Source organism: Micrococcus sp. CS26 (assembly GCF_055522295.1).
The window spans coordinates 1-54,480 of sequence record NZ_JBVFVY010000005.1; the positions used below are offsets into that span (position 1 = coordinate 1).

The following is a 54,480-nucleotide window of genomic DNA, read 5'->3' on the forward strand; positions in this document are numbered from 1 at the left end:
CCGGGCCCCTCGACGGGCGCCGTCGGTCAGGCGGACGGGCGGGTGATCTTGCGGGAGGCGAGGACCTCGTCCACGAGGCCGTACTCGAGGGCCTGCTCGGCCGAGAGGAACTTGTCCCGGTCGATGTCCTGCGAGACCTCCTCGGGCGTGCGGTTGGTGAGGGAGGCCAGCGTCTCCTCCATCCACACGCGCATCCGGTTGATCTCCTGGGCGTGGATCTCCAGGTCGGTGGCGGTGCCGCGGTCGCCCTGCATCGCCGGCTGGTGGATCAGCACGCGCGCGTTGGGCAGCGCCAGGCGCTTGCCGGGGGCGCCCGCGGCCAGCAGCACGGCCGCGGCGGAGGCGGCCTGGCCCAGGCACACGGTCTGCACCTCGGGGCGGATGAACTGCATGGTGTCGTAGATCGCCGTCATGGCCGTGAACGAGCCGCCCGGCGAGTTGATGTACAGGGTGATGTCACGCTCGGAGTCCATCGCCTCGAGCACGAGCAGCTGGGCCATCACGTCGTCGGCCGACGCGTCGTCCACCTGCGCGCCGAGGAAGACGATGCGGTCCTCGAAGAGCTTGGCGTAGGGGTCCTGGCGCTTGAAGCCGTAGGGCGTGCGCTCCTCGAACTGCGGGAGGATGTAGCGCGCGTCCGGCGTGGGCAGGGAGGGCATCCCGGTGGGGAGCCCGGCGGGGAACTGGGTCATTCTTGGTCTCCTGGAGAGGGTCGGGACGGTCCGGGCCGGGCTCAGCCCCGGACGCCGCCGCCGCCGGTCACGGACGCGGCACGGTCGGCGATGTGGTCGATGAAGCCGTACTCGAGGGCCTCCTGCGCGGTGAACCACTTGTCACGCGCGTTGTCCTCGAGGATGGTCTCCACGGACTGGCCGGTCTGCTCGGCGGTCAGCTCCGCCATCACCTGCTTCATGTGCAGGATCAGCTGGGCCTGGATGCGGATGTCCGACTCGGTGCCGCCGATGCCGCCGGAGGGCTGGTGCATCAGCACGCGGGCGTGGGGGGTCGCGTAGCGCTTGCCCTTGGTGCCGGAGGCGAGCAGGAACTGGCCCATGGACGCGGCGAGGCCGGTGGCCACCGTCACGACGTCGTTGGGGATGTACTGCATGGTGTCGTAGATCGCCATGCCCGCGGTGACGGAGCCGCCCGGGGAGTTGATGTACAGGTAGATGTCCTTCTCCGTGTCCTCGGCCGAGAGCAGGAGCAGCTGGGAGCAGATCGCGTTGGCGTTGTCGTCACGGACGTCCTCGCCCAGCCAGACGATGCGCGACTTCAGCAGCTGGGTGTAGAGGAAATCCTCGCGCTGCGCCGGGTCCACCGAACGCATGCTGGGGGTGATGTCGGTCATCACTTCCGCCTTCCTGTCGAGATGTCCACGGGCCTCCCGAACGGCGGCCGCTCGCGCGGACGGACGGGTCCCTGATCGAGTCCGACACTAGCCGGGCGTCCGGGCCAGCGCGCGGGACGCCGTCGGCGTTTCGCTGTTGGCGCAGGTTGTCGCGGCCCCCGCCCGGGGCCGCCCACCGGGACCCGGGTACGACGACGGCGCCCCCACCGGCGTGGGCGGGGGCGCCGTCGTCGTGGCTCGGCGGGGGTGCGTCCCCACCGGCCGGGATCAGGCCTGCTCGGCCGCCTCGTCGGCGCCCTCGGCCTCGGCGCCCTCGGCCTCAGCGTCGAGGGCCTCCTGGCCGCCCGGGGTCACGAACGCCGTCAGGTCCACGGCCTTGCCGTCGGTGTCGGTGACCTCGGCGTACTCGAGGACCTTGGCCAGGGCCTTGCGGCGGCGGACCTCGCCCATGATCATCGGGATCTGCCCGCCCTGGTCGAGCATCATGGCGAACTGGTTCGGGTCCATGCCGTACTCGGAGGAGGTGGCGATGATGTACTCGATCAGCTCACCCTGGTCGACCGTGACCTCCTCGGCCTCGGCGACCTCGTCCAGGATGACCTCGTTGGCGAACGCCTCGCGGGTGTTCTGCTCGAGCTCGGCACGGTGCTCGGCGGTGTCGTGGTCGTCGCCCGCGGTGTGGCCGCCGGCGGAGAAGTGCTGCTCGACCTGCTCGGCGATGACGCCGTCCGGCACCGGGACCTCGACGAGCTTGGCCAGCTCCTCGAGGACCTTGTCGCGGGCCTCGACGCCCTGGCGGTTCACGGCCTCCTCGGCGGCCTGCTTCTTCAGGTCCTCCTTGAGCTCGGCGATGGTGTCGAACTCGGAGGCCAGCTGGGCGAACTCGTCGTCGGCCTCGGGCAGCTCGCGCTCCTTGACGGCCGTCAGCTCCAGCTTGACCACGGCGGTCTCGCCGTCGTGCTCGCCGCCGTTGAGCGTGGTCTCGAAGGTGGCGTCCTCGCCGGCGGACAGGCCGTCGAGGGCCTCGTCGATGCCCTCGAGCATGGTGCCGGCGCCCACCTGGTAGGACAGGCCCTCGGCCTGGTCGACCTGCTCGCCGTCGACCGTGGCGGTCAGGTTCATCGTGACGAAGTCGTCCTGGGCGGCCGGGCGGTCCACATCCTTGAGGGAGCCGAAGCGCGAGCGCAGGGCGTCGAGGGCCTTCTGCTCGTCCTCCTCGGTGGCCTGGGCGGGCTCCACCGTCACCTTGAGGCCCTTGTAGTCGGGCAGCTCGATGGTCGGGCGCACGTCGAACTCGGCGGTGAAGGCCACCGGGCCCTCGGCGTTCTCCGCGTCCGGGGTGGCGGTCACGTCGACCTCGGGGCGGGAGATCGGCGTGACCTCGGCCTCGGCGATGGCGGCGGAGAACCAGGTGTTCAGGCCCTCGTTGACGGCCTGGTCCACGACGATCTCGCGGCCGAAGCGCTGCTCGATCAGGCGCGCCGGGATCTTGCCCTTGCGGAAGCCCGGGATCTGGACCTGGTTGGCGATGTCCTTGAACGCCTTGTCCAGGGCGGGCTTCACCTCCTCGAACGGCACCTCGACGGTCAGCTTGACGCGGGTCGGGCTGAGGTTCTCTGCGGTGGACTTGACCACGGATGACTCCTGTTGGTGGTGGTGGATGGTCTTGACGTCGAGTCGGGGTGACAGGATTTGAACCTGCGGCCTCACGCTCCCAAAGCGCGCGCTCTACCAAGCTGAGCTACACCCCGCCGTCGTCCCCGACGCCGGCGGGCTCACGCGGTGGAGGCTCGCCGGGCACCCGAGGGACTGCCCGAGGGCAGACTGTGGAATCCTAGCGCGCCGTCTCGCGACCCGCGAAAAGCCGCGACCGCCGGCCCGTGAAGCCGTCCATCGTGGCGTTGACCCCGAGGACGTCCATCGCGCGGTCGAAGACGGGCGCCGGCAGGGCGCGCAGGGGCGCGATCAGGCCGACGGCGTGCGGCAGCAGCAGGCGGGTGCGGCCGGCCTCGACGGCGTCCAGCACCTCCTGCGCCACGTGGTGCGGATCCAGCACGGGCAGCAGCCAGGGCACCCGGCTGCGCACGCCCGCGAACATCCCGGTGTCGATGTAGAAGGGGCAGACGGCCAAGGAGGTGACGCGGCTGCCGTCCTTGCGCAGCTCCGCGGCGAGGGACTCGGCGAACCCGACCGCGGCGTGCTTGGTGGCGGAATAGTCCGTCTGGCGTGCGACGCCGACCAATCCCGCGGCCGAGGCCACCGTGACCACGGCCCCGCGGTCCCGGGCCCGCATTCCGGGCAGGACCGCCCGGGTCAGCCAGTACGGCGCGAGCGCGTTCACCTCGAAGGTGCGGCGGATGCCCTCCTCCGTGGCGTCCTCGAGGCGCGCTCCCGTCACGACGCCCGCGTTGTTCACGGCGACGTCCACCTCTCCGGCGCGGGCGGCGGCGGCCTCGACGGCGGCCGCATCCGTCACGTCCACGCGCTCGGCCCGGGCGTCCGCGCCCTGAGACCGGATCTCGGCGGCGACGGCCTCAGCCCCCTGCAGGTCGAGGTCCCAGACGACGACGCGGTCCGCACCGCGGCGGGCGGCCCCCAGGGCGATCAGTCGACCGATGCCGGACGCGCCGCCCGTCACGAGGACGGTGGTGCCGCGCAGGGACAGGGGACGACGGCCGGCGAGGGCGGACGCGGCCCTGCGGAGGGCGGGACGAAAGCCGTGCATCATGCCTCTTCCCCCACGGCCGACGCGGGCCCGCCGTGATACAGTGTCAGCCGCTGGTCCGCGCCGAGCGCGGCCCCGCGGGGATGTAGCTCAATGGTAGAGCCCCAGTCTTCCAAACTGGCTACGCGGGTTCGATTCCCGTCATCCCCTCCGGACCTCATGAGCCGGGCCGTCGTGTGCACACGATGGCCCGGCTCATGACGTTCCCGGGTGCGTCGTCGTCCGCGCCGGTTCATTGACCGCTGTGCCCGGTCGGGCCTACTACAGGCCTCTCAGCTCTGACAGGTGAGGCAGCGGTAGAGCTTCCGGGCCGCCATCTCCTCCACCACGATCGTCTCGCGCCCGCACACGAGGCACGCCAGGCCCTGCCGCTGGTACACGTAGTTCGCGTGCTCGGGCCACGCGGCCTCGGCGGGCACCCCGGGCCGGTGCTCCGGCCGGGTGGTGACGATCCGCCCGAGCCGCACGCCCTCCCGCATCAGCGCGGCGTTGTCCGCCCAGAGGAATGCCAGGTCCGGTGCAGAGACCTCCCGGGCCGGCCGCCACGGGTCGATGCCGGCGCGGAACAGCGCCTCGGCCCGGAAGATGTTGCCGATCCCGCTGACGGCCCCCTGGTCCATCAGCACGACACCGATCGGCCGTCGTGTCCGCCGTGCGAGGTCGTAGAACGGCGCGGGATCGTCGTCGTTGAGCGGATCCGGGCCGAGACCGGCGACGACATCGGCAGCCTCGGCCCGGGTGAGTGCGCGGCACCGGCTCGCGCCGATCAGGTCGGCCCAGCCGTGCTCGGCGCGCAGTCGCAGCCGGACCGTGGAGGCCGGCGGCGGGGGCTGGACCCAGCCGTCGGCGTCGCGGTCGGGCTCGGCGGCCGGGGCGCCGTCGTCGTGGACCTCCCGCTCGCCGATCCGGCGGGGTGCGCCGATCGAGGACGCGGCCGCGAAGTCCTGATCCCCGCCGAAGGTCCACGCCCCGTACATGCCCAGGTGCACGTGGAGCACGTGGCCGCCGGAGACGTCGGCGAAGAAGTGCTTGCCGTGGGCCCGGGCGCGCTTCAGGACCTGGCCGTCGAGCAGGGCGGCCCCCTCGGCGAAGCGGCCCTGCGGACTCGTGGCGCGGATCCGGCGTCCGCCGAAGACGTCGGTGAACTGGCGCGCGAGACGGTGGACGGAGTGGCCCTCAGGCACTCACATCAGCACCTCTCCGGTGGTCTCGTAGTGCGCGATCTTCGCGATGCGGCGCACGTGGCGCTCGTCCTGGGAGAACGGTTCGGTCAGGAAGGCCTCGATGAGCTCGGTGGCCTCCTCGAGCGAGTGCTGCCGACCGCCGACGGCCACGACGTTCGCGTCGTTGTGCGCGCGGGCCAGCCGCGCCGTGTCCAGGTTCCAGGCCAGGGCGGCTCGGACGCCGGCCACCTTGTTGGCGGCGATCTGCTCGCCGTTGCCGGAGCCGCCCAGCACGATGCCGAGCGAGTCCAGTCCCTGCTCGCGGTCGGCGACGACGGCGCGGGCGGCGTTGATGCAGAAGCCCGGGTAGTCGTCCTGCGCGTCGTACTCGGTGGGTCCGTGGTCCACCATCTCGTAGCCAGCGGCGGTGAGGTGCTCCACCAGGTGGGCGGACAGCTCCATGCCGGCGTGGTCGGTGGCGATGTGGACGCGCATGCGCAGACTCCTTAGGGGCGGTGGCTCGGGGTCCCCGCCAGTCTAGTGAGGGGCGGGGCATCCAGAGGCCGACGACGACGTCCGGGCCAGGTGGCACACTGGGGAGCACCGTGCCGTGGCCCCCATCACAGGTCCCGGCCGTGCCGCATCCGCCCGACCCCAGGAGGAGTCCGACCGTGACCACCGCCGCCGCCATGAACATCACCCGCGAAGAGGCCGCCGCGCGCGCGGCCGCCCTCACCGTGGACGCGTACGAGGTGAGCCTGGACCTCACCCGCGGAGCGGAGCACTTCCGCACGGCCACCACCGTGACGTTCGCGGCCACGCAGGACGCGGTGGGCACCCACACGTGGATCGACTTCGTGGCGGAGCAGGCTCCCACGGTGACCCTCAACGGCGAGGCCCTGGACGTGGCGGACTTCGACGGCGCCCGACTGCGGATCGGCCCGCTGGCGGCGCAGAACACCCTCGTGGTCGACGGGCTCGGGGACTACAGCAACACCGGCGAGGGCCTGCACCGGTTCGTGGACCCCGTGGACCAGGAGGTCTACCTCTACACCCAGTTCGAGGTGCCGGACTCCCGCCGCATGTTCGCGGTGTTCGAGCAGCCCGACCTCAAGGCCGCGTTCCGCTTCACGGTGACCGCGCCGGCGCACTGGGCCGTGGTGTCCAACCAGCCGGAGGCCTCCCGCCGCACCCTCGGCGTCGTGGCGAACGAGGAGAACCCGCAGGGGGTGGACGCCGCGGTCTGGGAGTTCAAGCCCACCCCGCGCATCCCCTCCTACATCACCGCGCTCGTCGCCGGCCCGTACGCCTCCGTGCACTCGGAGCTGACCAGCGCCGACGGCCGCACGATCCCCCTCGGCGTCTACTGCCGCGCGTCGCTGGTGGAGCACCTGGATGCGGAGAACGTCTTCGAGCTCACCCGCCAGGGATTCGAGTTCTTCGAGGCCCAGTACGGCCACGCCTACCCGTTCGAGAAGTACGACCAGCTGTTCGTGCCCGAGTTCAACGCCGGCGCGATGGAGAACGCCGGTTGTGTGACCTTCCTCGAGTCGTACGTCTTCCGCGGGACCGTGCCGGAGGCGCTGATCGAGCGCCGCGCCATCACGATCCTCCACGAGCTCGCCCACATGTGGTTCGGCGACCTGGTCACCATGCGCTGGTGGAACGACCTGTGGCTCAACGAGTCGTTCGCCGAGTTCATGTCCACGCTCGCCGCCGCTGAGAACACGCAGTACACCGGCGCCTGGACCACCTTCTCCTCCATGGAGAAGAACTGGGCCTACCGCCAGGACCAGCTCTCCTCCACGCACCCCATCAAGGCCCGGATCCGCGACCTCGACGACGTGCTCGTCAACTTCGACGGCATCACCTACGCCAAGGGCGCCTCGGTGCTCCGCCAGCTCGTGGCCTGGGTGGGCCAGGAGAACTTCATGGTCGGCGTCCGCGCGTACATCGCCAAGCACGCGTGGCAGAACACGGAGCTGCCGGACCTCATGACCGAGCTCGAGGCCGCGTCCGGCCGCGACCTGTCCGAATGGACCCGCGTGTGGCTCGAGACCTCGGGCGTGAACACGCTGCGCACCGAGGTGGAGACGGATGAGGCCGGCACCATCACCGCGCTGCGTCTGCGCCAGAGCGCCCCGGACGGCTCACCGTCGGCGCCCGGCGACGACGTGCTCCGCCCCCACCGTCTGGCCGTGGGCTTCTACGACGTGGACGAGGCCACCGGCCGCCTGATCCGCACCGAGCGCTTCGAGCTCGACGTGGCCGGGGAGGTGACCGAGGTCGTCGAGGCCGCCGCCCGCCGTCGTCCCGCCGTGATCCTGCCCAACGACGACGACCTGGCCTACGCCAAGCTGCGCCTCGACGACGCCTCGTGGGAGGCCGCGTCCACCCGTCTGAAGGATGTGGACGGCTCCCTGGCGCGCACGCTGCTGTGGGGGGCGGCCTGGGACACCGTGCGCGACGGCGAGGCCTCCGCCGCCTGGTTCGTCGACCTCGTCCTCGCCAACGTCGGCCACGAGCGGGACTCCTCCGTGGTGCAGACGCTGCTGCGCCAGCTCGCGACGGCGATCGGCCTGTACCTGCCCGAGGACCAGGCCGAGGCCGTGCGGGTCGCGGCGGCCGACCGTCTGTGGGGCCTCGTCGCGGAGGCCGAGGACGGCTCGGACAACCAGCTGCAGTTCGTCAAGGCGTTCGCCCTGCACGCGCGCACCACGGCGCAGCTGGACCGCCTGTCCGCCCTCGTCGACGGCACCCGCACCGTGCCCGGGCTGGACCTCACCACGGACCTGCGCTGGGAGCTGCTCACCGCGCTGGTGGCGGCCGGCCGCGCCGGGGAGGCCGAGATCGCCGAGGCCGAGCGCGCCGACGCGACCGCCACGGGCGCGCTCGCCGCGATCCAGGCCCGGGCCGCCGTGCCGACGGCCGAGGCGAAGCGCGCGGTCTGGGACCGGGTGATGGCCGGCGAACTGTCCAACACGGAGCAGCGCCAGGCCCTGATCGGGTTCGCCCGGGTCCATGACGCCGCGCTGATCGCGCCCTTCGCGGACGCCTACTTCGAGGGCGTCGAGGCGATGTGGGACTCCCGTTCTCACGAGATGGCCGAGACCGCCGCGACGCTGGGCTACCCGACCGCCCAGGTCACCCCGGAGATCGCCGACCGCGCCACCGCCCTGTCCGAGCGGCTGGCCGACACCCGCGCGGGGCTGTCCCGCGTCCTCGCCGAGGGCCGGGACGAGACGATCCGCGCCCTGGCCGCGCGCGAGCACGCGACGGCGCACGTGCATCAGGTCCACGCCGGGGCCTGAACCGGGCGGGGGCTGGTGGGCATTCCACGGAAGATGCCCTCCAGCACCGCCCCCGCCGCCGTCGAGGCGCGGGCTGGCTAGGCTGGAACCCATGAAGCACACCTTCTCCCTGCGCACCGAGTGGACGGGCGACCGCGGCTCGGGCACCTCCGGCGTCCGCGACTACGACCGCTCCGTGGTGATCCAGGACGCCGCCGTCGGCGAGATCCAGGCCTCGGCCGCCCGCCCCTTCCGCGGCGACGACTCGAAGTGGAACCCGGAGACCCTCCTGCTCGGCGCGCTCGCCGAGTGCCACGTGCTCTCGTACCTCCATGTCGCGGCGACCTCCGGGGTCGTGGTCACGGGGATGACGTGCGGGGTCGAGGGCGAGCTCGAGGTGGACGGCGACGGCGCCGGGCGGTTCACCGCGATCACGCTGCGGCCCGAGGTCACGCTGCAGGACGAGGCCGACCGGGAGCGGGCCGAGGCCCTCCACGCCGAGGCGCACCGGCTGTGCTTCATCGCGAACTCGCTCTCGGCCCCGGTCGCCGTCGAGCCGGTCCGCCCCGAGGCCCTGCCCACCGGCACGCCGACGCTGCCGGACCACTCCGCGCGCCTGGGCGCCCCCCTGGCGGTGCTGCGGCCACGTGTCGCCAAGGGCCCGTCCCGTGTGACGGGCCAGGCGGAGCGTCCCACCGAGGTCGAGCCGGTGATGCAGGAGGGCACCCCCGCCCCGGTGGACCAGGTGCGCGCCCGCGACGCCGCGGCGGGCCCCGCCGGCGCGACCCCGGGAACCCCGGCCACGCCCGGTCAGGCCACCAGCTTCTACGACGCCGTCGGCGGCCGCCCGACCTTCGACCGGCTGACCGCCGAGTTCTACGCCCGCGTGCGCGAGGACGAGATCCTCGCCCCGATGTACCCCCAGGACGACTTCGAGGGGGCCCAGCGCCGGCTGCTGATGTTCCTGGAGCAGTACTGGGGCGGACCGCGGACGTACTCCGAGGAGCGCGGCCACCCTCGCCTGCGCATGCGTCACGCCCCGTACCGGATCGACCCGGCCGCGCGCGACGCGTGGCTGCGGCACATGCGCGCCGCCGTCGACACGCTGGAGCTGTCACCGCTGCACGAGGCCGAACTCTGGGACTACCTGGAGCGGGCCGCCCACTCCCTGCAGAACTCGGCCTGACCGGCCCGCGGTCCGCGCCCCGACAGGGGGGCGCGGGCTCACACCGCCATGGCGGGGCGGCCCAGCACGAAGCCGCCGGGGGTGTCCAGGCGCGTCCACGGCCCCGCCGTGCTGAGCCGGGCGCGGCCGCCGGGCCGCAGGAAGCCCAGCGCGTGCGCGCCGAAGGCCATGCCGGCCGGGAACTGCAGCGCCTCGCCCCCGAGCAGGGGTCCCCACATCTGCGCCCGGATCTTGCGGACCAGCGCCTCCCCCGGGTTCTCGGGCAGGGCGTCCCGCACGGCGTCGGCGCCGCGCGTGGCCACCTCGGCCAGCTCCTCGTCGGCGACCTCGGCCACGGGCGTCCAGCCGCCGCGGGGCGGGGTCAGCGCGGTCCAGGTGACGTGCTCGCGGCCCGGCGGCACGGCGAACGCCAGGTCGACGGGGTCCTGGCCGCGCATCCGGGCGGTGCGCTCGGTGACGGAGCCCAGGGCGACGACGGCGTCCAGCTCCGCCACGCCGTCGGCGGTCGCCAGGGGCACGGTGCGCAGCCCCAGGACGACGGGCACCCCGTCTCCGAGCCCGGCCGGCTGCAGCACGGAGACCCACTGGGCGAGCATCGGGGTGCGGGAGCGCCCCGCCTCAGGCACGACGTGCAAACGCATGCCCGTGTCGGCGACGCGCCGGGCGCGGCTGGCCAGCTGCTCGAGGTCCCGCACAGCGCGGTCGTCGACGAAGCGGAGGACGGGGGCGGCGGCGGGGTGCTCGGTCATGCAAGCATTGTCCCAGGTCCGTCGCGTCCCGGGCCGCCCCGCCGTCGTGGGGTCCATCCATGTCGAAGGAGAGCCGTTCGTGCCGCAGCGCCATCCCCGTCCCCGCCCCGGTCACGCCCCGGTCCGCCCGGCCTCGGCCCCGAAGGACCCCACCGAAACGCTGCGCGGGATCCTGGAGCTGACGCCGGCCGCGCCGGACCCGGTGACGGGTCAGGTCCGCTTCACGGGCACGACCCCCCGGCAGACGCACGGCCGGGTGTTCGGCGGCCAGGTGCTCGCCCAGGCGCTGGCGGCCGCCTCCCGCACGGTGCCGGCCGCCCGTTCCGCCCACTCGCTCCACGGCTACTTCATCCGCCCCGGGGACGCGCTGCAGCCCATCACGTTCACCGTCGAGACGCTGCGGGACGGCCGCTCCTTCTCCGTCCGCCGGGTGCTGGCCTCACAGAACGAGAAGGCCATCCTCGCCCTGACCTGCTCCTTCCAGGAGCCCGCCGGCAGCGCGCTGGACCACCAGGTGGCCATGCCGGAGGGAGTGCCCCGGCCCGAGGACCTGCCCACGACGGCGGACGTGCTGGGCGGCATCAACCACCCCGTGGCCCAGGAGTGGGCCTGGTCCCGACCGTTCGACATCCGCCACGTCACCCCGGCCATCTATGTGGACCCGGCCGCGGAGACCGAGAACCGCAACATGGTGTGGATGAAGACCTTCACGCCCCTGGCGGACGACCCCGCGCTGCACCTGGCGGCGCTCACCTACGCCTCGGACTACACGCTCCTCGAGCCGATCCTGCGGCAGCACGGCGTGGCCTGGATCCAGCCCGGCATGTCCGCGGCCTCCCTCGACCACGCGATGTGGTTCCACCGGCCCGCCCGCGTCGACCAGTGGCTGCTCTACGTCCAAGACTCCCCCAGCGCCCAGGGCGCGCGCGGCCTCGGCACGGGCGCCGTGTTCACCGAGGACGGGACGCTCGTGGCCACGGTCGCCCAGGAGGGCATGGTCCGCCTGCCCGAGGGGGCCGCCGCCCGGCGGGCGCGGGTTCGTGGCGCGGCCCAGCGCATGGCCATGCGGACGGTGCTGCGCCGCAGCTGGCGGCGCTGACCCGGCGGTTCCACGGGGGTGAGGCTGCCGATCGGGCCCTGCCACGGGTGAGGCGGCTCGACGTCCGCGCCGCGCGCGGGCCGTTCATGGCGGCCGATGTGCACTCGTCCCGGCACGACGACGACGGCCCGTCGCGATCACGTGATCGCGGCGGGCCGTCGTCGGCGCGGCGCCCGGGGGCGCGTCGGTTCAGTCGCGCGTGAGCTTGCGGTGCGTCACGCGGTGCGGGCGGGCGGCCTCGGGGCCGAGCCGATCGACCTTGTTGGCCTCGTAGGACTCGAAGTTGCCCTCGTACCAGTACCAGTTGGCCGGGTCCTCCGCGGTGCCCTCGTAGGCCAGCATGTGGGTGGCCACGCGGTCCAGGAACCAGCGGTCGTGGGAGACGACCACCGCGCAGCCCGGGAACTCGAGCAGCGCGTTCTCGAGGGAGGTCAGGGTCTCCACGTCGAGGTCGTTGGTGGGCTCGTCGAGGAGCAGCAGGTTGCCGCCCTCCTTGAGGGTCAGGGCCAGGTTCAGGCGGTTGCGCTCACCGCCGGAGAGCACGCCGGCCTTCTTCTGCTGGTCCGGGCCCTTGAATCCGAACGCGGACACGTAGGCGCGCGAGGGCATCTCGACGTTGCCGACCTTGATGTAGTCCAGGCCGTCCGAGACGACCTCCCACAGCGACTTCTCGGGGTCGATGTTGGAGCGGGACTGATCCACGTACGAGATCTTCACGGTCTCGCCGATCTTCAGCTCGCCGCCGTCCAGGGGCTCGAGGCTGACGATGGTCTTGAACAGGGTGGTCTTGCCGACGCCGTTCGGGCCGATCACGCCGACGATGCCGTTGCGGGGCAGGGAGAAGGACAGGCCGTCGATGAGGACGCGGTCCCCGAAGCCCTTCTTCAGGTCCTTGGCCTCGATCACGACGGTGCCCAGGCGCGGGCCCGGCGGGATCTGGATCTCTTCGAAGTCCAGCTTGCGGGTCTTCTCGGCCTCGGCCGCCATCTCCTCGTAGCGGGCCAGGCGGGCCTTGGACTTCGCCTGACGGCCCTTCGTGTTGGAGCGGACCCAGTCGAGCTCCTCGGCCAGGCGCTTGGCGAGCTTGGCGTCCTTCTTGCCCTGCACCTCGAGGCGGGCGCGCTTGGTCTCCAGGTAGGTGGAATAGTTGCCCTCGTACGGGTAGAGGCGGCCGCGGTCGACCTCCGCGATCCACTCCGCGACGTGGTCGAGGAAGTACCGGTCGTGGGTGACGGCGATGACGGCGCCCGGGTAGGAGGCCAGGTGCTGCTCGAGCCACAGCACGGACTCGGCGTCCAGGTGGTTGGTGGGCTCGTCGAGCAGGAGCAGGTCGGGCTTCTCCAGCAGCAGCTTGCACAGTGCGACGCGCCGCTTCTCGCCGCCGGAGAGGTTCGTGACCGGCTCGTCGGCCGGAGGCGTGCGCAGGGCGTCCATCGCCTGCTCGAGCTGGGAGTCGATGTCCCACGCGTCCGCGGCGTCGATGGCGGACTGCAGTTCGCCCATCTCCTCCATGAGGGCGTCGAAGTCCGCGTCCGGGTTCGCCATCTCCTCGGAGATCTGGTTGTAGCGCTGGATCTTGCCGTAGATCTCGCCGACGCCCTCCTGGACGTTCTCGAGCACGGTCTTGGACTCGTCCAGCTTGGGCTCCTGCATCAGGATGCCCACCGAGTAGCCGGGAGAGAGCCGCGCCTCGCCGTTCGAGGGCTCGTCCAGCCCGGCCATGATCTTCAGGATCGTCGACTTGCCGGCGCCGTTGGGGCCGACCATGCCGATCTTCGCCCCGGGGTAGAACGACATGGTGACGTCGTCCAGGATCAGTTTGTCGCCCACCTTCTTGCGGGCCTTGACCATCGTGTAGATGAATTCCGCCATGCGGCCCAGGCTAGTCGGTGGCCGCGGGATTCCACTCATCGTGCCGATCCCGCGACCACCGAGCCCGCTCCCCCTCCGTGCCGCCCCGTGGTCAGGCGACGCCGGCCGCCGCCGGCTCGCGCTCGGGGGCGCCCGCGTCCGACTCGTCCGGGCCGGGCGAGGCCGGGGCGTCGCCACCCTGGAACCCGTCCGGCAGGCCCGCGCTGAACCCGTCGCCGACCGCGCCGGCCCGTCCGCCCGACGCGTCGTCGCGCGGGGCCGACTCGGGGCGCGGCACGGCCGCGCGCTGGCTGCGCTGGAACGCCGCCGAGCCGAAGCCCAGGTCCAGCCCGACGGCGTCCGCCACCACGTCCACGGACGTGCCGGAGCGATCGCCCGAGGACCAGTCGCGGACCCGGAGTCGACCGGTGACGATCACGGGGTTGCCCTTCTTCACGGACTGGGCGGTGTTCGAGCCGAGCTGGCCGAACGCCGAGATGCTGTACCAGTTGGTGTGGGCGTCCACCCACTCGGCGGTCTCGCGGTCGAAGCGCCGCTCGGTGGTGGCCAGGCGGAAGCCGGTCACGGCGGCCCCCGATGCGGTGTGGCGGGTGGCGGGGTCCGTGGCCACGAAGCCGCGCACGGTGATGAGGTCCTGCATGGTGTGCCTCCTGGGCTGGGCCCCGGTGGGCGCCGGGGCGGGTCGTCGGCGCATCGGCTGATCCGCCATGGCCAGACAACCCCACCGCGGGGCACCCCGGCAGGATCGGGGCCGGTCTGGGGACGCGCGGAGGTCCCCGGGCGACTGTGCAGGAGCCGACGGCGCCGCGGCCGGCGGCCGTTAGACTGACACGGCCCAGCCCCAGTAGCTCAGCTGGACAGAGCAGCGGCCTTCTAATCCGCCGGTCGGGGGTTCGAATCCCTCCTGGGGCACCCAGACCAGGGGCGGAGCCGTCCGAGCACGCCCGACGACCGCCCGAAGGAGACCGTCCTGGACCGTCTGCGCTCCTGGCTCCGCGCCCCGCGACCCGCCGTCCCCGAGGTCCGTGTGACCCGTCGCGAGGGCGTCCAGCTGGCCGCCCTGCTCGTCGCGGCCGCGGCCCTGTACGTGACGCACTCCTTCCTGCGGTACGCCACCTACGAGGCCAAGGGCTACGACCTGGGCATCTTCGACCAGGTGGTGCGGCAGTACGCGCTGTTCAACGCCCCCCTCAGCTCCGTCAAGGGCGTGGACTTCCACATCCTCGGCGATCACTTCCACCCGATCCTCGCGCTGCTGGCCCCCTTCTACTGGGTGTGGCCGGACCCCCGCATGCTCGGCGTGGTCATGGCGCTGGCCCTCGCCGCGTCCGCCGTGCCGGTGTACCTGTTCGCCCGTCGTCGCACGGGACACGGGGTGGCCCTGGCCGCCGTCGCCGCCCTGCTGCTCTCCTGGCCCTTCCAGGCGATGGTGAACTGGGACTTCCACGAGGTCACCCTCGGCGTGCCGATCCTCGCCTGGCTCGTGTGGGCCCTGGACGGGCAGCGGGCGTGGCTCGCCACCGGCCTGGCGGCGCTGCTGCTCACGGTCCGAGAGGACATGGGCGTGACCCTGCTGGCCGTGGCCCTGGTGATGGCGATCCGGCGCTTCTGGCCGCAGGCCGCGGTCACCGCCGTGCTGGGTGTGCTCGGCTACTGGTTCGCCACGTCCGTGGTGATCCCCCACTACTCCCCCACCGGGGCGTTCGGCTACTGGCAGTTCACCGCCCTGGGCCCGGACATGCGCAGTTCGGTCCTGTTCCTGCTCACCCAGCCGTGGAACGCCGTCGCGGTGCTGTTCGACCACCCGCTGAAGGTGGCCCTCTGGCTCCTGCACTTCGTCCCGCTGCTGTTCCTGCCGGTCCTGAGCCCGCTCACGCTGATGGCCCTGCCGATCCTGCTCTCGCGGCTGTTCAACGACCGGCTCAACGTGTGGGCCCCCGTCTACCAGTACGACGCGATCCTCGCCCCGCTGCTGCTCATGGCCGCGCTCGAGGCGGCCCACCGGCTGGCCGGACGCCGGGACACGCTGCGCCGGCTGCCCGCCGTCCTCGTCTCAGCGGCACTGGCCGCCGGTCTGATCGGCACCGCGTTCTTCCCGCAGGTGTACCCGCTGCACCGCACGATCGTCGGCGACATGACGACGACGCAGCACGCCCGCGACCTCGACCACGCGGTCGGGCTGATCCCGGACGGGGTGTGCGTCGAGGCCGCCGACAACGCCGTGCCGCACCTGACGGCCCGCACCTATGTGGGACTGCACGGGGACATCGGCGACGAGCTGGCCACGTGGATGATCGTGGACACCTCGGTGCCCGAGCTCGGCGGCTGGGACCCCCTCACCCCGGAGCAGGCGCTGGCCCGCGCCGAGCGGCTGGGCTTCGAGCGGGTCTGGTCCGCGCGCGACGTCGTCGTCCTGCACCAGCCGGACCGCGCGGTCTCGCCCACCTGCACGACGTACCTCGAGCACCGCTGAGCGGCGCCCCACGGCGCCGGCGGACCCGCTCCGCCGTCAGCGGCCCGCGGACTCGCCGAGCGGCTGCAGGCCGCGTCCGGCCGGGGGCAGGAGCAGTCGGTCACGCGCACCGGTGAAGACGCCGGCGTGCGGGTCCTCCGCCACCCCCGGGGCGATCTCGGGGGCCCCCTGGTCGAGGGCGGTGCGGCGCACCGGGTCGCGGACGGGGTCCAGGATGTCCTTGACCACCGTGGTCATGAGCCACACGAGGGCGACGATGTGCGCCACGATCCCCGAGGCATACCAGGCGGTGATCCACCAGGCGCCGCCGGCGAACGCCCCGTCCGAGGTGATGCGCGCCGACTCCATCCACACCCCGCCCCAGTGGTAGACCTCCACGGCCTGCCAGATCCAGAACGCGCGCCACCGCGGCGTCGCGAGGACCACGAGCGGGATCAGCCACATCACGAACTGCGGCGAGTACACCTTCCCCCACAGGATGAAGGACGCCACGATCAGGAAGCACAGCTGGGCCATGCGCGGACGGTGCCGCGCCGCGAGGGCGAGGTAGGCGATCCCCACGCAGCACACCAGGAACAGGCCGTTCTGAAGAGTCGTGAACGTCTCCCCGGACCATCCTGTCCAGGCCAGCGCCAGCCAGGTCGAGGAGAAGGAGACCGCGCGGTCCCCCGAGAACGTGTAGAAGCGCGACCACTGGTCGAACGCCGTCAGCATGAACGGGAGGTTCACCGCGAGCCAGGCCGCCGCCCCGGCCACGGCCGCCTTCACGAACCCGGCCCAGCGGCCCGTGCGCAGCGCCAGCACGAAGATCGCGCCGAAGAAGAACAGCGGGTACAGCTTCGTGGCGGTGCCGAGCCCGATGAGCAGGCCGGCGAGGGTCGGACGGCCCGCCGTCCACGCCCACAGGGACAGGGCGGCCAGCATCACGGCCCACAGGTCCCAGTTGAGCATCGAGGTCAGGATGATCCCCGGGGCCAGGGCCACGAGCAGGGCGTCCCGGGAGCGACCGCGCGCGGTGTACGCGGTCGCGACGACCAGCACGATCCAGCACAGCACCACGCCGATCGCGTTCACGTCGAAGTAGGTCACGGTGCGCTCGTGCAGGTCGCCGGAGGCGGGCACGAGCCACATGGTCACACCCGCGACCACGGCCAGCAACGCCGGGTACTCCATCCACTGCTCGGGCGGCAGCGGCGTGTAGAAGGGGAAGTGGCCGTCCGAGAGGCCCCGCGTGGGGAACAGCTGGGCGAAGTCCGAATAGCACATGTGCGCGTGGACGCCGGGGGCCGCCCAGCCGTTCACGCGGCACCACTGCTTGGTCAGCACGCCGACGGCGGCGGCCACCACGGTCAGGCCGACGAGCAGGCCGACCCAGCGGGCGCTCGGGCGGGTCGGGGCGGGACTGCGGGGGTGGGAGGTCACGGTCTCTCCTGGGGGATGCGGGTGGACGAGGGGGCGGGGTGCGCGGCGGTCGACGGCGGCCCGTCGGGCGGTGCGTCCGGCGGCACGCCCGCCTCCGGAGGCGTCGGCGACGCCGCCGCGGCCCGCGGCTCGACCACCTCCAGGGGAGGACGCCGCCGCCCGGGGAACAGGGGCGCGGTGACGGGATCGCGGTGGATGATCCATCCGATCCCCGCGAGCATCAGGACGAGGGTGAACACGCGGACGGCCAGGACCGGCAGCCACTGCGCCACGGAGAGCTGGTCCACCACGCCGACGCCGGTGAGCAGCAGCACCGCGAGCGCGGTGACCCACCCGAGCCAGCGGGGATGGTCGGCGCCCCACGGCAGCGGGCGGAGGGCGCACGCCAGCAGCGGCAGGACCCAGAGCAGGTACCACGGCTGGATGATCGGGGCGGTGGCGACGGCCACCACGAGCACGGCCGCCGCGCTGAACACCGGGTCCAGGGGGCGGCGGCGCAGGGCCAGCCACGCCGTGAAGCCGAGGGCCGCCACCGTCATCACGGTGTAGAAGGCCGCGGCCACGTCGCGCGCCCCCAGGGGCGTCACGGCCTCGACGACCGCGCCGAGCAGCAGGCCGAGCAGGCCCACGGGGGCATACGGGAACGCCGCGTCCCCGCTCGTGAGCATGGCCGGCACCCAGCCGAACCAGAGGCCGGAGCCGGCGCCGAGGATCGTGAGGACGGCCAGGGCGATCACCGCCGTCGTGAACCATGGGCCCAGCCGGTCCCGCCGGCGCAGGCACGGATCGGCCGCGCGGAACCGGGCCCAGCCGGTGGGCAGGAGCAGGGCCACGAAGGGCAGCACCAGGGCCGTCAAAGGCTTGATCGCGACGGACAGGGCGATCAGCACGATCCCCCACAGCGCATGCACGCGGCGGCGGGGCGGGCGGACCATGAGCAGGATGCCCGCGAGCATCAGCCCCGACATCAGCGCGTCGTTGTGCGCGCCGGCGATCATGTAGAGCAGGAACAACGGGTTCGCCACGGCCACCCACGTGGCCCACGGCCCGCATCGGCCCGCGACGGCGGCCAGCCGCGGCACCGCCCACAGGCACAGTGCCAGGCCCGCCAGGGCGAGGAGGCGGAACGCCGTGACGGACAGTTCGATGGTGCCGCCCGTGGCCCGCCACGTCGTCTCGGCGAACAGCAGGAACAGCGGCCCGTAGGGGGAAGGGGACTCGGCCCAGATGGAGTCCGCCCCCTGCATGAACCAGCCGGGCAGGGCGGACACGCCCTGGGAGTACGGGTCGAGACCCGACGCGAGGAGCCGGCCCTGCTGGAGGTAGGAGAACACATCGCGGGAGAAGATCGGCAGCGCGAGCATCAGCGGGGCGGACCACGTCCAGGCAGCCCGGGCCACCAGCCGGCCCTGCTCCTCCCAGCGGCCCCGCAGCGCGCGCCCCAGCTCGAGCCATGACCGGACGAGGAGCAGCGAGCCGGCGGCCAGCAGCACGGTGCTGAGCAGCACGCCGGGCAGGTAGACGCGCAGCGGGTTGAGCAGGGTGGTCCCGGAGAACACCGAGTCGGGCGTCATCGGCAGCCACCCCACGCCCCAGGAGCCCACCGTGATGAGCACGGACGCCCACGTGCCCCGGCGGACGGCCGCCTCCGGCTCCGGCTGCGCCGCCGCACGGGTCGGACGGGGCCGTCGGGCGCCGGTCGTCGCGGGGGCGGCGGGCCTCACTCCCCCGGCTCCACGGGTCGAGGGGCGCCACGGAGCCGGGCCAGGCCGGCGCGCACGGCGGGGCGCACGTGCCAGTGGTCCTTCACGAACCGGCTGGTGCGGCGGTCCACGACGAGGATCCACAGCAGACACACGGCGGAGACGATCAGGGACACGGCCTTGACCTGGTCCGCGATGTCCAAGAACTGCCAGGTGAAGAGCTGGTCCGACGCGCCGAACGCCAGGAAGTAGCCGACCGTGAACACGACCCACTTGATCTGCCAGTTGTCCCGGATGCCGATCACGGCGAAGAACGGCAGCAGCCACAACAGGTACCAGGGCTGGATGATGGGCGAGAGGATCACCAGCGCGGTGAACGCCCAGGTCATGCGCGTCATCACGCGGTTCTGGCGGCCGAGGAACATCAGGGCCAGCACGATGAGCACCGAGAGCGCGCGTCCGGCGGTCTTGTACACGCCCTCGACGGCCTGCACGTCCGCCCCCTGTCCGAGGAGCTCGCTCGCCCCCACCGTGATGAGGGACAGCATGCCGATCGGCCCCCACGGCACGGTGCCCGTGCCCGTGCCGACCATGACGGCCACCCAGCCGAAGCCGAAGCCGTTGAGCACGCCCACCAGGGCCATGAGGCCGAAGGAGATCCCGGCGGTGAGGGCCCAGAAGGCGAACCGGCGCGGCCATCGGGCCGTCGGGCCGGCCCACAGCAGGCCGATGAACGGGAGCAGCACGAGGGTGATGGGCTTGATGCCCAGGGACAGGGTGACCAGCACGACGCCGGCCACCCCCCACGCGACGGACTGCCCGGGCCGCTGGGGGCGGAGCGGATGCCCGGCGCGCAGCGCGCACCACGTGCCGGCCAGGGCGAGGCCGACCATGAGGGCGTCGTTGTGCCCGGACGCGACGAAGCTGATGGTGAAGAGCGGGTTGGCGGCGCTGATCCACTGCGCCCACGCTCCGTTGACGCCCAGCCGGCGGGCCAGCAGCGGCACGAAGACCATGATCAGCGCGACGCCGGCCACCGCCACCAGGCGGAACAGGAAGATCGCCAGGTCCGGGTTCATGTCCCCCGAGATCGCGACGACGGCCTGCTCGATCCACAGGAAGATCGGACCGTACGGGGTCTCGGAGTCCGCCCAGGTCGCGTCCGCTCCGAGCTGGAACCAGTTGGACAGCGAGGAGATCGTGTCCACGTAGGGGTCCTGCCCCGCCTCCATGAGACGGCCCTGTCCCACGTAGGCGAAGATGTCCCGGCTGAAGATCGGCAGGGCCACGACCTGGGGCAGGCACCACAGGACGGTGGCGAGGTTGACCGTGCGCAGGGCGCCGCGGCCGAAGGGGCGGATCGTCTGGCCCAGGCGCAGCCAGGCCCAGAACATCACCCAGCAGCCGAGGGTGAGGAGCGCCGTGCCGGCGAGCACGCCGGTCTCCTGGGTGCGCCACGGGATCAGCCACTGCCAGCGGTTGATCGGGGAGGCCGAGGCCAGCCAGCCGACGGAGTACGAGCCCACCACCAGGAGGAGGGAGCCGAGGGTCCCCACCAGGATGGGCCACCAGTCCGCACCGGCGACCTGGGGGTCCGCGCGGAGGCCGCCGACGCCGACGTACTCCGGCCGGTGGGCCGTGGACCCGGACGGACGCGGGGTCGACACGCTCATGCGACGGGTCCTTCCGTGCGGTCCTGCGAGGGCGCGCGAGGGCGCGGCTCGCTCGAATCTACCATCGTGACACGCGAGTAGCCTGGGGGCATGAGTGAGACGAGCACCCCCACGCCGGAGAGCGCCCCCCTGGTCTGGATCGACTGCGAGATGACCGGCCTGCACCCCCAGGTCGACGAGCTCGTCGAGGTGGCGGTGCTCATCACGGACGCCGAGCTGAACATCCTGGACGAGGGCATCGACCTGGTGATCCGTCCCTCCGAGGCGGCCCTCGAGCAGATGGACCCGTTCGTCCGGGACATGCACACCACCTCCGGCCTGCTGCCGGAGCTGGCGGAGGGCCTCGAGCTCGACGACGCCGCCGCGCGCGTCCTCGAGTACATCGCCGCCCGTGTGCCCGCCGGCAAGGGCCTGCTGGCCGGCAACACGGTGGGCCAGGACAAGCTGTTCCTCGCCCGCTACATGCCCGCCGTCGTCGACCACCTGCACTACCGGATCGTGGACGTGTCCACCGTGAAGGAGCTGGCCCGGCGCTGGTACCCGCGCGCCTACTACCAGGCCCCCGCCAAGACCGGCGGCCACCGCGCCCTCGGGGACATCAAGGACTCCATCACCGAGCTGCGCTACTACCGGGCCGCCGTCATGGCCCCCGCCCCCGGGCCCACCACGGAGGAGGCCCGCGCCATTTCACAGGTGGTGTCCGGGGCGCAGGCCTGAGCCGGCACCCCGGCCCCGCCGCCCCGATTCGGCGCTGCGCGGGATCTCGTGTACTGTGGACCCCGCTGCGTCGCGCGGATCCGTCCGTGTGAAGCATGCATGGTGGGCGTAGCTCAGTCGGCAGAGCGTCTGGTTGTGGTCCAGAAGGTCGCGGGTTCAATCCCCGTCGCTCACCCCACCCGAAGCCCCCGGAACCATGCGGATTCCGGGGGCTCTCTCGTTCCCTCATCGTGTCCGTGGTTGCGTCCATGGTTGTGTTCGGCACCCCGCGGGGCCGGAGCGGCCTCCGCGTGAGCGACGGGACCGCGGAGAACGAGTCATGGCAACCATCAGCACGCGCGCGTCGAAGAAGCGCATGACCACCTTCCGGGTGGGCTACCACGAGGGCGGACGCTTCCGGCAGATGCCGGCCATGCTCTCCGAGACGGGGCGCGCCGCATCAAGGCGATCATCGAGGACCCCGCCCAGGGCCCGGGCGTCGCCCGCCGCCTGCTCGAGGCCCACGCCGACGGCGCCGAGGATGTGCCCACGCTCGCCCAGTGCCTCGACCGCTACGTCGAGGCCCGCGCCGTCCGCTGCAGCGAGGGGACCCTGGCCGGCTACCGCCCCGAGGCCGCTCGCACCGCGCGCTCGCGGGTCTGCCGCGCCCCCCCGCGCACGCCGCGTGACCACAGGGTAGGCGGCGGTCGCCACGGGGTCCTCGGAGAGCGTGGCCACGCACATCGCCAGCGCCGTCCCCCGCAACCTGACCAGGTGCTCAGCGGCCCGGTCACGCGCGGCCCCACAGCTGCAGCACCATGTGGTCACGAACGGACAGGTGGCCGGCGCGGCCATCCTCGCTGACCTACCCGACTGGGCGGCGTTCTCCATCGCTGTCGGCCTCTCCGTCGTCGGCATGGTCCAGGCTGGCCTTCGCTGGGCGGCCCAGAACACGACCGTGCCGGTGGGCGACGTCGTCGAGATCCGCGAGGGCTCCGACGTCGGCGCCGGCTCCCGAACGACCAGGTGGCCGAAGGCTCGTTCGTGCGCGAACTCGGCCGCAGCCCTCGCCATCGCGTCACCGACTGACCGGCCCCACGACGAAGCGCCCCCGCACTCCCTTCAAGGGAGTGCGGGGGCGCTTTCGTGCGTCTGGGTCAGGCCGAGCGGCAACCGCGCCGTGTCTCGGTGGTCTCGCCAGTCTTGGAGGAGGCCAGCTTCACCAGGAGCGCGTCAGCGCGCCGGAGGGTCTCTCGCTTGGCGGCGTCGCGGACGAAGACCTTCTGCCCGCCGCGGCTATGAACGGTCACGTAGGCGCTCGAGTCGCGAGGGCGGGGCGCGTTCGACGAGAGCTGGGCAGTCATGGTGATCACCTCCGGGAGTTGAAGACGAGTGTAGAGCCGGTGTGGATGTAACGACTAGAGGCTACTGGGTGTGACCGCGGAGCCAGGGACATCCGGTGCGCACGTTGTTGAGGAAGCCACCGCTGCGCGATTGGCGGTGCAGCCGTTTCTCCTTGGCCACCCGTCTCTCCACCTGCACGCTGTCCTGGATGATGTCGTCGACGATCCTGTCGACGACCTCCGTGAACATGGCCCGGTCTTTGTCGGAGGCCGTCTCGCTGTCGATGATGTGGCTGGCCAGGGCCATGCCGGCGTTCACGGAGGTGGTCTCTTCGGCCGTCATCAGTTCCATGGCCTTCACGGCGCGGGCCCACCAGTCCGCACGGTCGTCAGAGCGCTTCTTCTGGAGGTAGGCGAGGAAGGCAACGATGACGGCGGTGGCGGTTCCCACGGGCGCGAGGGCGGAAATCCACTGCGCCCAGATGGGGAGCGAGGAAATTGCGGACGCAGTCAGCAGGGCGAGGTGCACTGCTTCAGCATAGGGAGAAGCTGGCCTTCCGTGTCGCGGATTTACCCGTAACCGTGCCGTCCCGCCCGGGCTACGCTGGGCCTCGGCGCCGCCCGCCATCCCCTTCGTGCGGCCGCCGCCTGCCGCGGCCAATCCCGTGACCGCTGCGGCTCCCGCTCCCGCCACCTCCCCTGGTGGTGGGGCGGCTTCGATTCCGGCTCCACGCGCGGGAACCCCCGTCACCTCTCCCGAATGCAACCCTGGTAGCCCCCGTCCACCGAACACGACCTGTTCAAACCGGGGCGCGTGGCCCACCGTCCCGCATGATTCAGCCAGGCCGGGGCGTGTCCAGCCGGGTTCAATCCTCGTCCCTCATCCCACTCGAAGCCCCCGGAATCATGCGGATTCCGGGGGCTTCTTCGTGTGCTCAGGGGTTCCCGGACGCCCGCCGCAGCCGCAGCGCGCCGATGAATCCGAGCACGAGGAACACGGCCGCGATGAGCAGTGCCCAGCGCGCCGCGTCGGCGAAGCCGGCCGTGAGCGCGTCGACGGCGGCCCCCGTGTGCTCCTCGAGCGGGCCGCGCTCGCCCTGCGCCCGCAGCTGCGGGATCGTGGTGCCGGCCGAGCCCCGCGTGGCTGAGGCGAGCGAGTCGGCCGCCGGACCGGTGAGGCCGGCGTCGTCCAGGGCCGCGGGGAGCGCGGCGGCGAGGGCGATGGACAGGGTGGCCCCGGCGAACGCGGTGCCCAGGGCCGAGCCAACCTGAGGTGTCCGGGCCCAGGAGCAGGGCGAGCACCACGACCCCGGCCACTTCCAGGCCCCGCCCGATCAGCATGGTGCCCGGGGCGCTGAACCGAGCCGCCAGGTGACGGGCCACGGCGCCCGAGAGGAACGCGCCCGCGGCCTGGACGGCCCGGGCCCCAATCAGCATGCCCCCGCTCGAGGCGCCCGCCGCGAGGAGGCTGCCTCGAGCAGGGCCGCCCGGGGTCCCCCGCGGCCGGTTCCACGGCTCAGCTTCACAGGGCTGACGCCGCCGGGCGTCAACCGTTCGACGGATCCCCGGTCCGCCGCCGGGCGTAGAGTCGGCCGGTGAGGGCGTCGACCCGACGCCGCACCCACACCGACGAGGAGGCCTGCCCATGTCCGTCGTGAAGATCAACGCCATCAGCGTCCCCGAGGGCGCCGGCCCGGAACTCGAGAAGCGGTTCGCCGCCCGCAAGCACGCGGTGGACCAGGAGCCGGGCTTCGAGGGCTTCCAGCTGCTCCGGCCCACCGCGGGCGAGGACCGCTACTTCGTGGTCACGACGTGGGCGTCGGAGGAGGACTTCCAGCGCTGGCGGGACGGGCGCATGCCCGCCGCTCACGCCGCCGAGCAGGGCGGCCGCCCGGCGCCGGTCGCCACGGGCGCCGACCTGCTCGAGTTCGAGGTCGTGGACCTGGGCTGACCGCCGTCGTCGTGGTGTCGCCGGCGGTAGGGTGGGGACTCCCCCGTCCCCCTACCCACGCAGGCCCGCAGCCCGGGCCGGGAAGCGCAGTGCCATGGCCTCCATCCGTCCCATCACCGTCTACGGCGAGCCCGTGCTGCACAGGCGCGCGGCCGAGGTGGAGGTGATCGACGACGAGATCCGCGAGCTGATCGAGGACATGTACGTCACGCAGGACGCCGCGCACGGCGTGGGCCTGGCCGCCCCGCAGGTCGGGGTCGGGCTGCGGATCTTCACGTGGACGTTCCCGGACTCCGGCGACGCGCCGAACGTGGGCCACGTGATCAACCCCGTGCTGACCCACCTGGACAAGGCGCCGCGGGAGGAGCCTCACCCGGACGAGCACACCGAGGGCTGCCTCTCGGTGCCCGGGCTCGGCTTCCCCCTGCAGCGCCCGACCCGCGTGCGCCTGTCCGGCCAGCGCGTGGACGGCGAGATGTTCGAGTTCGAGGCCGAGGGCTGGTTCGCGCGCATCATGCAGCACGAGTACGACCACCTCAACGGCACCCTCTACGTGAACCGGCTCGAGGGCAAGTGGCAGCGGCGCTGGAAGCGCGCGCAGCGGGCCGAGCGTCTGAACGTGCCCGGTGTGACGTGGCTGCCCGGCACGGACGAGGACCCCTTCGGCCACGACGCCGACGACCACGAGCACGGCCCGGACGGCGAGCACGGGGACGACGAGGCCTGAGCCTCGGCCCGACGTCCGGCCCGGTCGGCACACGACGACGGCCCGTCCCCTCTGCGGGGACGGGCCGTCGGTCATCGGCGGGTCAGGCCTGCGGGAAGGCGGGAATCTGCTGGCCCGCCATCTTCTCCACCACGCGGATCACCTGGTGCGAGTAGCCGTACTCGTTGTCGTACCAGACGTAGAGGATGGCGTTCTTGCCGTCGTTGTTCACGAGGGTCGCCAGGCCGTCCACGACGCCGGCGCGGTCCGAGCCGACGAAGTCGGTGGACACGACCTCCGGGGAGTCCACGTAGCCGACCTGGCCGCGCAGGGGGCCGGTGAGGGACTCCTGCTTCAGGCGGGCGTTGAGCTCCTCCACCGAGGTGGGCTTGGTCAGCTCCAGGTTCAGGATGGCCATGGACACGTCCGGGGTGGGGACGCGGATGGCGTTGCCGGAGAGCTTGCCCTTGAGCTCGGGCAGGGCCTTGGCCACGGCCTTGGCGGCGCCGGTCTCGGTGAGCACCATGTTCATGCCGGCGGCACGGCCACGACGGGCGCCCTTGTGGAAGTTGTCCACGAGGTTCTGGTCGTTGGTGTAGGCGTGTACGGTCTCCACGTGGCCGTGGTCGATGCCGTAGTCGTCCTGGATGACCTTGAGCACCGGGGTGATGCCGTTGGTGGTGCAGGAGGCCGCCGAGACGATCGTGTCCTCGGGCGTGATGTCGTCCGAGTTCACGCCGAACACGATGTTCTTCATCTCGCCCTTGCCCGGGGCGGTCAGGAGGACCTTCGCGGCGCCCTGGGCCTGCAGGTGCTGGGACAGGCCCTCGTCGTCGCGCCAGCGTCCGGTGTTGTCGATGACCAGCGCGTCCTTGATGCCGTAGGAGGCGTAGTCCACCGTGGTCGGATCGTTCGAGTAGATGACCTGGATCTCGGTGCCGTTGGCGGTGATCACGTCGCGGTCCTCGTCCACCACGATCGTCCCGTCGAACGGGCCGTGGATCGAGTCGCGGCGCAGCAGGGAGGCGCGCTTGATCAGGTCGTCCTCCGAGTTCTTGCGCACGACGACGGCACGCAGGCGCAGCTTGGAGCCACCGCCGGCATGGTCGAGGAGGATGCGGGCCAGCAGGCGGCCGATGCGACCGAAGCCGTAGAGCACGACGTCCTGGGTCTCGCCCAGGCCCTCACCGGCCTTGCCCTTGACCTCGGCGAGCTCGGCGTCCAGGAAGGCCTGGACGTCCTGGCCCGAGGCCTTCTGCTGGGCGGCCAGCTCGGCCAGGTCGACGGTGGCGGCGCCCAGGTCCATCGCAGCCATGGCCTCGACCAGGGGGTAGGTGGACTCGACGCTCAGCGGGGCCTCCTGCACGCGGCGGGCGTAGCGGTGGGCCTTGATGATGTCGATCACGCCGCGGTTCACGAGGGAGCGCCCGTAGATCGAGGTGACCACGTTGTGCTCGCGGTACAGGGTGCCCAGCAGGGGGACCATCTTTTCCGCGAGCTTCTGCTGCGTGTTCCACTCGGGGGTCTGGGTCGAGGCGGTGTCTGCCACGGGAGTCCTTCCTTGAAACCTGGCGGGGCCGTCCTGGGCAGGCCCCATCCCCCGACCTCGTTGTCGGCGGACTCCGCCATTCTAAGTGAGGACACGTCCGGAGCGCCCCCGCGGCCTCGGCGGGGCGTAGACTGATCGGCCGGGACGGATCGGCGGACGGCCGCGTGCCCCTGCGGGGGGTGCGAGGAAAGTCCGGGCACCGCAGAGCTGGATGGTGGACAACATCCACCCGGGGAGACCCGCGGGCCAGTGCCACAGAGAGAAGACCGCCTCCGCGCCGTGTGCGCGGCGGTAAGGGTGAAAGGGTGGTGTAAGAGACCACCAGCGGCCTCGGTGACGGGGCCGGCTCGGTAAACCCCATCCGGTGCAAGGCCGAACAGGACGCGTCACGAGGGCTGCTCGCCCCAGCGTCCGGGTTGGCCGCTCGAGCCCGTCAGCGATGGCGGGCCCAGATGGATGGCCGTCACCTCGCGCGGGGCAACGCGCGCGAGGCACAGAACCCGGCTTACAGCCGGTCCGTCCCGCCTCACGGCCCCGGCTGGGGTCAGAACCCCTCGTCGTCGAGGATCCGCTCGAACTCGAGCTCCACCACGTGCTCGCGCTCCCGCTTGTCCAGCAGGAGGTACCCGTACGACTCGCCGATCGAGACGACCTTCGCCAGGCTCGGGCGTCGCCGGTCCCGCGGCCATTCGAGCGTCACGCGGTCCTGCCCCGTGAAGGTGCGCTCACGCAGGCGCTGCTCCAGAGCGGAGGCGTGCGTGCGCTCCCGCCCGCTGGAGCGGATCCCGAGCCACACGGCGGCCGCGATCACGAGCAGGACGAACGGGTACACCACGCCGAACACGTTCATGGCGGTCATCGGGCGACTCCTGGGATGCGGGGCGGCTGTGCGGACCCCACCACTGTGCCAGGTCCGGACGACGACGTCGGTCCGGGGCGCCTGGCTAGGCTGGCCCGGTGCTGATCCTGCTGCCGCCCTCCGAGGGCAAGACCGCACCCCGCTCCGGGGCCCCGCTCGACCTCGACTCCCTCGCCCTGGCCGACGACGCCGCGGTGACGGGCGCCCGCGCGGACCTGCTCACGCGGCTCGCCGCGGTCTCGGCCGCCCCGGATGCCCTGACGACCCTCGGCGTCGGAGCGTCGCTCGCCGGCGAGGTCGAGGCGAACACGCGCCTGGCCGTCGCCCCCGCCGCGCCCGGTCACCGGGTGTTCACGGGCGTGCTCTTCGACGCGCTCGACCACGCCTCGCTGTCGGCGGCGGCGAAGCGCCGCGCCCGCTTGTCCGTGCTGGTCTTCTCCGCGCTGTTCGGCGCCACCGCGCTGGCGGACCGGATCCCCGCCTTCCGGCTGCCCGTCAGCGCGAAGCTGCCCGGGCTGCCCGGGCTGGCCGCGCACTGGCGCCCCGTCCTGACCCCCGCCCTCGACGCGCTCGCCGCACGGGACGGCGGGCCCGTCGTCGACTGCCGCTCCGGAGGCTACGCGGCCCAGTGGCGGGCACCGGCGGAGCGGACCCTCGCGGTCGACGTGTTCCAGCTGCGCGACGGCGAGCGGACCGTCGTCTCGCACTTCGCCAAGCACACCCGCGGCCTCGTGGCCCGCGCGCTCCTGGAGGCGGGGGCGCGGGAGACCTCGACGCTGGACCGCGTGGCGGACGTGGTCGCGCGGGCCGGGGACGGCCCCGGCTGGGAGGTCGAGCTGGCCCGGCCGTCCGGCGGCAAGCCCGGCGCGCTGCGGGTGATCCTGCCCGAGGGATGATCCCGGACGAGGCGCGGTCCGCCCGGACGCGGCCTCAGTCCTCGACGGCCACCAGCTCCACCTCGAAGCCGTCCGCGGTCTCGAGGTAGGCGGCGTAGTGGTCCGCTCCCCCGGCGTGCGGGTGGCGGTCCTCGAAGAGCAGGCGGAACCCCCGGCCGCGCGCGGCGGCGGTGAGCTCGTCCACGCGGGAGCGTGATCCGGCCCGGAAGGCCAGGTGGTTCAGTCCCGGGCGGGTGCGCTCGTGGGCGCCCGCGGCGACGTCGGGCCCGGCCTCGAGCACGAGGTACTCCCCCGCCCCCTGGTACGTCCGGCCCTCGGCCCACCCCTCGCCGGGCACGTAGCCGAGCTCGCCGAACAGCCAGCCGAGGCTCGCCTCGGCCGCCGCCAGATCCGCGACCCAGATCTCCACGTGGTGCAGCCGGCCCGTGGGCGCGGGCGCCGGGGTCGCATCCTCCGGCGAAGCGACGGCGTCGGGCCCGTCCGCCTCCACGGCCCGGACGTCCGCGTCGGCCTCGAGGCCGGACCCGGCCACCGCCGACGCGGAGGTCGTGGACGCCTCCGCGGCGGTCGACCCCGCGGCCGCGGGGGCCGCGACCGGCACCTCGGACGCGCCCGCGTCCCATTGGCCGCCCCGCGCGCCGGCGTCCATGGCCTCGTTGGAGAGGCGGTCGGCGTCCTTGTTCCGGTTGCGCGGGATCCATTCGTAGGTGACGCGCTCGGGGGGCAGCACGGACCGGGCCTCGGCCGCGAGGCGCCGCATGTCCTCGTGCTTGATCTTCCACCGCCCGGACATCTGCTCCACCACGAGCTTGGAGTCCATCAGCACGTGCACCCGCGCCTCGGGGTCGAGGTCCCGGGCCATCCGCAGCCCGGCCACGAGCCCGGAGTACTCGGCCACGTTGTTCGACGCCTTCCCCAGCGGGGCGGCGTCGGTCCGGAGGATCTCGCCCGTGGCCGGGTCGCGCACCAGGGCACCATAGCCGGCGACGCCGGGGTTGCCCCGCGACCCGCCGTCGGCCTCCACCTGCAGGACTCGTCCGCTCACCGTGCGCCTCCTCGTGTCCGTGGTCGCGCCGTCCGACGCGGCCCCCCACTCTACTGATCGCGCCGGGGGCGGGGCCCGGGGTCAGTCCCGGATGAGGATGGCGCCGGACTCGGGGCAGCGGGCGACGGCGGCCGGCGGGAGGGCCCGGATGCGCGCGACCTCCGCGGGCGACAGCTCCGTGCCCGCGGCCGCGGACCGGTTCCCGACGAGCCGGGCCGCGCCGATGCCGCCGTTGCGCTCCCGCGCCTGCTCGTACAGGGCCAGCAACGACGCGGGGAACTCCGCGGCCAACGCCGCCCGGCGCTGGATGAGGTCCCGGCCACGCTGGGTCACGGCCTGCCCCTCGCGGCGCACCTCCGCCGCGCGGGCCTCGACCTCGGCCCGTGCCTGCTCCAGAGCGGCGTGGCCCTTCGCGAGCCGGGACTTGGCGGCGTCGGCGGCCTCCATGGCCTCGAGCGCCGCGGCCTCGTGGTCATCGAGCAGTGCGGTGAGCGTGTCGTCCTCGTGCTGCATGGCCTGCAGCTCCTTGGACCCGCCCTGGCCCGCTTCGAGCCGCTCCCGGGTCCGGTCCCGACGGGCGCGGGTGGCGGCGGCCTTCTCGGTGGCCTCGGCTCCCGCCCGGTCGGCGGTGCGGGCGGCATCCTCGAGGCCGGGCAACGCCTCCTCGAGTTCCAGCGCGCGGGCGCGCAGCCGGGCGTGCTCCGGGTCCGCCTTGAGCCGACGGACGGCGGCGCGGGCCTGGTCCAGGGCCGTGTCGAGCTCCTGCAGCTCCAGCAGCCGGGCCTGGACGGCCGGCGGTGCGGTGACCTCACTCATGCGTGACTCCCCTCGTCGGCCCGCTCTCCCCCGACCAGGAAGTCCCAGGGGTCGCTGCGGTGATCTGAGAACAGGGTGGTGACGCCCAGTCCCCGCTCCGCCAGGGCGGCCTCCAGGGCGCGGGCGCCGTGCTCGAGCCATAGGGACTCGCTCGCCCAGTGCGAGACGTCCACGAGCGCGGGACGTCCATCCCCCGACACCGCCGTCTCCCGGGCCTCCGAGGCCGGGTGGTGGCGCAGATCGGCGGTCACGTAGACGTCCGCGCCGGACGCGCGGACCGCGTCGAAGAGGCTGTCTCCGGCACCGCCGCACACGGCGACGCGGCGGATGCGCTGGGCGGGATCGCCCGCCACGCGCACGCCGCCGGCCGTGGCGGGCAACGCCGCGTGCACGGCCCGGGCGAAGGCGGCCAGGTCGGTCTCCTCGGGCAGGTCGCCCACCCGGCCGATGCCTTCGGCCCCGGTGCCGGCGGCAGAGGTCGTCAGGGGCGAGAGCGCCCCGGTGACGCCGACGGCACGGGCCAGCACGTCCGAGACGCCGTCCACGACGGCGTCGGCGTTGGTGTGCGCGGCGAGCAGGGCGATGCGGTGCTCGATCAGGGTGTGCAGCAGGCGGCCCTTCGCGGCGGCGGCGTGTCCGACGGCGGCGACGGACGAGGTCCCGCGCAGCAGGAGCGGGTGGTGGGTGACCACGAGGTCGGCCCCGCGGGCGACGGCCTCGTCGGCCACGGCCTGCACGGGATCCAGCGCCCACAGGACGGTCCGCACCGGCGACTCCGGGCGCCCGGCCACCGGCCCGACGGCGTCCCACGGCTCCGCCAGCTCCCGCGGCCACAGCCCCTGGACGACCTCGAGGACCTGCCCGAGCGTCGGCGGGGCCAGGGCATGCACCGGCGAGGCGGGGACGGCGGGACGGGACACGGTCATACCGGCCATGATGGCCCACCCGGCCCGGGCACGCACGACCCGACGGCCCTGGGTGACGGCACGGGGCGGCGTCGTCGGGAATGAAAAGCGCGGCCCGCGTTGCTGTGCCTGCCATGACCGACTCCCCCCGTACCGAGCCCCTCGGCGCCTCCGGCGCGCCCGCCGACGTCCGCGAGCTGACGCTCGCCGGCGGCTGCTTCTGGTGCCTCGACGCCGTCTACCGTCGCGTGCGGGGCGTGCTCGCCGTCGAGTCCGGCTACACCGGAGGCGACGACCCCGCCCCGAGCTACGAGTCCGTGTGCACCGGGACCACCGGCCATGCCGAAGCGGTCCGTGTGCGCTTCGACGCCGCCGTCGTGCCGCCCGAGGTGATCATGGACCTGTTCTTCACCGGCCACGACCCCACATCCTTGAACCGCCAGGGGGCCGACGTCGGCACCCAGTACCGCTCGGCCGTCTTCGCCCACGACGAGGCCGAGGCCCGGTTCTTCGCGGACGAGATCGCCCGGGCGCAGGCGAACTATGACAGCCCCATCGTCACACGCGTCGAGCCGGCGTCCGCGTGGCACCCGGCCGAGGACATTCACCAGGACTTCTATGCGCGGCGCCGTTCCAATGGATACTGCCGTGTGGTCATCGATCCGAAGCTCGCGAAGGTGCGCCGGAACTACTCCGCGTGGCTCGTGGACGCCTGAGCGGCGCCGCGGCTCGATAGCCTGACGCAGGAACACCCACTAGATCGCCCGCGCCCCGAGGCGCACCACCACCGGAGGTACCACCATGGCCCGCATCCTTGACGACATCACCCAGGCGGTCGGCGGCACGCCCCTGGTCCGGCTGAACCGCCTCGCGAAGGACCTGCCCGGCGACGTCGCCGTGAAGGTCGAGTTCTACAACCCGGCCAACTCGGTGAAGGACCGCATCGGCACCGCCATCGTCGACGCCGCGGAGGCGAACGGCGAGCTGACCCCCGGCGGCACCATCGTGGAGGGCACCTCCGGCAACACCGGCATCGCCCTGGCCATGGTCGGCGCGGCACGCGGCTACCGCGTGATCCTGACCATGCCCGAGACCATGTCCACCGAGCGCCGCGTGATGCTCAAGGCGTTCGGCGCCGAGATCGTGCTGACCCCCGGGGCAGACGGCATGCGCGGCGCCCTCGAGCGCGCCCAGGAGATCGTCCGCAGCACCCCGAACTCCATCTGGGCCCAGCAGTTCGCGAACCAGGCCAACGTCCAGGCCCACTACACGGGCACCGGCCCGGAGATCTGGGACGCGTCCGAGGGCGCCGTGGACGTGTTCATCGCCGGCGTCGGCACCGGCGGCACCATCACGGGCGCGGGCCGGTACCTGCGCGAGCAGAAGCCGGACGTGAAGCTCATCGCCGTCGAGCCGGCCGACTCCCCCATCCTCTCCGGCGGCCAGGCCGGCCCCCACAAGATCCAGGGCATCGGCGCGAACTTCGTGCCGGAGATCCTCGACACCGACCTCTACGACGAGGTCTACCCGGCCACCTTCGAGGAGTCCATCGAGACCGCCCGCCGGCTCGGGACCGAGGAGGGCATCCTCGGCGGCATCTCCACCGGCGCGATCATCTCGGCCGCCCTCAAGGAGGCCGCCAAGCCCGAGTCCGAAGGCAAGCTGATCGTCGCCATCGTGTGTGACTTCGGCGAGCGCTACATCTCCACCGCCCTCTTCGAGGACATCCGCGGCTGACCGCCGCCCGCTCACCGACCGCACCGACCCGAAGGGGCCGCCCGTGGGACTGTTCTCCCGCATCAAGGAAGACATCGCGACCGTCCGCAGCCATGACCCGGCGGCGCGCGGTGACCTCGAGGTGGCCCTCGTCTACTCGGGTCTGCACGCCGTGTGGGCGCACCGCGTCGCGCACCGGATGTGGCGACATGACCGGTTGAAGATGCCCGCGCGCGTGCTCTCGCAGGTCACGCGCGCGGCCACGGGGATCGAGATCCACCCCGGCGCGTCGATCGGCCGTCGGTTCTTCATCGACCACGGCATGGGCGTCGTGATCGGCGAGACCGCGGAGATCGGTGACGACGTGATGCTGTACCACGGGGTCACCCTCGGCGGCCGCTCCCTGGCCAAGGTGAAGCGGCACCCCACGCTGCGCGACGGCGTCGTGGTGGGGGCCGGCGCCAAGATCCTCGGACCCGTCGAGATCGGGGAGGGGACGGCGGTGGGCGCCAACGCGGTCGTCGTGAAGGACACCCCCGCCGACGCGATCGCCACCGGCGTGCCGGCCACCGTCCGCCCGCGCAAGGGCCCGGCCGAGGGCAAGCCGCTCGTGGACCCCGCGGAGTACGTGGATCCGGCCCTCTGGATCTGAGGGCCGGGCCCTCGCCGGGTCAGTCCTGCGTGGGGTCGCCCTCGGTCGGCTGCGGCATGACCACGGGCACGCCCTCGCCGTCGACCTCGGTGCGGTCGCCGGACCACAGCGTGTGGAACGAGCCCTCGCGGTCGACGCGCAGGTAGGTGTGGGCGCCGAAGTAGTCGCGCTGGCCCTGCACGAGGGCGGCCGGCAGGCGGTCGGCCCGCAGGCCGTCGTAGTACGCCAGGGCCGAGGAGAACACCGGGACCGGCACGCCCGCGGCGACGGCGGTGCCCACCACGCGGCGCCAGGCCGGCAGGGCCTCGGCGATCGCCTGGGCGAACTCGGGAGCGAAGAGCAGGTTGAGCGGCTGCCCGGGGGCACGCGTGCCCGGCGCCGGGTGGCGGGAGGTGTCGCGGCCGCCGAAGGCCTGCATGATCACGTCGAGCAGGTCGGCGCGGATGATGCAGCCGTCCCGCCACAGCGAGGCGATGGTCCCCAGGTCCAGCGACCAGCCGTACTCCTCGGCGGCGGCGGCGAGCATGTCCATGCCCTGCGCGTAGGCCACGAGCTTGGAGGCGAACAGCGCCTGGCGCACGTCCTCCACGAACGCGTCCGTGTCCTGCGGGACGCGCTGCGCATCCTCGTCGACGCCGGCCGCGAGGGTCTCACGGGCGGCCTCGCGCACCGCGCGCTGGGAGGACAGCGAGCGGGCGAAGACGGACTCGGCGATCGCGGCCACCGGGGAGCCGACGTCGAGACCCGAGATCGCGGTCCAGCGGCCGGTGCCCTTCTGGCCGGCCTCGTCCACGATCACGTCCACGAGCGGGCGGCCCGTGGCCGCGTCCACCTGGGCGAGCACCTCGGCCGTGATCTCGATGAGGTAGGAGGCCAGGTCGGTCTGGTTCCACGCCGTGAACACCTCGGCCTGCTCGGCGGGCTCGAGGCCGCCCACGCGGCGCAGCAGGTCGTAGGCCTCGCCGATGACCTGCATGTCCGCGTACTCGATGCCGTTGTGGACCATCTTCACGTAGTGGCCGGCGCCGTCCGTGCCGACCCAGGCGCAGCACGGCTCCCCCTCGAACTGCGCGGAGATCTTCTCGAGCATCGGACCGAGGGCCTCGTAGGACTTCTCCGGACCGCCGGGCATGATCGCCGGACCGTGCAGGGCACCCTCCTCGCCGCCGGAGACACCGACGCCCACGAAGTGCAGGCCCTTCTCGGCGAGGGCCGCCTCGCGGCGGCGGGTGTCCTCGTAATGGGAGTTGCCGGCGTCGATGACGATGTCGCCCTCGTCCAGCAGGGGAACGAGCTGGTCGATGACGGCGTCCACGGGGGCGCCCGCCTTGACCATGATGAGCACCCGGCGCGGCACGGCGAGGGACTGCACGAGCTCGGCGAGCGTCTCCGTCGCCACGAACGCACCCTCGTCACCGTGCTCGGCCACGAGCTGGTCCGTGCGGGCCCGGCTGCGGTTGTGCAGGGCCACCGTGTAGCCGTGGCGGGCGAAGTTGCGGGCGAGGTTCGCGCCCATCACCGCCAGGCCCGTGACGCCGATGTCGGCGGCGCCGACGGGGACGGTGGTGGTCTGCTCGGTCATCGCGGGTGGCCTCCTGTGGCTCGGACGGTGGGACGGGCCGTGCCGGACACGGACCCGCCCCCCAGCCTACGTCGACCGCGGTCAGTCCCCCACGGCGTCGCGGCCGCGGCGCACGATCAGCGGGTCCGGGGTGCCGACGACCTCGTGGTCCTTGCCCTCGTACTCGAACTGGGACAGGAAGTAGCGCATCGCGTTGAGGCGGGCCCGCTTCTTGTCGTTGGAGCGGATGGAGATCCACGGGGCGTGGTCCGTGTCCGTGTGGAGGAACATGGCCTCCTTGGCCTCCGTGTAGGCCTCCCAGCGGTCCAGGGACTCGAGGTCCATGGGCGAGAGCTTCCACTGGCGGACCGGGTCGATCTGGCGGATCGCGAAGCGCGTGCGCTGCTCGGTCTGCGTGACGGAGAACCAGAACTTGGTGAGGTGGATGCCGTCGTCCACGAGCATCTTCTCGAACAGCGGCACCTGGTTCATGAAGCGGCGGTACTGCTCGTCCGTGGAGAAGCCCATCACCCGCTCGACGCCGGAGCGGTTGTACCACGAGCGGTCGAACAGCACGATCTCGCCCGCCGTGGGGAAGTGCTGGATGTAGCGCTGGAAGTACCACTGGCCGAGCTCACGGTCCGAGGGCTTGTTGAGGGCCACGACGCGCGCGGTGCGGGGGTTCAGGTGCTCGGTGAAGCGCTTGATGGTGCCGCCCTTGCCGGCGGCGTCGCGGCCCTCGAAGACGATGATGTGGCGCTGGCCGGTGTCCTCGCCCCAGTACTGCAGCTTGAGCAGTTCGATCTGCAGGCGGTACTTCTCCAGCTCGTACTCCTCGCGCGTCATGCGCGTCTCGTACGGGTAGTCCTCCTTCCACGTCTCCACGGCACGGCCCTGCGGATCGATCAGGTCGGGATCGTTGGTGTGACCGTCCGAGACGGTGTAGCCGCCGTCGCGCAGCTTGTCGATGAACTCGCGGAGGTTCTCGCGGGGGGCGTCGGGCTGCAGCAGCTCCATGGACCGTCTCCTTCACTGGGTGCGTCACCGTGCCCGCCCGTCCCCTCCTCGGTACGACGGCGGCGGGCCGCGGCCTGTGCTCTGTCCATCATTATGGGCGGGCGGCGGACGAGGAAGCCGGGCCCGGCGGCGCAGCCGGGTGAACAGCAGGTGAACCCTGGGAGGCGAACGGTCGCGGCCCCGGGCCGGGGAGGACCGGCCGGCTCAGCCGCGCGGGCCGACGCCCAGGAGCTCGTCGATCGCCGCGACGGCGGCACGCGCCGCGTCGACGTCGGCGAACTGGGCGACGGCGTCGTCGTACCGGCGGTGCCCGGGAAGCTTGAGGCCGACGGAGGCGCCGTCCGTGGCCGGGAGGATCCAGATCCGGCCGCGCGGCTCGACGTCGCGCTGCTCGGCCACGTCGGCCTCCTCGAACTCGCGGTCGTAGCCGGCCCACTCGACACCGGGCCGCGGGGTGTCGGCACCGTCGAGGACGTCACGGCCGCCCATGCGCAGACAGGTGACGGACTGCAGGAGCGCGTCCAGGGTGCGGGCGGCGGCCTTGCCGGCCAGCTCGTCCTGGAAGAGGGCGAGGATGGACCATTGCCCGTCCTGGAGGAAGAGCATGGTCTGCTGCGCCTCGCCCCCGGTGATGACGGCGAGGTGACGGGCGGCGCCGTCGGGACGTGCGGGCAGCTTCCAGAAGCCGAGGGGGGTCGCGGACATGCGCTCCACCCTAGTGCGCCCGGACGCCGACGACGCGCCGCCGCCCGGCCCCTGCCCCGCATCCCGGGTTGAGTTGTCGCGGGTGCCCGGGCCCGTCACCCGCGACAACTCAACCCGGGATGCGGGAGGGTGGGCCGATGGGCCTGCTCCGCGACCTCCTCACCCGCCGCTCCGCCCGCGACCGCTCGTCCGACCCGACGGCGACGCTCGGCCGGCACCTCGACAACGCCGCGGCGATCGTGGCCGCCGCACGCCGGGCGGACGTGCCCCTCCCGGTGGCGGCGGCCCTGGCCGAGCTCGAGTCCGGTGGCCGGAACGTCTTCGGCCACGACGCCGGCGGCGTGCACAGCGCCCCGCGCGGGACGGACGTCTCCGTGACCCGGGAGCGCTACGAGGAGCTCGTGGCCCGGGTAGCGCAGGGGGAGACGTCCAACGGCGTGGGGCCCGCGCAGATCACGTGGCCGCCGTACTTCGCGCAGGCAGCCGAGCGCGGGTTTCGTCTGTGGGAGCCGGAGGACAACCTGGCCTTCGGTTTGGAGATCCTGCGCGGGCACCTGCGCGGCGACCTCTCCGCGGAGGGGATCGCCCGGGCGGGGACGCTCTACAACGCCGGGACGCTCACCCACGGCGTCACCGCCTACGGCCGCCGCCTCGCCGCGGCGAGCCGCGCGTGGGCCGAACGCTTGGGCGAACCCGCCCCGCCGCCGGTCAGGCCAGGTTGACCAACAGCACGTAGGCCAGCGTGCCGGCCGCGATCGAGACCAGGGTCCGCCGCCCGGCCAGCAGATGCACGACGACCGTCACCGCCGCCGCGATGAGCGCGTGGGCCACCCGCGCCCCGTCCACGGGCTCTCCGGGGGCCAGCGCCGCGGCGTCGAGCAGCATCACCAGGGCCAGGATGGTCAGCACGCCGGCGGGCATCCACACCGCCAGCCGCGCGGCGAGCACGGACTCCCGCAGCGGCTGCAGCAGTGCGAACGGCAACGCGCGCAGGCAGAAGGTCACGAGGCCCGCGACGACGGCCGCGGCCACCAGGTACGCGGCGCCGGTCATCGGGGGTCCTCCTCGACGCCGGGCTCGGCATCCGTGACGGCCCGCTCCCCCGCCGCGGCGACGACGGGCACCGGCCCGGTGACGGGCACGGGCTCAGGCAGCGGCAGGGCGGTCCCGCGCGCGGCGAGCACGTGGAACGCGATCAGCACCGCGGCGTAGAGGGCGAAGGCGACGACGAGCACCTGTGCCGGTGCCATCAGCAGGGCCACCCCGACGGCGACCGCGGCCGCCAGCACGAGGGGCAGCTGGGCGCGTGTGCGGGCGGCGTCCATGGCGAGCACGATGAAGAGGGCGACGAGCGCGAACTCCAGGCCCTCCACCGGCCCGGGCAGCAGCCAGGCCACGGCCACCCCGGCGAGGCCCCCGAGCACCCAGTACGCCTGCAAAGCGACCTGCATGGCCACCAGTCGGGGGCCGGTCCAGCCGCGGGGCCGGGCGGCGGCGATGGCGTAGGCCTCGTCGATCAGGGCACCCATCGAGTAGATCCGCGCGAGGCGCCCCCGGACCACGCGCAGCGGGAAGCTGAACGCATAGAACACGTGGCGGAAGTTCACGAGGAACACCGTCACGGCGATCGTGAGCAGCGGCGTGCCCGCCACCACCAGCGGGACGAGCAGCAGCTCGACGGACCCGGCGAACACGACCACGGAGAACAGGGGTGCGACCCACGCGGGCAGCCCGGCCTGGACCACGAGCATCCCGAAGGCCACGCCCAGGGGGAACAGGCCGAGGCCGGCGCCCAGCGTCACGGCGACGCCGGAGCGCACCTCGGCCCACCGCGAGGGCGGAGCGGAGGCGCGCGAGGACGCTGACGAGGAGCCCATGATGGTGAGCATGCTCTCATAGGCGCCTGACGGGCGGTCGGCATGACGGAGCCGCGGCGTCACGCCGTGTCATGGCCCCGCGATCGGTGCACCCGGAGGGACTCGAACCCCCGACCCTCTCGGTGTAAACGAGATGCTCTGACCGACTGAGCTACAGGTGCCGGTGTCCGTCCAGGCTACCGGTGAGCGAGCAGGTCGCGCGTCGCCGCCTCGTGCTCGCTCCGGGTGCGTGCCTGTCCCGGGGCGGCGACCACGCGCGCGGCCTCGACCCCGTCCGCGTCGAGCAGCACGGAGACGCGGCGGGGCCGCCCGGTCTCCACGTCGAAGACGTCGAGGGCACGGCAGGCCGCGCCGTGGGGCCAGAAATCGGAGAGCAGGGTGAGCGGCTCCGGCAGTGCCAGCTCCTCGCGGACGCGGCGCAGCACGGGGGCGGCATCACACGAGACCACGCGGACAGCCACATCGTCGACCGCCACGTCCTCGGCGAGCGCCCCGATCCAGCCGAGCTCGTCCGTGCACACCGGCGTGAACGCCCCGGGCAGGAAGACGAGCCACGTGCCCCGCGGCCCGGCGGCGTCCTGGGGCCCGCGCGTCGGCGGCCACGGCCACGTCTGGCCGTGGTCGTCGCGCAGCGCGGGGACGACGTCGGCGCCCCGCGTCCCGCCGGACGGGGGCTCAGCCACCGCGCTTCTGGACGAGCTTCTGAGCGGCCCAGTCCTCGGAGGCACCGGCCCCGGTGGTGGCGTGCAGGCCCGCGGTGGAGGCGGCCTCGGCGACGTCCGCCGGGCTGACGTGGCCGGGGCGCCCCTTGCGGGGGGTCATGATCCAGACGGGGCCGGCATCGAGGGAGCGCTGGGCGTCCACGAGGGCGTCCGCGAGATCCATGACGTCGCCGTCGTCCGCGCGCCACCAGAAGAGGACCGCGTCCGCCGGCTCCTGGTCGTCCTCGGTCAGCAGCTCCTCGCCGAGCGCGTCCTCGAGCGCGTCGCGGAAGGTGACGTCGACGTCGTCGTCGTACCCCCACTCCTGCACCAGGTCGCCCCTCGAGAGGGCGAGCTCCGCCAGCAGGGCGCTGTCCGTCGAGGTCGGCGTCGACCCAGCCTGCATAGTGTCCGGTCCTCCTTGATGGTGGCGGGCACTGCGGCCCGCGCCGTCGAGCGGGTGATGATGACCACCATACGCCGTGGACGCCGCCGTTCCGGGGCCTCCGGCCGGGCGGACGCGGCGGCTCCGGTCTACTCTGGGGAGGAACAGACGCACTCTCCGGGCGACGCGCCCGGCTCGGCGTCGCGGGCCCGGACCGGATCGTCTGCCCGCAGCCCACCGCGGAGCACCCCTCCGCACGAGAACCAGGAGGCACCGTGAGCGCAGCCGAAGAGAGCTCGCAGATCCGCAGCGGTCTGACCGACCAGCTCCCGGACAAGGATCCCCAGGAGACGTCGGAGTGGATCGAGTCCCTCGACGGACTCATCGAGGAGCGCGGCACGGAGCGGGCGCAGTACATCATGCGCTCCCTCATGCAGCGCGCGAGCGCCCAGTCCGTCGCCCTGCCCTACGTGACCACCACGGACTACGTGAACACGATCCCGGCGGACCAGGAGCCGGAGTACCCGGGCGACGAGGAGCTCGAGCGCCGCTACCGCAACTACCTGCGGTGGAACGCCATGGCCCTCGTGCAGCGCGCCCAGCGCGACGGCGTCGGCGTCGGCGGTCACATCTCCTCCTACGCAGGCCAGGCGACCCTCTACGAGGTGGGCCTGAACCACTTCTTCCGCGGCCAGGACCACCCGGGCGGCGGCGACCACATCTTCTTCCAGGGCCACTCCTCGCCGGGCAACTACGCCCGCGCGTTCCTCGAGGGCCGCCTGACCGAGGAGGACCTCGACGGCTTCCGCCAGGAGAAGTCCCGCCAGGGCCACGGCCTGCCCTCCTACCCGCACCCGCGGATGATGCCGCACTTCTGGCAGTACCCCACCGTGTCCATGGGCCTGGGGCCGATGAACGCCATCTTCCAGGCGCAGACCAACCGGTACCTGCACAACAACGGCATCAAGGACACCTCCGACCAGCACGTGTGGGCCTTCCTCGGCGACGGCGAGATGGACGAACCGGAGTCGCGCGGCCAGCTGCACATCGCGGCCAACGACAAGCTCGACAACCTCACCTTCGTCATCAACTGCAACCTGCAGCGTCTCGACGGGCCGGTGCGCGGCAACGGCAAGATCGTCCAGGAGCTGGAGTCCTACTTCCGGGGCGCCGGCTGGAACGTCATCAAGGTCCTGTGGGGCCGCGAGTGGGATCCGCTGCTCGAGGCCGACGACGAGGGCGAGCTCGTGCGCATCATGAACGAGACGCTCGACGGCGACTACCAGACCTACAAGGCCGAGTCCGGCGGCTTCGTGCGCGACCACTTCTTCGGCCGGTCCTCCGTCACCAAGGAGATGGTGGCGGACATGACCGACGACGAGATCTGGGGCCTCAAGCGTGGCGGCCACGACTACAAGAAGGTGTACGCCGCCTACAAGGCCGCCATGGAGCACAAGGGCCAGCCCACCGTGATCCTGGCCCACACCATCAAGGGCTACGGCCTGGGCAAGTCCTTCGAGGGTCGCAACGCCACGCACCAGATGAAGAAGCTGACGGTGGACGACCTCAAGGTGTTCCGGGACCGCCACCGCATCCCGATCTCGGACGAGCAGATCGAGAAGGACCCGTACAACATCCCGTACTACCACCCGGGCGCCGACGCCCCGGAGATCACGTACATGATGGAGCGGCGCAAGGAGCTGGGCGGCTTCGTGCCGGAGCGGCGCAGCGACTACCACGCGATCCCGCTGCCCCCGGAGTCCGCGTACAAGCAGGCCCGCAAGGGATCGGGCAAGCAGCAGGCCGCCACGACCATGGCGTTCGTGCGCCTGCTCAAGGACCTGATGCGGGACAAGAACATGGGACCGCGCTTCGTGCCGATCATCCCGGACGAGGCCCGCACCTTCGGCATGGACTCGTTCTTCCCGACCGCGAAGATCTACAACCCCAAGGGCCAGAACTACCTGTCCGTGGACCGGGACCTGTTCCTGTCCTACAAGGAGTCCCCGCAGGGGAAGATCTACCACGTCGGCATCAACGAGGACGGCGCCACCGCGGCGTTCAACGCGATCGGCACGGCGTACTCCACGCACGGCGAGCCGATGATCCCGGTGTACATCTTCTACTCGATGTTCGGCTTCCAGCGGACCGCGGACAACATCTGGGCCGCAGGCGACCAGCTCGCGCGCGGCTTCATGATCGGCGCCACCGCCGGGCGCACCACCCTCGCCGGCGAGGGCACCCAGCACATGGACGGTCACTCCCCCGTCCTGGCGTCCACGAACCCGGCCGTGAAGCACTACGACCCGGCGTACTCGTACGAGATCGCCCACATCGTGCGCCAGGGCCTGGAGGACATGTACGGCGACCACGACCGCGGGGACGACGTCCGCAACGTCATCTACTACCTCACGGTGTACAACGAGCCGATCACCCACATCGAGGAGCCCGAGGGCCTCGACGTGGAGGGCCTGCTCAAGGGCATTTACCGTCTCTCCGAGGGCCAGGGCGACGGCCCGAAGGTCCAGCTCCTGGGCTCCGGCGTCTCCGTGCCGTGGGCGCTCGACGCCCAGCGGATCCTCTCCGAGGAGTGGGGCGTGAACGCCTCCGTGTGGTCGGTAACCTCCTACAACGAGCTGTACCGCGACGCCGTCGCGGCGGAGAAGGACGCCCTGAAGGACCCGTCCGCCACCCCGCGCGTGCCCTACGTGACGCAGGCGCTGCAGGGGGCCGAGGGCCCGATCGTGGCCACCTCGGACTACTCCACCTCGTGGACGAACCAGATCCGCCCGTTCGTGCCGAACCGCTTCTCGGCGCTCGGCGCCGACGAGTTCGGCTTCGCGGACACCCGCGCCGCCGCCCGTCGGTACTTCCTCATCGACACTCACTCGATGGTGGTCCGCGCGCTGCAGCTCCTCGAGGAGGAGGGCGAGGTCGAGCGGGGCACGGCCGCGAAGGCGCACGAGAAGTACCGCCTGGACGACGTCAACGCCGGCACCACCGGCATCGCGGGCGGCGACGCCTGACCCGCATGCCGCGGGGAGGCCGACGCCCTCCCGTCCCGACGCCGGCCGCTCGCCTCCGCCAGGGAGGCGAGCGGCCGGCGTCGTCGCTGTAGGAACCCCACAACACGCGCCTAGGATGAAGCGCATGCCCGAGCCCCGCCCCGCCGCCCCTCGCCCCGTGAGCACCGACGGGCTGGCCCGCCTCAGGAGCCACCTGGGGGCCCTGAACACGGCGGTGCTGCAGCGGCTGGACGCCACCCTGCCCTGGTACCGCCGACTCACCCCGGACGAGCGCAGCGCCCTCGGGCTCGTGGCCCAGCGCGCCCTGCAGGGCTTCCTCACGTGGTTCGAGCGGCCCACCTCCACGGGCCACGTCCTGCAGGACGTCTTCGGGCCCGCGCCCACCGATCTCACCCGGGCGATCTCGCTGCAGCGGGCCCTCCAGCTCATCCGGACGATGGTGGACGTCGTCGAGACGCGGGTGCCGGAGCTGCTGGCCGAGCGCGACCAGGCGCCCGTCCGCGAGCACATCCTCCACTACTCGCGCGAGGTCGCGTTCGCGCTCGCAGACGTGTACGCCCGGGCCGCGGAGATGCGCGGAGCGATGGACTCGCGGCTCGAGTCGGTCCTGCTGGACGCGGTGCTGCGCGGGCAGGACCCGGACGAGATCCGGCACCGGGCCACCGCGCTGGGCTGGCGTGGGGACCACGACGTGATGGTCATGGCGGGTCTCGCCCCGGGGCAGGACAAGCCCGCGTTCATCCCGGACCTGCGGCGGGCCGCGGCGAGGCTCGACTGCGACCTGCTCGTGGGCGTGCAGTCCGAACGGCTCGTCCTCGTGGTCGGCTCGGTGCGGGACGCGCGGGCGGTGGGCGAGGCGCTCGCGCCCTGGTTCGCGCCGGGACCGGTGATCGTGGGACCCGTCGTGGACTCGCTGGTCTCGGCGCACGTCTCGGCGCGGCACACCCTCGCCGGGCTCAGCGCCGCGGCCGCCCACCCCCGGGCGAGCCGGCCCACCCCGGCGGAGGACCTGCTGCCCGAGCGGGCGCTGCTGGGCGACCCCACGGCCCGGGAGGCCCTCGTGGACGGGGTGTTCACGCCCCTGGCCGACGCCGGCACCTCCCTGCTGGAGACCGTGGACGCGTACGGCGCGCTGGGCCACTCGCTCGAGGGCACGGCCCGCGAGCTGTTCGTCCACGCGAACACCGTGCGGTACCGCCTCAAGCGGGTGGCCGAGGTGACCGGCTGGGACCCGCTGGTCCCTCGCGACGCGTACGTCCTGCAGACCGCGATCACCCTGGGCCGGCTCGCGGGGGCGCGGCCGACGACCGGGACAGGCTCGGACTGAGCCGGGGCGGCGCCCCCCCACTTGTAGAAACCCTCCAAACCCACTCGCCGTGCTTCGTGGCGCGATCTGCCCGGGCTGGCGGCCGATCCTGACACGATGGAGCAATGCTTGCCATCGTGTGCCCCGGACAGGGGTCCCAGACGCCCGGCTTCCTCGCCCCCTGGCTCGAGCTGGACGGGACCCGCGACCTGCTCGCATCCCTCTCCGACGCCGCGGGCGTGGACCTGATCCGCCACGGCACTGAGTCGGACGAGGAGACCATCAAGGACACCGCCGTCGCCCAGCCGCTGATCGTGGCGGCCGGCCTCGTGGCCGCCGCGGCCCTCGAGGCGGATGCCGCCGCACCGGAGTCGACCGTCGTGGCCGGCCACTCCGTGGGCGAGATCACCGCGGCCGCCGTCACCGGCGTGCTGTCCCCCGCCGAGGCCCTCTCCCTGGTGCGCGTGCGCGCCGCCGGCATGGCCCGGGCCGCCGCGGCCACGCCCACGGGCATGGCCGCCGTCGTGGGCGGGGACCAGGACGAGGTCCTCGCGGCCATCGAGGCGGCGGGCCTGACGCCCGCCAATGTCAACGGCGCCGGCCAGATCGTCGCCGCCGGCCCAGCGGAGGCCCTCGGCGCGCTCGCCGGGTCCGCCCCCGCCCGCGCCCGCGTGATCCCGCTCAAGGTGGCCGGTGCGTTCCACACGGAGCACATGCGCCCCGCCGTGGACGACCTCGCGACCCACGTCGCCGGCCTCTCCCCCTCGGACCCGCGCCTGCCCCTGCTGTCCAACCGGGACGGCGAGACCGTCGAGTCCGGCACGGACGTGCTCGCCCGGATCGTGGACCAGGTCACCCGCCCGGTCCGCTGGGACCTGTGCATGGCGACCATGGCCGCGCGGCAGGTCACGGGGGTCCTGGAGCTGCTGCCCGGTGGCACACTGACCGGACTGGCCAAGCGCGGCCTCAAGGGCACAGCGCAGCTCGCCGTGAAGACCCCCGAGGACCTGGACGCCGCGCGGGCGTTCCTGGCCGAGCACTCGGCCTGAACCCCGCGCACCGCCCGGCAGAGAGAGGCACCATGACCGTCACCCTGAAGCAGCACGAGCGCCCCGCGGCCAGCCGCATCGTGGCCGTGGGCGCCTACCACCCGGCGAACCTGGTCCCGAACGAGGACCTCATCGGCCCCATCGACTCGTCGGACGAGTGGATCCGCCAGCGCACCGGCATCGTCACGCGCCAGCGCGCCACGGCGGAGGAGACCGTGCCCGTCATGGCCGTGGGCGCCGCCCGGGAGGCCCTCGAGCGGGCCGGCCTGCAGGGCTCGGACCTGGACGCCGTGATCGTCTCGACCGTCACCTTCCCGCACGCCACCCCCTCGGCCGCGGCCCTCGTGGCGCACGAGATCGGCGCCACCCCGGCGCCCGCCTACGACGTCTCCGCCGCGTGCGCCGGCTACTGCTACGGCGTGGCCCAGGCCGACGCGCTCGTGCGCTCCGGCACCGCGCGGCACGTGCTCGTGGTCGGCGTCGAGCGCCTCTCCGACGTCGTGGATCCCACGGACCGTTCCATCTCCTTCCTGCTGGGCGACGGCGCGGGCGCCGTGATCGTGTCGGCCGCGGACGAGCCGGGCATCTCCCCCTCGGTGTGGGGTTCGGACGGGGAGCGCTGGTCCACGATCTCCATGACGCACTCGCAGCTGGAGCTGCGCGATGCCGTGGAGCACGCCCGCACCACGGGCGACGCCTCGGCGATCACCGGCGCGGAGGGGATGCTCTGGCCCACGCTGCGCCAGGACGGGCCCTCCGTCTTCCGCTGGGCCGTGTGGTCGATGGCGAAGGTGGCCCGCGAGGCCCTCGACGCCGCGGGCGTGGAGCCCGAGGACCTCGCCGCGTTCATCCCGCACCAGGCCAACATGCGGATCATCGACGAGTTCGCCAAGCAGCTGAAGCTGCCGGAGTCCGTCGTCGTGGCCCGGGACATCGCGGACGCCGGCAACACGTCGGCCGCGTCCATCCCGCTGGCCATGCACCGTCTGCTGGAGGAGAACCCCGAGCTCTCCGGCGGCCTGGCCCTGCAGATCGGTTTCGGCGCCGGGCTGGTCTACGGCGCCCAGGTGGTCCGTCTCCCCTGAGGCGGCGCCGTCTGATTCACTGTCCACGTACACCCCACACCCCTACCGAAGGAGACGCCCCATGGCTTCCAAGGAAGAGATCCTCGCCGGCCTCGCCGAGATCGTGAACGAGGAGACCGGCCTCGACACCGCCGAGGTGCAGCCGGAGAAGTCCTTCACGGACGATCTGGACATCGACTCGATCTCGATGATGACCATCGTGGTCAACGCCGAGGACAAGTTCGGCGTGAAGATCCCGGACGAGGAGGTCAAGAACCTCAAGACCGTCCAGGACGCCGTCGACTTCATCGACGGCGCCCAGGCCTGATCGGCCCACGACGGCGGCGGGCCCGGCCCGCCCCGTCCCCTCGGTGAGCGCCGGGGGCGTGTGAGCGCCCCCGGCGCCCGACACCCTCGACTTCCGGCACCCCGGCGCGCGCCGCGCGTCGTGCCGACGACACCCCTCCGCCCGATCCCCACTCGAGACCCAGAGGCAGCAGACCCATGACCCGCACCGCAGTGATCACCGGCCTCGGCGCCACCACGCCCATCGGCGGCGACGTGCCCACCTTCTGGTCCCACGCCCTGCAGGGCGTCTCCGGTGCGCGCACCATGGAGCACGACTGGGTGGAGAAGTACGAGCTGCCCGTCACCTTCGCGGCCGAGCTGACCGTGCCCACCTCCGAGGTCCTCTCCAAGGTGGAGCAGAAGCGCCAGGACCCGGCCACCCAGATGGCGACCGTCGCCGCGCGCGAGGCCTGGAAGGACGCCGGCCTCGAGGGCGCGGAGGTCGACGGCGACCGGCTCGCCGTGGCCTTCGGCACCGGCATCGGCGGCGTGTGGACCCTCCTGGACGGCTGGGACACCCTGCGCGAGCGCGGCCCGCGCCGCGTGCTGCCCATGACCGTCCCGATGCTCATGCCCAACGGCGCCGCCGGCGCGCTCTCCCTCGAGTTCGGCGCCCGTGCCGGCGCCCGCACGGTGGTGTCCGCGTGCGCCGCCGGCACCGAGGCGCTCGAGACCGCGCTGCTGCTCGTCCGCTCCGGCCAGGCCGACGTCGTGATCTGCGGCGCCGCCGAGGCCGCCGTGCACCCGCTGCCGATGGCCGCGTTCGCCGCGATGCAGGCGCTGTCCAAGCGCAACGACGACCCGCAGGCCGCGTCCCGCCCCTACGACGTGGACCGCGACGGCTTCGTCCTCGGCGAGGGCGCCGGCGTCATGGTGATCGAGTCGGAGGAGCACGCGAAGGCCCGCGGCGCCCGCATCTACGCCGAGCTGGCCGGCGCGGGCGTCAGCTCCGACTCCCACCACATCACCGCACCCGAGCCCGAGGGCCTGGGCGCGACCCGTGCGATGCGCGCCGCACTGAGGTCGGCCGACATCACCCCCGAGGACGTGTGCCACGTGAACGCCCACGCGACGTCCACACCGAAGGGCGACGCGCCGGAGTACCTGGCCATGCGGGCCGTGTTCGGGGATCACCTGGAGCAGGTGCAGGTCTCGGCCACGAAGTCCCAGACCGGCCACCTGTTGGGCGCCTCCGGCGCGATCGAGTCGATCCTCTCGGTGCTCGCCGTGCACCACGGCCAGGCGCCCGTGACCATCAACCTGGACCACCAGGACCCGGAGATCCCGCTGAACGTGGTCACCGGCTCCCCCGCCCGCCTGCCCGAGGGGCCGCGCGTGGCAGTGAAGAACTCGTTCGGGTTCGGCGGCCACAACGCGGTGGCCGTGTTCCGCAGCGTCTGAGCCGGAGCGCCGCCGGCCGGGCGAAGGCTCAGACGGCGCGGTGCAGCCAGCGCACGTTGGCGTGGGCGGCGGCCAGCCGGAACGGCTCGAGCTCATCGTCCCAGGCCTCGCCGAGCGCGAGGGAGAGTTCGTGCATCAGCACGCTGGGGTCGCCCGCGCCGGCCTCGTAGGCGTACCGGATGCGGTTCTCGGAGACCATGATGTTGCCGGAGACGTCCGTGGTGGCGTGGAAGATGCCGAGGTCCGGGGTGTGGGACCAGCGCGAGCCGTCGACCCCGGCGGACGGCTCCTCCGTGATCTCGAAGCGCAGGTGCGGCCAGCCACGCAGGGCGGAGGCCAGACGCGCGCCGGTGCCGGCGCGCGCCGTCCAGTGCACCTCGGCGCGGTGCTGGCCGGGCGCGACCGGCTGACCCTCCCACTCCACCGAGGTCGCGGGGCCGAGCACGGAGCTCAGCGCCCACTCCACGTGGGGGCAGAGGGCGGTGGGGGCGGAGAGGATGTGGACCACGCCGCGGGTATGGGTGCTGGTCATGGATGCCTCCGGGTGTGCGATGCGGTGCGTCTTCCCCTACGACCACGTCGCGGCTCCGGTGGATCCTGGGGCCATTGTGCACCAGGGATGCCGGGCCGGCAACGAGGCGGCGCGGCGCCCTGCGTGTCGTGGCGGCGCAGGGGACGGGCCGGGGGTGCTCCGGGGAGGCGTCAGGCGCGTGGGTGGGCCTGCCGGTAGCCCTCGCGGAGGCGATCGATCGAGACGTGCGTGTAGACCTGCGTGGTGCGCAGGGACGCATGCCCCAGCAGCTCCTGCACGCTGCGCAGGTCGGCGCCGCCGTCGAGGAGGTGGGTCGCGGCCGTGTGGCGCAGCGCGTGCGGCCCGCGGGCCGCGGTGTCCCCCAGGCCCTCGAGCGCCCGGTCGACGACGGTGCGCGCCTGGCGCACCCCCAGCCGGCCGCCGCGCGCGCCGAGGAAGAGGGCGGGGCCGGAGTCCGGCCGGGCCAGGCGGGGGCGACCGAGCCGCTGCCACGCCTGGAGGGCGCGGCCCGCGGGTGCGCCGTAGGGGACGGTGCGCTGCCGGTCGCCCTTGCCGGTCAGCCGGACGACGCCGCGGCCGGCCTCGAGGTCGTCCACGTCGAGGGCGGAGAGTTCGGCCACCCGGGCGCCGGTGGCGTAGAGCAGCTCGAGCAGGGCGGCGTCCCGCAGGGCCAGCGCGTGGGCGACGGGATCGTCGCCCGCGGCGGCGTCGTCCACACGCTCCTGGGCGGCCGCGAGGAGCCGCCTCGCCTGCTGCTCCTGGAGCACGTGGGGCAGCGTCCCCTCGGGTCGGGGCGAGCGCAGCCGCAGGGCGGGGTCGTCCGAGCGCAGGCCCTCCCGGCGCAGCCAGGCCGTGAAGGTGCGGATGGCGGCCACCCGGCGGGCCAGGGTCGCGCGGGCGAGGCCGGCCCCGCTCATGGCCGCCAGCCAGCCGCGCAGGTCCTCGATGTCCAGCTCGGCGAGGACGTCCGGTGCGCTGGGCGCGTGGCGGGCGGGGGCGTCGTCGTCCGCTGCGGGCGTCCCCGAGGTGCCGGCTGTGCCGGCGACGTGGTCGATGAGGGCGCGCAGATCGGCGAGGTACGCGCGCACGGTCTGGGGGCTGCGGTTCCGCTCGTGGCGCAGGTGCTCCTCGAACGCCTCGAGCCAGGCCGTGTCCCGGGGCGAGGGGGCGCGCGGGACCGGGGCGGGACGGGCGGAGGACGACGGGGCCATCCCCCCACTCTGCCATCCGCCCCAGGGCGGCGCCGCCCGGGAGCACGCGGCCGGAGGTCATCCCCGCCGCCACCGGTCCTCGACCCGTTCGGCCAGGCCCGCCCGCTGCAGCCGGGACAGGCAGGCCAGGACGGTGGGCAGCGCGAGCCCGGCGCTGACGGTGATCCGATCCACGGGCACCGCCTGGCGCAGGGGCAGCGCCTCGTGGACGAGGGCCTCCTCCATCGTGAGCCCGTCGGTGGGCCGCGCGGCGGGCTCGGGAGCTGCCCGGGTAGAGGCCCTCCCGCCCGCGCCGCCGCTCCGGGCGGGCCCCTGACCGAGCAGGGCGAGGGCCTCCTGCTCGGTGGTCACGAGACGGGCGGGGCTCTCCTGCAGCAGACGGTGGCAGCCGGCGGAGCTGGGCGAGGTCACGGGGCCGGGGACCACGCCCACCTCGCGGCCGAGGCCGAACGCGTGGCCCGCCGTGTTCTGCGCTCCCGACCGCCAGCGCGCCTCGACCACCAGCACGGCCCCCGCGAGCGCGGCGATGACCCGGTTGCGCTGCAGGAACCGGTACCGCGTGGGACTCGCACCGGGCGGCATCTCGGACACGAGCAGCCCGGCGGCCATCACCGCGCGAAGCAGGTCCTCGTGGCCGGCCGGGTAGAACCGGTCGAGGCCGCCGGCCAGCACCGCCACCGTGGGCGGGACGCCGTCGCGATCCGCCGCGTCTTCCGGTGCGGCGGGCGCCTGCAGCGCGGCCCGGTGGGCGGCGCCGTCGATGCCGTACGCACCGCCGGAGATCACGCACGCGCCCTGCTGGACGGCGTGGGCGGCGCAGCGGGCGGTCACGGTCCGTCCGTACGCGGTCGCCTCCCGGCTGCCGACGACGGCGAGCATCCGGTCCGCGGGAGGCAGCGTTCCGGAGCCGCGGAACCACAGGCCCAGGGGCGCCTCCTCGCCCAGGTCCGCCAGGGCGGCGGGCCAGGCGTCGTCCTCGGGGATCAGCAGGCCTCCCCCGAGCCGGTGCAGAGTCACGAGGTCACGCTCCGGCTCCAGCCGGGCGGCCCGGGGCGCCCAGCGGGCCAGCCCCGCGGCCCAGCGCCGGGGCAGCGTGTCGGGCGCGCCGGCGAGATCGGCGAGCAGATCGCGCTCGGCGGGCTGGATCGTCTCCCGGCCCGTGAGCAGGGCGAGCGCCCGCTCCGGCCCCAGCGCCGTGACGGTCTGCACCGCGAGCGCGTCCCCGGGCTCGACCAGCCGGGTCAGGGCGGCGCGGGCGAGCCGGGCGGCGTCCGGCCGGCGCGGCCCGGCGACGTGGTCTGCCGCCGGGGTGACGTAGGTGGTCATGCGTCCTCCTCGTTCTGGTGGCGCAGCGTGAGTGCCACGTCGGTGTCCTCGGGTGCGGGCCGTTCGGCGCCGCGCAGGTCTGCCAGGGTCCAGGCGAGGCGCAGGACGCGGGCGTGGCCGCGCGCGCTCAGCAGGCCCTGGTCGACGGCGTCGTCCGCGGGCCGGCGGGCCGCCCGGGGCACGGCGTACGGGCCGTGCCGCAGCACCCCGGCGGGGACGTGCGCGTTGCGGCGCAGCCCGGACGGGGCGAGCCCGCGCTCGGCGGCGGTGGCCCAGCGCCGGGCCTGGCGGTCGGCGGCCGCGGCGACCCGGGCGGCCACCTGCGACGTGGTCTCGGACGCGGGCGCCCCCGTGAGCTGCCGCGCTTCGACGGGCCGCACGGTGACCTGCAGGTCGACGCGGTCCAGCAGCGGCCCGGAGAGCCGCTGGGCGTAGCGGCGGCGTTCGGGCACGCTGCACCGGCACTCGACGCCCGTGCCACCGCCCTTGCCGCACGGGCAGGGATTGGCGGCCAGCACGAGCTGGAACCGGGCCGGGTAGACGACGGCGCCGAGGGCCCGGTGCAGCAGCACCTCCCCGGACTCGAGGGGCTGGCGCAGCGCCTCGAGGGTGCGCCGTTCGAACTCGGGGGCCTCGTCCAGGAACAGCACGCCGCCGTGGGCGAGGGAGGCCGCCCCCGGCCGGGCGAGGCCGCTGCCGCCGCCCACGAGGGCCGAGCGGGACGCCGAGTGGTGGGGTGCCTCGAACGGCGGGGTCCGGTCGATGTCACCGTCGAACCCCTGGGACGTCCCGCCCCTGCGCCGGACACGGGCGTCGCCGCCGCGGAGAGAGCGCAGGGCAGCGCATTCGAGCGCGGTGCGCCGGTCCAGGGGCGGCAGGATTCCGGGCAGGCGCTCGGCGAGCATGGTCTTGCCCGCCCCCGGGGCGCCCATGAGCAGCAGGTGGTGGGCGCCGGCAGCGGCGACCTCCAGCGCGAACCGGGCCTCGGCCTGTCCGGCGACCTCGGCGAGGTCGGGCACCGCACGGGCCGGCTCCGGTTCCGGGGCTGTCACCTGCCGTCGGGCCGGGCGGTGGGGCGGCTCTCCGTCCGGTTCCCCGCCGAAGGCGCGGATGACGTCGTGCAGATGGGCGAAGCCGCGGACCTCGGCGCCGGGGACCAGTCGGGCCTCGGCCTCCGCATCCTCGGCGACGACCACCTCGGAGCACCCCGCGTCGACGGCGGCCATCACCATCGCCACGGTCTCCGGCGAGCGGTGCAGGGCGCCGTCGAGGCCGAGCTCGGCCAGGAACACGGGTCCCTCGACGTTCCGCACCCGCCCGTCCGCGGCGTAGGCCGCCAGGACGATCGCCAGGTCGTGGCAGGCGCCCCGCTTGTGCACCCCCGCCGGCAGCAGGTTCACGGTCAGGTGCCGCCGGGTCAGGGGCAGTCCGGCGTTGCGCGCGGCGGAGCGGATGCGATCCCGGCTCTCCTGCAGCGCCTGGTCCGGCAGGCCGAGGAGGGTGAACCCGGGCAGGGACTGGGCGATGTCCGCCTCGACGTGCACGACCTCCCCGCGCAGACCCGCCAGGGTGATGGAGCGGGTGCGTCCGATGCCGCTCACGGCCGCACGTCCTGCAGCAGATCGAAGCGGATCCCTCCCGTGCGCGGCACCAGCACGGCGACGGCGTCGACGCGCCAGGGCGTTCCCCGGCGGTCCGCGGCGTGGGCCCGCACCCACGCCGCGGTGAGGCGGTGCAGCCGGGTGAGCTTGCGCCGGTCGATCGACTCGAACGGATCGCCGAAGGCCAGGCCCGAGCGGGTCTTCACCTCGACGCCCACCCACCAGCCGGCGTGGTGGGCCACGATGTCCAGCTCTCCGGCCTCGCCCCGCCAGTTGCGGTCGGCGATCACGTAGCCGCGCTCGGCGAGCCAGCGCGCGGCGGCGTCCTCACCGAACCGGCCCAGCGCCGTGTGCGCGCGGCTGGCGCGCCTCTCTCCGGGCGGCTGCGCCCCGATCTGTTCCGCGGTCCCCGTCATCCCGACCACCTCCTGGGCACCAGGGTGGTCCCGGGCGAGGCCGCGGGGTGGGCGGCGGCGGGGATTGTGCGGGGCCGGACGCCTGTGCAGGAGTGGACGTCGGCGTCCCGTCCTCTGGACCGCTCAGGGGTGGGTCAGCTCGGCAGCTGGCCGTCCGGCGGGACCGTCAGGTCCTCGGTGGGCAGCTCCTCGATGTTCACGTCCTTGAAGGTCAGCACCTTCACGCGCTTGATGAACCGCTGCGTGCGGTACACGTCCCACACCCAGGCGTCCTCGAGCAGGATCTCGAAGAACACGTCCCCGTCCGCCTGGCGGGGCGTCAGCCGCACGTCGTTGGCGAGGTAGAAGCGCCGCTCGGTCTCCACGACGTAGCGGAACAGGCCCACCACGTCCCGGTACTCGCGGTAGAGCAGCAGCTCGGCCTCGGCCTCGAAGTCCTCGACGTCGTCTGCGCTCATGACATGCCTCCTCAGTGTTCGCCGCGCACCCGCGACAGTCCGGGCACGCACGGCCTCCATCCTCCCCCGTCCGGGGGTCGCACGTCGAACGGGCGGCCTCGCCCGGCCCCGGGGGCTCAGTCGAACAGCGTGGGCGGCGCCTGCGCGGGCGCGCCCGGCAGCCCGAGGTTCCAGCTGCGCCGGTGCTGCTCGCTCGCCCCGCGCTCGGCCAGGGCGGCCCGGTGCGCGGCTGAGCCGTACCCCTTGTTCCCGGCCCATCCGTACCCCGGGTGCGCCGCGTCGAGGGCGATCATGACGTCGTCGCGGGCCACCTTCGCGGCGATCGATGCGGCCGCCACCGTCGCGCACCGGTCCTCGGCCCGCACCAGCATCGTGGGCTCGGGCGGCAGCGGGCGCGGCGCGGGCGCGGGGCCGGCGTCGGGATCGGAGCGGCTCAGCCAGTCGTCCCGGCCGTCGAGCACGAGGGCGACCGGCTCCTGCCCCACCGCGGCGCACAGCGCCGCCCACGCCCGGCGCCCGGCGAGGCCGAGGGCCGCCGAGATCCCGAGCGCGTCGATCTCCGCGGGGCCGGCCTCCCCGAGCGCCACCCCGGCCGCCCAGTCCTCGATCTGCGGGACCAGGGCGCGCCGGCGTCGGTCCGTGAGCGCCTTGGAGTCGCG

The 54,480-nt window shown here is 73.4% G+C and carries 52 protein-coding genes, 5 tRNA genes, 1 other RNA gene and 1 pseudogene (1 of these 59 only partly in view); 23 read left to right on the forward strand and 36 right to left on the reverse strand.

Going from position 1 to position 54,480, the window contains the following annotated elements; all coding sequences use genetic code 11:
• Positions 1 to 26: 26 nt before the first annotated feature.
• The 5 genes from ACZ1IK_RS03540 to ACZ1IK_RS03560 form a co-directional block, all read right to left on the reverse strand.
• Positions 27 to 692 (reverse strand): ATP-dependent Clp protease proteolytic subunit, encoded by a 666-nt coding sequence (locus ACZ1IK_RS03540; protein ID WP_002855988.1) that lies wholly within the window; start codon positions 690 to 692, stop codon positions 27 to 29.
• Between the two features lie 41 nt (positions 693 to 733).
• Positions 734 to 1,348, reverse strand: a complete 615-nt coding sequence (locus ACZ1IK_RS03545; RefSeq protein ID WP_152743804.1) for a ClpP family protease — start codon at positions 1,346 to 1,348, stop codon at positions 734 to 736.
• A 267-nt stretch (positions 1,349 to 1,615) separates the two neighbouring features.
• A complete protein-coding gene (gene tig, locus ACZ1IK_RS03550) occupies positions 1,616 to 2,983 on the reverse strand; it encodes a trigger factor (protein WP_129866861.1) in 1,368 nt (455 codons plus the stop codon).
• Positions 2,984 to 3,025: 42 nt separating this feature from the next.
• Positions 3,026 to 3,099: transfer RNA gene (locus ACZ1IK_RS03555), tRNA-Pro, on the reverse strand.
• Positions 3,100 to 3,182: 83 nt separating this feature from the next.
• Positions 3,183 to 4,076: an SDR family oxidoreductase gene (locus tag ACZ1IK_RS03560; RefSeq protein ID WP_095346840.1), complete on the reverse strand. Its 894-nt coding sequence runs from the start codon at positions 4,074 to 4,076 to the stop codon at positions 3,183 to 3,185.
• Between the two features lie 76 nt (positions 4,077 to 4,152).
• Between ACZ1IK_RS03560 and ACZ1IK_RS03565 the strand changes: the two genes are divergently transcribed.
• Positions 4,153 to 4,223, forward strand: a tRNA-Gly gene (locus tag ACZ1IK_RS03565).
• A gap of 122 nt (positions 4,224 to 4,345) precedes the next feature.
• On the opposite strand, the gene ACZ1IK_RS03570 is transcribed toward ACZ1IK_RS03565, so the two are convergent.
• Together ACZ1IK_RS03570 and ACZ1IK_RS03575 are read right to left on the reverse strand one after the other, a co-directional pair.
• Positions 4,346 to 5,257 (reverse strand): Fpg/Nei family DNA glycosylase, encoded by a 912-nt coding sequence (locus tag ACZ1IK_RS03570; RefSeq protein WP_256836573.1) that lies wholly within the window; start codon positions 5,255 to 5,257, stop codon positions 4,346 to 4,348.
• Positions 5,258 to 5,731 carry a ribose-5-phosphate isomerase gene (locus ACZ1IK_RS03575; protein ID WP_465098329.1) on the reverse strand — a complete coding sequence of 158 codons (474 nt, stop codon included), beginning with the start codon at positions 5,729 to 5,731 and terminating at the stop codon, positions 5,258 to 5,260.
• Positions 5,732 to 5,925: 194 nt separating this feature from the next.
• Here ACZ1IK_RS03575 and pepN point away from each other — a divergent pair, with 194 nt between their 5' ends.
• From pepN to ACZ1IK_RS03590, 3 genes and pseudogenes are all read left to right on the forward strand, one after another.
• The gene (gene pepN / locus ACZ1IK_RS03580; protein WP_406017887.1) at positions 5,926 to 8,547 is read left to right on the forward strand and encodes an aminopeptidase N; all 2,622 of its coding nucleotides are present in this window, start codon (positions 5,926 to 5,928) and stop codon (positions 8,545 to 8,547) included.
• Between the two features lie 91 nt (positions 8,548 to 8,638).
• A pseudogene (locus tag ACZ1IK_RS03585) lies at positions 8,639 to 9,070 on the forward strand (OsmC family protein); the annotation flags it as partial.
• 168 nt (positions 9,071 to 9,238) lie between these two features.
• On the forward strand, positions 9,239 to 9,712 hold the full coding sequence (locus ACZ1IK_RS03590; protein WP_218832459.1) for a globin: 474 nt from the start codon (positions 9,239 to 9,241) through the stop codon (positions 9,710 to 9,712).
• Positions 9,713 to 9,750: 38 nt separating this feature from the next.
• Here ACZ1IK_RS03590 and ACZ1IK_RS03595 read toward each other — a convergent pair whose 3' ends face one another.
• The gene (locus tag ACZ1IK_RS03595) at positions 9,751 to 10,461 is read right to left on the reverse strand and encodes a DUF8185 domain-containing protein (protein ID WP_465098330.1); all 711 of its coding nucleotides are present in this window, start codon (positions 10,459 to 10,461) and stop codon (positions 9,751 to 9,753) included.
• A 79-nt stretch (positions 10,462 to 10,540) separates the two neighbouring features.
• Here ACZ1IK_RS03595 and ACZ1IK_RS03600 point away from each other — a divergent pair, with 79 nt between their 5' ends.
• The gene (locus ACZ1IK_RS03600) at positions 10,541 to 11,560 is read left to right on the forward strand and encodes an acyl-CoA thioesterase (RefSeq protein WP_465098353.1); all 1,020 of its coding nucleotides are present in this window, start codon (positions 10,541 to 10,543) and stop codon (positions 11,558 to 11,560) included.
• A gap of 189 nt (positions 11,561 to 11,749) precedes the next feature.
• Here the strand turns inward: ACZ1IK_RS03600 and ettA are convergent, their stop codons facing one another.
• Both ettA and ACZ1IK_RS03610 read right to left on the reverse strand, forming a co-directional pair.
• Positions 11,750 to 13,432 (reverse strand): energy-dependent translational throttle protein EttA, encoded by a 1,683-nt coding sequence (gene ettA / locus ACZ1IK_RS03605; protein WP_465098331.1) that lies wholly within the window; start codon positions 13,430 to 13,432, stop codon positions 11,750 to 11,752.
• Between the two features lie 91 nt (positions 13,433 to 13,523).
• Positions 13,524 to 14,072: a single-stranded DNA-binding protein gene (locus ACZ1IK_RS03610; RefSeq protein WP_036316845.1), complete on the reverse strand. Its 549-nt coding sequence runs from the start codon at positions 14,070 to 14,072 to the stop codon at positions 13,524 to 13,526.
• 198 nt (positions 14,073 to 14,270) lie between these two features.
• Here ACZ1IK_RS03610 and ACZ1IK_RS03615 point away from each other — a divergent pair.
• Positions 14,271 to 14,344: transfer RNA gene (locus ACZ1IK_RS03615), tRNA-Arg, on the forward strand.
• A 115-nt stretch (positions 14,345 to 14,459) separates the two neighbouring features.
• Positions 14,460 to 15,905 carry a DUF2079 domain-containing protein gene (locus ACZ1IK_RS03620; protein ID WP_465098332.1) on the forward strand — a complete coding sequence of 482 codons (1,446 nt, stop codon included), beginning with the start codon at positions 14,460 to 14,462 and terminating at the stop codon, positions 15,903 to 15,905.
• Between the two features lie 36 nt (positions 15,906 to 15,941).
• Here ACZ1IK_RS03620 and ACZ1IK_RS03625 read toward each other — a convergent pair whose 3' ends face one another.
• From ACZ1IK_RS03625 to mptB (ACZ1IK_RS03635), 3 genes are read right to left on the reverse strand one after another with little or no spacing between them, the layout of a single operon-like run.
• Positions 15,942 to 17,327 carry a glycosyltransferase family 87 protein gene (locus tag ACZ1IK_RS03625; RefSeq protein WP_144879159.1) on the reverse strand — a complete coding sequence of 462 codons (1,386 nt, stop codon included), beginning with the start codon at positions 17,325 to 17,327 and terminating at the stop codon, positions 15,942 to 15,944.
• Positions 17,324 to 19,051 (reverse strand): polyprenol phosphomannose-dependent alpha 1,6 mannosyltransferase MptB, encoded by a 1,728-nt coding sequence (gene mptB, locus ACZ1IK_RS03630; protein WP_465098333.1) that lies wholly within the window; start codon positions 19,049 to 19,051, stop codon positions 17,324 to 17,326. The genes ACZ1IK_RS03625 and mptB (ACZ1IK_RS03630) overlap by 4 nt, the downstream gene beginning before the upstream one ends.
• Positions 19,048 to 20,703 (reverse strand): polyprenol phosphomannose-dependent alpha 1,6 mannosyltransferase MptB, encoded by a 1,656-nt coding sequence (gene mptB / locus ACZ1IK_RS03635; RefSeq protein ID WP_465098334.1) that lies wholly within the window; start codon positions 20,701 to 20,703, stop codon positions 19,048 to 19,050. The genes mptB (ACZ1IK_RS03630) and mptB (ACZ1IK_RS03635) overlap by 4 nt, the downstream gene beginning before the upstream one ends.
• A 90-nt stretch (positions 20,704 to 20,793) precedes the next feature.
• Here mptB (ACZ1IK_RS03635) and orn point away from each other — a divergent pair, with 90 nt between their 5' ends.
• Both orn and ACZ1IK_RS03645 read left to right on the forward strand, forming a co-directional pair.
• Positions 20,794 to 21,420 (forward strand): oligoribonuclease, encoded by a 627-nt coding sequence (gene orn / locus ACZ1IK_RS03640; protein WP_465098335.1) that lies wholly within the window; start codon positions 20,794 to 20,796, stop codon positions 21,418 to 21,420.
• A gap of 102 nt (positions 21,421 to 21,522) precedes the next feature.
• Positions 21,523 to 21,598, forward strand: a tRNA-His gene (locus ACZ1IK_RS03645).
• Positions 21,599 to 21,795: 197 nt separating this feature from the next.
• On the opposite strand, the gene ACZ1IK_RS03650 is transcribed toward ACZ1IK_RS03645, so the two are convergent.
• The 3 genes from ACZ1IK_RS03650 to ACZ1IK_RS03660 form a co-directional block, all read right to left on the reverse strand.
• Complete coding sequence (locus tag ACZ1IK_RS03650; RefSeq protein WP_465098336.1) at positions 21,796 to 22,473, reverse strand: DUF3263 domain-containing protein; 678 nt, start codon at positions 22,471 to 22,473, stop codon at positions 21,796 to 21,798.
• 83 nt (positions 22,474 to 22,556) lie between these two features.
• Positions 22,557 to 22,763 carry a hypothetical protein gene (locus ACZ1IK_RS03655; RefSeq protein ID WP_465098337.1) on the reverse strand — a complete coding sequence of 69 codons (207 nt, stop codon included), beginning with the start codon at positions 22,761 to 22,763 and terminating at the stop codon, positions 22,557 to 22,559.
• A 61-nt stretch (positions 22,764 to 22,824) separates the two neighbouring features.
• Positions 22,825 to 23,271 (reverse strand): hypothetical protein, encoded by a 447-nt coding sequence (locus ACZ1IK_RS03660; protein ID WP_222959161.1) that lies wholly within the window; start codon positions 23,269 to 23,271, stop codon positions 22,825 to 22,827.
• A gap of 1,116 nt (positions 23,272 to 24,387) precedes the next feature.
• Between ACZ1IK_RS03660 and ACZ1IK_RS03665 the strand changes: the two genes are divergently transcribed.
• Positions 24,388 to 24,693 carry an antibiotic biosynthesis monooxygenase family protein gene (locus tag ACZ1IK_RS03665; protein WP_010078879.1) on the forward strand — a complete coding sequence of 102 codons (306 nt, stop codon included), beginning with the start codon at positions 24,388 to 24,390 and terminating at the stop codon, positions 24,691 to 24,693.
• Between the two features lie 94 nt (positions 24,694 to 24,787).
• Entirely contained in the window at positions 24,788 to 25,420 is a 633-nt protein-coding gene (gene def, locus ACZ1IK_RS03670) for a peptide deformylase (protein ID WP_036340198.1), read from the forward strand.
• An 82-nt stretch (positions 25,421 to 25,502) separates the two neighbouring features.
• Here the strand turns inward: def and ACZ1IK_RS03675 are convergent, their stop codons facing one another.
• Positions 25,503 to 26,948 carry a glyceraldehyde-3-phosphate dehydrogenase gene (locus ACZ1IK_RS03675; protein ID WP_465098338.1) on the reverse strand — a complete coding sequence of 482 codons (1,446 nt, stop codon included), beginning with the start codon at positions 26,946 to 26,948 and terminating at the stop codon, positions 25,503 to 25,505.
• Positions 26,949 to 27,092: 144 nt separating this feature from the next.
• Between ACZ1IK_RS03675 and rnpB the strand changes: the two genes are divergently transcribed.
• Positions 27,093 to 27,472, forward strand: an RNA gene (gene rnpB / locus ACZ1IK_RS03680) — RNase P RNA component class A.
• A 20-nt stretch (positions 27,473 to 27,492) separates the two neighbouring features.
• Here rnpB and ACZ1IK_RS03685 read toward each other — a convergent pair.
• Positions 27,493 to 27,807, reverse strand: coding sequence for a hypothetical protein (locus tag ACZ1IK_RS03685; protein WP_115165075.1), 315 nt, complete (start codon positions 27,805 to 27,807; stop codon positions 27,493 to 27,495).
• A 98-nt stretch (positions 27,808 to 27,905) separates the two neighbouring features.
• Between ACZ1IK_RS03685 and ACZ1IK_RS03690 the strand changes: the two genes are divergently transcribed.
• The gene (locus tag ACZ1IK_RS03690) at positions 27,906 to 28,703 is read left to right on the forward strand and encodes a YaaA family protein (RefSeq protein ID WP_061873166.1); all 798 of its coding nucleotides are present in this window, start codon (positions 27,906 to 27,908) and stop codon (positions 28,701 to 28,703) included.
• A 34-nt stretch (positions 28,704 to 28,737) separates the two neighbouring features.
• Here the strand turns inward: ACZ1IK_RS03690 and ACZ1IK_RS03695 are convergent, their stop codons facing one another.
• From ACZ1IK_RS03695 to ACZ1IK_RS03705, 3 genes are all read right to left on the reverse strand, one after another.
• Complete coding sequence (locus ACZ1IK_RS03695) at positions 28,738 to 29,748, reverse strand: reverse transcriptase-like protein (RefSeq protein WP_134417060.1); 1,011 nt, start codon at positions 29,746 to 29,748, stop codon at positions 28,738 to 28,740.
• 81 nt (positions 29,749 to 29,829) lie between these two features.
• Complete coding sequence (locus ACZ1IK_RS03700; protein ID WP_134417061.1) at positions 29,830 to 30,564, reverse strand: zinc ribbon domain-containing protein; 735 nt, start codon at positions 30,562 to 30,564, stop codon at positions 29,830 to 29,832.
• The gene (locus ACZ1IK_RS03705) at positions 30,561 to 31,490 is read right to left on the reverse strand and encodes a Nif3-like dinuclear metal center hexameric protein (protein WP_134417062.1); all 930 of its coding nucleotides are present in this window, start codon (positions 31,488 to 31,490) and stop codon (positions 30,561 to 30,563) included. Before ACZ1IK_RS03705 ends, ACZ1IK_RS03700 begins: the two co-directional genes overlap by 4 nt.
• A 113-nt stretch (positions 31,491 to 31,603) precedes the next feature.
• Between ACZ1IK_RS03705 and msrA the strand changes: the two genes are divergently transcribed.
• The 3 genes from msrA to epsC all read left to right on the forward strand — a co-directional run bounded on the left by msrA (position 31,604) and on the right by epsC (position 33,837).
• Complete coding sequence (msrA, locus tag ACZ1IK_RS03710; RefSeq protein ID WP_012750832.1) at positions 31,604 to 32,185, forward strand: peptide-methionine (S)-S-oxide reductase MsrA; 582 nt, start codon at positions 31,604 to 31,606, stop codon at positions 32,183 to 32,185.
• An 85-nt stretch (positions 32,186 to 32,270) separates the two neighbouring features.
• The gene (gene cysK, locus ACZ1IK_RS03715; RefSeq protein WP_134417063.1) at positions 32,271 to 33,206 is read left to right on the forward strand and encodes a cysteine synthase A; all 936 of its coding nucleotides are present in this window, start codon (positions 32,271 to 32,273) and stop codon (positions 33,204 to 33,206) included.
• A gap of 43 nt (positions 33,207 to 33,249) precedes the next feature.
• Complete coding sequence (gene epsC, locus ACZ1IK_RS03720) at positions 33,250 to 33,837, forward strand: serine O-acetyltransferase EpsC (RefSeq protein ID WP_020624780.1); 588 nt, start codon at positions 33,250 to 33,252, stop codon at positions 33,835 to 33,837.
• 19 nt (positions 33,838 to 33,856) lie between these two features.
• On the opposite strand, the gene gndA is transcribed toward epsC, so the two are convergent.
• The 3 genes from gndA to ACZ1IK_RS03735 form a co-directional block, all read right to left on the reverse strand.
• Positions 33,857 to 35,419: an NADP-dependent phosphogluconate dehydrogenase gene (gene gndA / locus ACZ1IK_RS03725; RefSeq protein ID WP_098093029.1), complete on the reverse strand. Its 1,563-nt coding sequence runs from the start codon at positions 35,417 to 35,419 to the stop codon at positions 33,857 to 33,859.
• Positions 35,420 to 35,500: 81 nt separating this feature from the next.
• Positions 35,501 to 36,415: a polyphosphate kinase 2 gene (ppk2, locus tag ACZ1IK_RS03730; RefSeq protein ID WP_069941184.1), complete on the reverse strand. Its 915-nt coding sequence runs from the start codon at positions 36,413 to 36,415 to the stop codon at positions 35,501 to 35,503.
• 204 nt (positions 36,416 to 36,619) lie between these two features.
• Positions 36,620 to 37,120 (reverse strand): hypothetical protein, encoded by a 501-nt coding sequence (locus ACZ1IK_RS03735; RefSeq protein WP_041103632.1) that lies wholly within the window; start codon positions 37,118 to 37,120, stop codon positions 36,620 to 36,622.
• Positions 37,121 to 37,257: 137 nt separating this feature from the next.
• Here ACZ1IK_RS03735 and ACZ1IK_RS03740 point away from each other — a divergent pair, with 137 nt between their 5' ends.
• Positions 37,258 to 37,842: a hypothetical protein gene (locus tag ACZ1IK_RS03740; RefSeq protein WP_465098339.1), complete on the forward strand. Its 585-nt coding sequence runs from the start codon at positions 37,258 to 37,260 to the stop codon at positions 37,840 to 37,842.
• Here the strand turns inward: ACZ1IK_RS03740 and ACZ1IK_RS03745 are convergent.
• The 5 genes from ACZ1IK_RS03745 to ACZ1IK_RS03765 form a co-directional block, all read right to left on the reverse strand.
• Positions 37,829 to 38,173, reverse strand: a complete 345-nt coding sequence (locus ACZ1IK_RS03745; RefSeq protein WP_070709804.1) for an AzlD domain-containing protein — start codon at positions 38,171 to 38,173, stop codon at positions 37,829 to 37,831. The two genes, ACZ1IK_RS03740 and ACZ1IK_RS03745, sit on opposite strands and share 14 nt — an antisense overlap.
• Positions 38,170 to 39,009, reverse strand: coding sequence for an AzlC family ABC transporter permease (locus ACZ1IK_RS03750; protein ID WP_225348428.1), 840 nt, complete (start codon positions 39,007 to 39,009; stop codon positions 38,170 to 38,172). The genes ACZ1IK_RS03745 and ACZ1IK_RS03750 overlap by 4 nt, the downstream gene beginning before the upstream one ends.
• A gap of 75 nt (positions 39,010 to 39,084) precedes the next feature.
• Positions 39,085 to 39,158: transfer RNA gene (locus tag ACZ1IK_RS03755), tRNA-Val, on the reverse strand.
• Positions 39,159 to 39,173: 15 nt separating this feature from the next.
• Positions 39,174 to 39,680, reverse strand: a complete 507-nt coding sequence (locus tag ACZ1IK_RS03760) for a redoxin domain-containing protein (RefSeq protein ID WP_145950772.1) — start codon at positions 39,678 to 39,680, stop codon at positions 39,174 to 39,176.
• A complete protein-coding gene (locus ACZ1IK_RS03765; RefSeq protein WP_036340159.1) occupies positions 39,673 to 40,104 on the reverse strand; it encodes a DUF3052 domain-containing protein in 432 nt (143 codons plus the stop codon). The genes ACZ1IK_RS03760 and ACZ1IK_RS03765 overlap by 8 nt, the downstream gene beginning before the upstream one ends.
• A gap of 254 nt (positions 40,105 to 40,358) precedes the next feature.
• Between ACZ1IK_RS03765 and aceE the strand changes: the two genes are divergently transcribed.
• From aceE to fabF, 6 genes are all read left to right on the forward strand, one after another.
• Positions 40,359 to 43,109 carry a pyruvate dehydrogenase (acetyl-transferring), homodimeric type gene (gene aceE, locus ACZ1IK_RS03770; RefSeq protein WP_063190367.1) on the forward strand — a complete coding sequence of 917 codons (2,751 nt, stop codon included), beginning with the start codon at positions 40,359 to 40,361 and terminating at the stop codon, positions 43,107 to 43,109.
• A 124-nt stretch (positions 43,110 to 43,233) separates the two neighbouring features.
• Positions 43,234 to 44,436, forward strand: a complete 1,203-nt coding sequence (locus ACZ1IK_RS03775) for a PucR family transcriptional regulator (RefSeq protein WP_060974030.1) — start codon at positions 43,234 to 43,236, stop codon at positions 44,434 to 44,436.
• A gap of 104 nt (positions 44,437 to 44,540) precedes the next feature.
• Positions 44,541 to 45,464: an ACP S-malonyltransferase gene (locus tag ACZ1IK_RS03780; RefSeq protein WP_465098340.1), complete on the forward strand. Its 924-nt coding sequence runs from the start codon at positions 44,541 to 44,543 to the stop codon at positions 45,462 to 45,464.
• 32 nt (positions 45,465 to 45,496) lie between these two features.
• Positions 45,497 to 46,549 (forward strand): beta-ketoacyl-ACP synthase III, encoded by a 1,053-nt coding sequence (locus ACZ1IK_RS03785; RefSeq protein WP_060974029.1) that lies wholly within the window; start codon positions 45,497 to 45,499, stop codon positions 46,547 to 46,549.
• A gap of 61 nt (positions 46,550 to 46,610) precedes the next feature.
• Entirely contained in the window at positions 46,611 to 46,856 is a 246-nt protein-coding gene (locus ACZ1IK_RS03790) for an acyl carrier protein (protein ID WP_010078906.1), read from the forward strand.
• A 176-nt stretch (positions 46,857 to 47,032) separates the two neighbouring features.
• Entirely contained in the window at positions 47,033 to 48,277 is a 1,245-nt protein-coding gene (gene fabF / locus ACZ1IK_RS03795) for a beta-ketoacyl-ACP synthase II (RefSeq protein WP_256836533.1), read from the forward strand.
• Between the two features lie 28 nt (positions 48,278 to 48,305).
• Here the strand turns inward: fabF and ACZ1IK_RS03800 are convergent, their stop codons facing one another.
• The 7 genes from ACZ1IK_RS03800 to ACZ1IK_RS03830 form a co-directional block, all read right to left on the reverse strand.
• Positions 48,306 to 48,809, reverse strand: coding sequence for a DUF3145 domain-containing protein (locus ACZ1IK_RS03800; RefSeq protein ID WP_256836531.1), 504 nt, complete (start codon positions 48,807 to 48,809; stop codon positions 48,306 to 48,308).
• A 170-nt stretch (positions 48,810 to 48,979) separates the two neighbouring features.
• Positions 48,980 to 50,020, reverse strand: a complete 1,041-nt coding sequence (locus ACZ1IK_RS03805; RefSeq protein WP_158183690.1) for a tyrosine recombinase XerC — start codon at positions 50,018 to 50,020, stop codon at positions 48,980 to 48,982.
• Between the two features lie 57 nt (positions 50,021 to 50,077).
• Positions 50,078 to 51,346, reverse strand: coding sequence for a DNA-processing protein DprA (locus ACZ1IK_RS03810; protein ID WP_256836525.1), 1,269 nt, complete (start codon positions 51,344 to 51,346; stop codon positions 50,078 to 50,080).
• Positions 51,343 to 52,947: a YifB family Mg chelatase-like AAA ATPase gene (locus ACZ1IK_RS03815; RefSeq protein WP_206480821.1), complete on the reverse strand. Its 1,605-nt coding sequence runs from the start codon at positions 52,945 to 52,947 to the stop codon at positions 51,343 to 51,345. The genes ACZ1IK_RS03810 and ACZ1IK_RS03815 overlap by 4 nt, the downstream gene beginning before the upstream one ends.
• Positions 52,944 to 53,363, reverse strand: coding sequence for a YraN family protein (locus tag ACZ1IK_RS03820; RefSeq protein WP_036312824.1), 420 nt, complete (start codon positions 53,361 to 53,363; stop codon positions 52,944 to 52,946). Before ACZ1IK_RS03820 ends, ACZ1IK_RS03815 begins: the two co-directional genes overlap by 4 nt.
• A gap of 134 nt (positions 53,364 to 53,497) precedes the next feature.
• Positions 53,498 to 53,821, reverse strand: coding sequence for a DUF2469 domain-containing protein (locus tag ACZ1IK_RS03825; protein ID WP_002853817.1), 324 nt, complete (start codon positions 53,819 to 53,821; stop codon positions 53,498 to 53,500).
• Positions 53,822 to 53,937: 116 nt separating this feature from the next.
• Positions 53,938 to 54,480: the 3' portion of a ribonuclease HII gene (locus ACZ1IK_RS03830; RefSeq protein WP_256836522.1), read on the reverse strand. Its footprint extends 210 nt past the window's final position; the window shows 543 of its 753 coding nt (coding positions 211-753); its start codon lies beyond the right edge, outside the window; its stop codon occupies positions 53,938 to 53,940.

Excerpts from the sequence above, each read along its gene's own strand:
- ACZ1IK_RS03540 (WP_002855988.1), bottom strand. The coding sequence starts at position 692 with ATGACCCAGTTCCCCGCCGGGCTCCCCACCGGGATGCCCTCCCTGCCC.
- ACZ1IK_RS03590 (WP_218832459.1), top strand. The coding sequence starts at position 9,239 with ATGCAGGAGGGCACCCCCGCCCCGGTGGACCAGGTGCGCGCCCGCGAC.
- gndA (WP_098093029.1), bottom strand. The coding sequence starts at position 35,419 with ATGACCGAGCAGACCACCACCGTCCCCGTCGGCGCCGCCGACATCGGC.
- ACZ1IK_RS03775 (WP_060974030.1), top strand. The coding sequence starts at position 43,234 with ATGCCCGAGCCCCGCCCCGCCGCCCCTCGCCCCGTGAGCACCGACGGG.
- ACZ1IK_RS03545 (WP_152743804.1), bottom strand. The coding sequence starts at position 1,348 with ATGACCGACATCACCCCCAGCATGCGTTCGGTGGACCCGGCGCAGCGC.
- ACZ1IK_RS03780 (WP_465098340.1), top strand. The coding sequence starts at position 44,541 with ATGCTTGCCATCGTGTGCCCCGGACAGGGGTCCCAGACGCCCGGCTTC.
- ACZ1IK_RS03700 (WP_134417061.1), bottom strand. The coding sequence starts at position 30,564 with ATGAGTGAGGTCACCGCACCGCCGGCCGTCCAGGCCCGGCTGCTGGAG.
- ACZ1IK_RS03685 (WP_115165075.1), bottom strand. The coding sequence starts at position 27,807 with ATGACCGCCATGAACGTGTTCGGCGTGGTGTACCCGTTCGTCCTGCTC.
- ppk2 (WP_069941184.1), bottom strand. The coding sequence starts at position 36,415 with ATGGAGCTGCTGCAGCCCGACGCCCCCCGCGAGAACCTCCGCGAGTTC.
- ettA (WP_465098331.1), bottom strand. The coding sequence starts at position 13,432 with ATGGCGGAATTCATCTACACGATGGTCAAGGCCCGCAAGAAGGTGGGC.
- ACZ1IK_RS03805 (WP_158183690.1), bottom strand. The coding sequence starts at position 50,020 with ATGGCCCCGTCGTCCTCCGCCCGTCCCGCCCCGGTCCCGCGCGCCCCC.
- ACZ1IK_RS03745 (WP_070709804.1), bottom strand. The coding sequence starts at position 38,173 with ATGACCGGCGCCGCGTACCTGGTGGCCGCGGCCGTCGTCGCGGGCCTC.
- ACZ1IK_RS03765 (WP_036340159.1), bottom strand. The coding sequence starts at position 40,104 with ATGCAGGCTGGGTCGACGCCGACCTCGACGGACAGCGCCCTGCTGGCG.
- cysK (WP_134417063.1), top strand. The coding sequence starts at position 32,271 with ATGGCCCGCATCCTTGACGACATCACCCAGGCGGTCGGCGGCACGCCC.
- ACZ1IK_RS03740 (WP_465098339.1), top strand. The coding sequence starts at position 37,258 with ATGGGCCTGCTCCGCGACCTCCTCACCCGCCGCTCCGCCCGCGACCGC.
- def (WP_036340198.1), top strand. The coding sequence starts at position 24,788 with ATGGCCTCCATCCGTCCCATCACCGTCTACGGCGAGCCCGTGCTGCAC.
- ACZ1IK_RS03810 (WP_256836525.1), bottom strand. The coding sequence starts at position 51,346 with ATGACCACCTACGTCACCCCGGCGGCAGACCACGTCGCCGGGCCGCGC.
- ACZ1IK_RS03750 (WP_225348428.1), bottom strand. The coding sequence starts at position 39,009 with ATGCTCACCATCATGGGCTCCTCGTCAGCGTCCTCGCGCGCCTCCGCT.
- ACZ1IK_RS03785 (WP_060974029.1), top strand. The coding sequence starts at position 45,497 with ATGACCGTCACCCTGAAGCAGCACGAGCGCCCCGCGGCCAGCCGCATC.
- ACZ1IK_RS03610 (WP_036316845.1), bottom strand. The coding sequence starts at position 14,072 with ATGCAGGACCTCATCACCGTGCGCGGCTTCGTGGCCACGGACCCCGCC.
- ACZ1IK_RS03665 (WP_010078879.1), top strand. The coding sequence starts at position 24,388 with ATGTCCGTCGTGAAGATCAACGCCATCAGCGTCCCCGAGGGCGCCGGC.
- ACZ1IK_RS03825 (WP_002853817.1), bottom strand. The coding sequence starts at position 53,821 with ATGAGCGCAGACGACGTCGAGGACTTCGAGGCCGAGGCCGAGCTGCTG.
- fabF (WP_256836533.1), top strand. The coding sequence starts at position 47,033 with ATGACCCGCACCGCAGTGATCACCGGCCTCGGCGCCACCACGCCCATC.
- orn (WP_465098335.1), top strand. The coding sequence starts at position 20,794 with ATGAGTGAGACGAGCACCCCCACGCCGGAGAGCGCCCCCCTGGTCTGG.
- ACZ1IK_RS03560 (WP_095346840.1), bottom strand. The coding sequence starts at position 4,076 with ATGATGCACGGCTTTCGTCCCGCCCTCCGCAGGGCCGCGTCCGCCCTC.
- ACZ1IK_RS03595 (WP_465098330.1), bottom strand. The coding sequence starts at position 10,461 with ATGACCGAGCACCCCGCCGCCGCCCCCGTCCTCCGCTTCGTCGACGAC.
- msrA (WP_012750832.1), top strand. The coding sequence starts at position 31,604 with ATGACCGACTCCCCCCGTACCGAGCCCCTCGGCGCCTCCGGCGCGCCC.
- ACZ1IK_RS03800 (WP_256836531.1), bottom strand. The coding sequence starts at position 48,809 with ATGACCAGCACCCATACCCGCGGCGTGGTCCACATCCTCTCCGCCCCC.
- mptB (WP_465098334.1), bottom strand. The coding sequence starts at position 20,703 with ATGAGCGTGTCGACCCCGCGTCCGTCCGGGTCCACGGCCCACCGGCCG.
- ACZ1IK_RS03705 (WP_134417062.1), bottom strand. The coding sequence starts at position 31,490 with ATGACCGTGTCCCGTCCCGCCGTCCCCGCCTCGCCGGTGCATGCCCTG.
- pepN (WP_406017887.1), top strand. The coding sequence starts at position 5,926 with ATGAACATCACCCGCGAAGAGGCCGCCGCGCGCGCGGCCGCCCTCACC.
- ACZ1IK_RS03575 (WP_465098329.1), bottom strand. The coding sequence starts at position 5,731 with ATGCGCGTCCACATCGCCACCGACCACGCCGGCATGGAGCTGTCCGCC.
- ACZ1IK_RS03650 (WP_465098336.1), bottom strand. The coding sequence starts at position 22,473 with ATGGCGAGGGCTGCGGCCGAGTTCGCGCACGAACGAGCCTTCGGCCAC.
- ACZ1IK_RS03790 (WP_010078906.1), top strand. The coding sequence starts at position 46,611 with ATGGCTTCCAAGGAAGAGATCCTCGCCGGCCTCGCCGAGATCGTGAAC.
- ACZ1IK_RS03820 (WP_036312824.1), bottom strand. The coding sequence starts at position 53,363 with ATGACGGGGACCGCGGAACAGATCGGGGCGCAGCCGCCCGGAGAGAGG.
- ACZ1IK_RS03655 (WP_465098337.1), bottom strand. The coding sequence starts at position 22,763 with ATGACTGCCCAGCTCTCGTCGAACGCGCCCCGCCCTCGCGACTCGAGC.
- ACZ1IK_RS03735 (WP_041103632.1), bottom strand. The coding sequence starts at position 37,120 with ATGTCCGCGACCCCCCTCGGCTTCTGGAAGCTGCCCGCACGTCCCGAC.